This is a genomic window from Joostella atrarenae, from assembly GCF_021764745.1.
GTDB classification, from domain to species: domain Bacteria; phylum Bacteroidota; class Bacteroidia; order Flavobacteriales; family Flavobacteriaceae; genus Galbibacter; species Galbibacter atrarenae.
Window position 1 is genome coordinate 115,344 of sequence record NZ_JAETXX010000008.1, and the last position, 57,671, is coordinate 173,014.

Sequence of the window (57,671 nt, forward strand, 5' to 3'; positions counted from 1 at the left end):
CCTCCATCTATCGGGAAATTACTACCAGTTATAAAAGAAGCTTCATCGCTACATAGATAAAGCGCCATATTTGCTATCTCTTCAGGAAGTCCCATTCTTCCGATTGGTTGCGTTTTAGAAAGTTTATCAAACATTTCTTCTTCTTTTCCTGGATAGTTATTCTTAATAAATCCATCTACAAACGGAGTATGCACTCTCGCTGGAGAAATGCAATTACATCTAATATTATGATCTATATAGTCTTTTGCTATAGAATACGTCATTGTTAAAACTGCTCCTTTTGACATTGAATAAGCAAACCTATCTGAAATACCAACAGAAGAAGCTATGGACGCCATGTTAATTATTGTACCTCCTTTTTTTTTTAAAAACGGAATTAAAGCTGAAACGCAGTTATAAACTCCTTTCACATTTACATTATAAACTCTATCTAAATCACCTTCAGACGTGTTTTCTACATTACCTACATGGGCAATCCCCGCATTATTAATTAATATATCAATCGTATATTGAGAAGCTAATTCTGTAATTACCTTATTAACTCCCGCATTATCTGCAACATCACATTTTTTCCAGACACCTTTACCTCCATTTGCCTCAATTTCAATGATAGTATCTTCAGCATTTTTCTCATTAAATTCTAAAATACACACAAAAGCACCATGCTTTGCAAAATTTAAAGAAATTGCTTTTCCTATTCCGCTTCCGCCACCAGTAACAATCGCTACTTTATTTTCTAAACTAAAACTCATTATATATTTTTTATTATTTGAAAAAATCTCTTATATCCATGACTTACAATATTACTGGAACTAGCATAAATCTTCCACCTAAAAAAAAGCAAACTCTAATACTATTTTTGCCTTTTGATGACAAATTTCGAAGATTTTACATATAAAAGAACATACACCTTATCAGTAATAAAATGATAAGTCAATATTTCTCCACAATTACACTTCTTATATATACTTAAAAAAGCAAAAATTAGAAACTACTAACTGATTAATATATAGGATTCGAAAGTTAAAAATTTACATATATTTATACAATCGATTGTATAAATATATAGTTTTATTATTATATTTGAGTTATCATTAAGTGATTTTCACTTTTATTGATTTTTGAATAGTAAACTAATTACAACTAAACTTATGATTACGAGGGTAAAAACTTTAATTGCACTGCTTCTAATATTTCAATTTATTGGATGCAACGACAATAAAGAAACTAAAAAAGAAGACAAGAGATCTATTGTTGAAAAAAGTGTTGATCAGTATGACACTGCTTATACTGAAATAAATAAACATCTGGAGATGAAAAGATTCATCCCTAGATCTATTAAAAACAATGCTATGAAATACGTTGGAGCTTATGACTGGACGAGTGGATTTTACCCTGGCACATTATGGAATTTATATAAATTATCTGGAGATAATAAATGGAAAGAACGCGCTACTATTTATACCGAAAAATTAGACACTATTCAATATTGGGAAGGAAATCACGATGTTGGTTTCATGATAGAATGTAGTTTTGGTAATGGAATAAAATATGCCAATATAGAAAAATACAATGATGTAGTTGTACAGACTGCAAAGTCTTTATCTACAAGATATAGACCAGACGCAGGAGTTATCCAGTCTTGGGGAAGTAACAAAAAGTGGGATTGTCCAGTTATTATAGACAACATGATGAATCTAGAGTTATTATTTAATGCTACTAAGATTTCTGGAGACTCCACTTATTACAATATTGCTGTAACACATGCAAATACAACCATCAAAAATCACTTTAGACCAGATTTCAGTTCATACCACGTTGTTGACTACAATCCTGAAACAGGAGAAGTTAACAAGAAAAACACACACCAAGGATTAAAAGATGAGTCTGCTTGGGCTAGAGGTCAAGCTTGGGGACTTTATGGATATACTGTAAGTTACAGAGAAACAAAAGATCCTAAATACTTAGAACAAGCACAAAAAATAGCAGAATTCATTAAAAACAATCCAAATTTACCAAAAGACAAAGTACCTTATTGGGACTATAGCGCTCCTGCCAGCGAAGAAACTCCAAGAGATGCATCTGCAGCAGCTATAACTGCATCTGCATTATATGAATTAGCTACTTTCTCTGAAAACGCTAACAAAAAAGAACATAAAGATTTTGCTGATGAGATTATGAGTAGTTTATCATCTCCAGCATATTTTGCAGAAACAGGTACTAATGAAGGATTTTTACTGAAACATTCTGTTGGAAGTATTCCTCATGGAGCAGAAATTGATGCCCCGTTAAATTATGCAGATTATTATTACACAGAAGCTCTTATTAGAAGAGGAGAGTAAGTACCACACATTAAATATCACATGAAAAAGGCTTCCAATTTGGAAGCCTTTTTCATGTGATATTACCTTAAGAAGACTAATACTTAACTTTATAATCTTTCTTAACAGACTTTCCTTGCCATGCCTTTTTAGAAGTCCATTCCTCATCTTCTGCTGACCAAAACTCATGATCAGATGGCAAGCCTAATGGCAAGAAACTCAACGTAGTCATATACAAGCTTCCTGTAGACGTATAATAATCTGCTATCTCAGGCTGATGTCCACGGAACCCTAAAAGCAACCAATCATTATCGTCAAAAACATCATCTACTAATAAGTTCTTTGTTATCTCAGTTAAAGCACAACGCACTTGAGCTGGAGAGACAATCTCTGGTAAAATATCTCTTTGTGCTGCCATTGCAAGCACTTGAAACGCTGCAGTCCTATAAGTAATAGACCTTCCTATAACAGGAAAAGTACCTTCAGGAGAAATCATTCGTTCTTGTAATTCTGCATAACGAACCATACGTTTTACTGCTGTATTATAATCCTCCTCATAAGAATTGTCAAAATCCTTCATAACCTCCAGCACTTCCACAAACATCGGATGCATCACATACGAGTTATAATAATCAAATGCAAAATGAGGACCATCACTATAGTTTCCATCACCTACATACCATTCCTTAAAACTTGAAATTGCTTTATCAATAGACTCTTTATCCCAATCATCTTCTCCAGCATAACGTAAAAATGCCTCTGTAGTCGCTGTAAAAATCAACCAATTATTATTAAATGCTTTTCTAGTCCTTAGCGCTTTAAACTCTGTTATCAAACGCTTTTTTGTAGTATTATCTAATGGATCCCATAAAGCTTTTGGAGCTCTCAATAACCCCTGAGCTAAAAAAGCTGCATCAACAATAGGCTGATGTTCTGTTCTAAAATTTAAATAATCTGGACTACTTGGATTAACTCCGTTTTTAACAGCCTTATAATACAGCTCCTTTAACTCTTCTCTTTTCTTTCCTTCTGCTGAATCATCATCAGGAAGACCTAACCATGGCGCGAGTCCAGCCATTGTTCTCCCAAAGGCTTCTAAGTAAGTTACATTTTTTCTTAACCCATAAGAGGGAGCCTTCTCGTTGGGCATATTTTTTACTAAGGTGTTATTAGCTAAGTTGTATAAAACAGGATGTGATATTTTATAAAGGGTATCAACCCAATAACTTCTAACACTATTATCAGAGACACTTTCATCTACTTCATTATTATCGGTAAACCACGACAATGGATTACTCACCAATGGAACCGCAATAAGAGGTACTGTATTTATAAAATTTCTTCGTTTCATTTTTAAAATATTATGGTTAATGATTATTTAACAGGTTTTAAAGGTAATAAATAAGAATATGAAATAAAAAAATAAATACAATCGATTGAATTAATAAAATTTTACATATATTCACAATAAATTAACCAAAAATTATGAATTATATATTTAAAACACCAAAACTACTAGTTATTGTAATATTTTTCATTGCAATAACTTACGAAAATTCTGTGTATGGACATGTATCGAAAGATGTATTATCCTACATAAATGAAGTTCAGCTCACAGTAAATGGATTAGTTACTTCTGAAAATGGAGATCCTATTCCTGGAGTTAATGTAATGATTAAAGGAACATCAAAAGGAGTTCTTACTGACTTTGATGGTAATTACACAATCAATGTTAGTAACTCAAATGCCACTTTAGTCTTTAGTTACATTGGATTTACTAGTCAGGAGATTGTTGTAGGTAATCAAAAAACTATTAAAGTAACCTTAAAAGAAGATGTTTCTCAACTAGATGAAGTAGTTGTTGTTGGCTATGGTACACAGAAAAAAGCTAATTTAACCTCAGCAGTATCAACCGTATCATCCGAAGCTCTTGAAAACAGGCCAGTAACAAATCTGACGAGCGCGTTACAAGGAACAACTCCTGGACTTAACATTTCAAGATCTAGTGGTCAACCTGGAGAAGAAGGATTAAATATTCAAATCAGAGGTATAAGCTCTGCAAATGGAGCTGTAAATCCTTTAGTTATAGTAGATGGCGTGCCTTCTTCCACTAGTGCTTTAAATCAAACCCTAAACCCTGAAGATGTAGAGTCCGTAACCGTATTAAAAGATGCAGCTGCAGCATCTATATACGGATCACAAGCAGCTGGAGGGGTTATACTAGTTACTACTAAATCTGGAAAGTCGGGTAAAACTGTTGTAAGCTATTCAGGACAGATTGCTGGATCTAAACCTGTAAACATGCCCGAAAGACTCTCTTTGCTAGATGAAGCTAATTATTCAAATCTAGCACGTGAAAATGCAGGAATAGGACCCGAATATAATGATCAAGCAATACAAAATATTATAAACGGTGTAGAATATGAGGTAAGCGATAGCAACCCTAATAATTATATTTACTACAATCAGTCTCAAGATGTGAGAGATATTGTACTAAGAGATGTATCCTTACAATTAACACATAATTTAAAAGTAAGTGGAGGCTCTGAAGATATAAAATACCTATTCTCACTTGGATATTTAGATCAAGATGGAGTTTTTAAAATAGGTCCTGATAAATTCAAAAGATATACAAGTAGATTAAACCTTAACGCGAATTTAAATAAATATTTAAATTTAGACTCAAGGGTTTCTTATGCTGTACACAACCGAGATCAACCTTCACAATCTAATTCCGGAAACAACTATGGTCTCTTTCAATATTTACAGACTGTTAGACAAAGATATCCCGTCTTTACTCCCGAAGGAAGATTAGCTAGCGGAGCCAACACTTATGCGCTTTTAACAGAGGGTGGATATAAAGATAAAGAAATTAATGAGTTGGATGGAATCCTAACACTTACTGCTAAAAACTTTATTAAGGGATTAGAAATAAGAACAATATATGGAAGAAAGTTTAGAGCCTATGATAATGAAACATTTAATAGGACGGTAACACTTTGGGGTGCATTTGACCCTATTAGATATTTAAATAATCCTAATTCTTTCTCATTATACAAAGAAACCATAGAGACACAAAATTTTCAGTTTCTTACAGATTATGATCTAAGCTTAAACAAACATAATTTTCATATTTTAGCAGGGTATCAATGGGAAGACTACCGCCTAAGCGGTGTTAATACTTATGCAAGTTCTTTAGTAAGTAATGACCTTCCAACATTAAATACTGGAGCAAGAGAAAGCTATAACAATACTCAGAACATAAGAACCTACGCGGCTCAATCCTTTTTGAGTAGGTTTAGCTACAATTATGATGGTAAATATCTATTTGAAGCTACCATAAGATCTGATGAAACTTCAAGATTAGCACCAGACTCAAGGGTAAATTGGTTTCCAGCATTATCATTTGCTTGGAATATCCATAAAGAGAACTGGTTTTCTGACACACTCCCATTCATAAGCCAATTTAAACCAAGATTTTCATGGGGACAACTAGGCAATGCGAATGGTAATATCATTGGATATTACGATTATCTATCTACACTTTCATCAGGATCTGGATTAGTATTAGGTGCATCAGAAAATAGAACTACATATTTTTATCAAAATGGAGTTCCATCATCAACATTAGCCTGGGAAACAATTGAAACTATAAATTACGGTATTGACCTTAGTCTTTTTAAAAACAGACTACAGACTTCTTTTGACTACTACATCAAGAAAAATAAAAACATGCTTATCCCTTTAGACTTACCAGCTACCTTCGGAGTTAATACTCCCAGAGTAAATAATGGAGAGTTAAAATCATGGGGATGGGAATTAGATGTAAAATATAATGACCGTATAGGTGAAAATTTTAATTGGAACCTTGGGTTTAATCTTTCTGACAATCAAAATGAATTAATTAATTATGGAGAAGGCAGGGATGTTGTAAGACTAGGCACAAATAATCTTATTCAAGGATATCCTATTAGTACTATATGGGGTTATGAAACAAAAGATGGATATATAGAAACCCAAGAGCAATTAGATGCAGCACCTTTTTATAGTAATAAAACAGGAATCGGTGATATAGAATATATAGATCAAAATGGAGATGGTTTAATCAATCAAGGTTCAGGAACAACTGAGGATCCAGGAGACCTTGTAAACTTAGGAAGCACAAATCCTCGTTATTTATTTGGTATAACTGGGGGCGCACAATGGAAAAACATAGACTTTAGCTTCTTTTTTCAAGGTGCTGCGGATAGAAGTTATGCTCCGAATAGGCAAGCAATACAACCCTATGCCTCATCTTGGCTCTCTGCTCAAAAACACCAAGCAGACTATTGGACTCCTGATAACCCTAATGCTGCATACCCAAGACCTTTCTATCAGGGAAGCCATAATTTTGCGACCTCAGATCGTTGGGTATTGAATGGGAATTATATCAGGTTGAAAAATATTCAACTTGGATACTCATTATCACCTAGTACCATCAAACAAATTGGTCTAAATCAATTACGTTTTTATGTTTCTGGACAAGATATCTTAACCTTTTCAAAATTAGGTGTTTTCGATGGTGTTTTCGATCCAGAGCAAAATAATGGGATTAGATCATCTTATCCTGTATTTGCCTATGTTTCATTTGGTATAAATATTTCATTTTAATCGCAAAAACAACACTCATGAAAGAAATAAAAATTATAGTCGTTTTGGTAATAGCTTGTCTCTTAGGAGTCACTTCATGTGACATTGACAGATTACCAGAAACAAGCTTAACCGACCCTTCCTTTTGGAAAAGTGAATCAGATTTAAAGTTAGCTTCTAATTATTTATATACTTTTTTTCCAAATTTACCCGTAACATCTGATGTTTGGTCTGATGATGCTTATGGGACTAGTACCAATAGTATCAGTGATGGATCAAGACTTACACCTTCATCTGATGGTTTTTATGGCACCCAATATAGACTCATTAGAGCAGCAAATAACATTATAGAGAAATCTACACTACTTCTAGATGAAGGTGTTGAAAAGAAAATAGTTGATCGATATGTTGGTGAAGCTCGTTTTTTTAGAGCATGGGGATATTATCAATTATTTCAAAGATATGGAGGGGTTCCATTAATTTTAAAAACACTAACTGAAGACGCCCCAGAATTAGATCAACCACAAGCCTCAAGAGAAGAAGTCATAGATGTAATCTATAATGATTTAGATTTTGCTAGTCAAAACTTACCACTTCCTAGCATGCTCTCTTCTGATGATTATGGAAGAGTGACAAAAACGGCTGCATATGCTTTTAAATCTAGAGTAGCTTTATTTGAAGGTACTCGTTCAAAATTTCATAATTATGGTAATGCAACGGAGCATTTAACAATTGCTAAAAGTGCCGCTTTAGCTGTAATAAAAACTGGAGAACATAATATCTTTAATTCTTACTACCAACTATTTCAATACGAAGGAGAGGGAAGTCAAAATAAGGAAAATATTATTGTAAGAGTATATGGAAAGAGCTTAGAAGACGCTATAGATTCTCACAACTCTCAAAGAATTTTAGAACAAGGAAGAGTTAATCCTACAAAGGCATTAGCAGACTCATACCTAATGTCTGATGGATTACCTATGGATAAATCCCCATTATATCAACAACCTAGTTCAATTAATGGTGTATTTGAAAATAGAGACCCTAGAATGGTGTATTCTTTCCTTAAAACAGGTGATGAGTACATAGGTTCACAGCCAACTTTTAACATACCATCTCTTTCATTTCAAAGAACTGGCTTTGCTAATAGAAGATATACTAATACTAATGATTGGTCTAACCAAAGATCCTTTATTGATTATCCTATTCTACGTTATGCAGAAGTACTGTTAAATTATGCTGAAGCTACCTATGAGTTAAATGAAAGTATCAGCGATGAAGATTTAAATAAATCCATAAACAAACTTAGAGATAGAGAAGATGTTCAACTTCCTGCTCTAACCAATACTTTTATCTCTATTAATAGCCTTGACATGAGAGAGGAGATTAGAAGAGAACGAAGAGTAGAATTAGCTTTAAACGGATTCAGATACTGGGACTTAATCCGTTGGAAAACTGCAGAAACTGAATTGCTAAAACCTGTATTAGGAAACTATTACTTTGAGGAGTTTGGCACACAAGTTACTCCTGAGTTAAATGCCGAAAACTATATTCTACTTCAAACAGCAGATAGAAGGTTTTTTGATCCAGAAAGAGATTACTTATGGCCATTCCCAGTAAATCAAATATCTCTAAACCCTAATTTAGAGCAAAATCCGAAATGGTAACATAACCTATAGCAACCGTTCCAATTATAATGGAACGGTTGTTTTTTTTAATCTACTATGAATTCAATGAAACCAATTAATACACAGTTCTCAACATTAATCATAATTTGCATCACTTTATTTAGCTATGCACAAGAAAAAAGAGACTTTTTGTCTAAGCAATTAATAAATATAGAACAACCTATAACTACTAGCACAACATTTTTTACTACAAAACAAGAAATAACAAAACAACTTAAAGAACTATCCCCTACTCAAAAAGAAACAATAATAAAAAAAGCAAAAACTGCATCTTCATACTCTTGGCCTAGTATTCCTGCTACAACTTACTTAGAGTTTAAGCGTACTGGAAACAGAGATATCATGCAGAAATATCAAAATGAGAAAAAGAAAAATCTACAAAATTTAATTTTAGCAGAACTTCTAGAAAATAAAGGAGAGTATTTGGACGCGATAATAAACGGCAGTTGGTCTCTATGTGAACAAACTACTTGGGTACTATCAGCTCATTTAGCTTCTCAAAAAGGAGGTGCTGGAATTCCTAACATCGAAGAACCAATAATAGATCTTGGAGCTGGTGAAGTTTCAAGTTTATTAGTATGGACGTATCACTTTTTTAAAGAAGATTTTAAAGAAATTTCTCCTTTTCTATACAATAGAATTCCTTTAGAAATAAAGAACAGAATTATCAATCCTTATTTAAGTCGAGATGACTTTTGGTGGATGGCATTTAAAAAGGAAACCTTTGTAAACAACTGGAATCCTTGGTGTAATTACAATACACTGTTAAGCACCTTACTTCTTCAAGATCAAGTGTCCGAAGAAAATAAATCTGAGGTATTGATAAAATCATTAAAATCTGTAGATAAATTTATAAACTATTATAAAGCGGATGGAGCTTGTGAAGAGGGCCCTAGTTATTGGAGCCATGCTGGCGGCAAAATGTTAGAATATTTAGAACTTGTTTTTAATGCCACTGATGGAAAAATATCCCTAAGAGATAATGATCTTGTTCATAAAATGGGAACCTATATAATGGATGCTAATATTGAAAATGATTATTATGTAAACTTTTCGGATGCTTCTGTAAGAGCTAATCCTAATCCCGGAATAATATATAGATATGGAGTTTACACAAAAGATAAAGCTTTAAAGCAATTTGCCGCCTATTTAGCTAATGAAAATTCTTTTTATGAAAACATGACTCACCACGCTATAGATCAAATAATAAATAATTTAAAAATTAAGGATGATTTAAAAGATACTACTCCTGAAAAAATAAATAATCTTTCTTTTGAATACTTAGAAACTGGAATTGTTGGAGGAAGGACTTCAAAAGAAAAAGATCAAGGATTCTTTTTTGCCGCAAAAGGAGGCTACAACGACGAAAGTCACAATCACAACGATGCTGGCTCTTTTATCTTATACTATAAAGGGAAACCACTAATTGCTGATATAGGTGTAGAAACTTATTCTAAAAAAACATTTAGCAAACAACGATATGAAATTTGGACTATGCAGTCTAATTACCACAATCTACCCATGATTAATGGGGTTCCTCAATCTTATGGTCATGAGTATAAAGCCACAAACACAAGTTTTAAAGACTCGCGATCAAAACTTAACTATAATTTAAACATAAATAAAGCTTATCCTGAAGAAGCTTACTGCGAATCATTTAAAAGAAAATACACTCTACAAAGAGGAAGTAATCCTAAACTATATGTTACCGATTCTTATCAACTTAAAGAGTATAGAAACCCTACAGTAGAACATTTTATAACAGCTTCAAAACCTGACTTAATAAAGGATGGCGAAATAAAACTAGATAATAATGTGTTACTACAATATCCGCAAAACACCTTTGAAGTAAACATTGAAACATTGCCTTTAAAAGATAAGAAGCTGCTAAATTCATGGCAACAAGATAAGTTATATAGAATCAAACTTATTTCCACAGACACTAGTTTAACTAATAATTGGAACTTTATAATTAGCGAAATATAATTACGTGAAAATCCAAAATCAACAAGAAGAATTTGGCGGAGATGAAAAAAACAATTAATTTAACGAAATGAAACGACACTTATATACTATTTTATTCTTTCTTTTTACGATATTCTTGACAGCCCAAGAGAAAATTAATATAATCCCTGCTCCAAATAATATTGAATTATATAAAGGAAACTTTACCCTTAACTCAAGTTCAACAGTTACCATAAATTCCAATCAATTAGAAGACATTCGTTATTACCTTACGAATGAAATATTAGAAAATACAGGGATATCCATAATTACTTCTGATAAAACTAATAGAGCAGATATTACTTTAGAACTTTCTGAAAAACATCACAACGAAGGATATTATGAACTTACAGTTAACAATAATCAAGTAAATATTAAAGCTGGAACTTTATCTGGGATGATGAATGGTGCTAGCAGCTTACTACAATTAATCACTATCAATAAAGCCAAGACAAACAAAATATCCATACCAAATTTATCAATAAAGGAAAAGCCAAAATACGCTTGGCGCGGTTTAATGTTGGACACTTCAAGATATTTTATCAGTAAAGATAAATTAAAGGAAGTTATTAATTGGATGGCTTTTTATAAACTCAACAAACTCCATTTACACCTAACAGATGAGCCCGCATGGAGGTTGGAAATAAAAAAATATCCAAAACTGACATCTGTAGGAGGAACTGGAAATTACAACAATCCAGATGCACCTGCCAAATATTACACTCAAAAAGATATTAATGAGCTCGTTAATTATGCAAGTATCAGACAAATAGAAGTGATCCCAGAAATAGATATGCCTGGTCATGCTACCGCGGCAAATAGAGCATACCCCGAATACAGTGGTGGCGGGAGTGAAAAACATCCAGAATTCACATTCAACCCTGGAAAAGAATCCACTTATGCTTTCCTCACAGATATTTTAAGAGAGACTAGTATTTTGTTTCCGGCACAAATGTTGCATCTTGGAGGTGACGAAGTAAGCTTTGGAAGTGAAAAATGGAAAAGCAATACTGAGATCCAAAGTTTAGTGAAGAAAGAAAGCCTGACTAATCTAAAAGATATTGAAAATTACTTTATGGAGAGGATGGCAGATTCTGTCTTTAAATTAAATTCTAAACTAATTGCTTGGGACGAATTAGCCGACAGTGATTTACCAAGAGACAAAACCATATTAATGTGGTGGAGACATGACAAGCCAGAACAGTTGAATAAATCTATAGATAATGGGTTTAAAACTATTGTATGTCCCCGTGTTCCATTTTACCTTGATTTCATACAAGATGGGACTCATCAATCTGGAAGGAAATGGGCAGGAGAATATAGTACTCTAGAAAGAATCTATAATTTTAATATTAGTAAGTTAATCAACAATAAAGAAAATGAAAAAAATATCATAGGATTTCAAGGAAATTTATGGACAGAAACGATTACTAGTGACAAAAGACTAGAATTTATGATATTTCCTAGAATTGCTGCGCTAGCCGAAACTGCGTGGACGGAAAATAGAAATGACTATCCCAATTTCCAGCAACGTCTTAAAACGCACCTTCCTGTTTATAAAACCGAAGAGATCTATTTCTTTGACCCTTTTAATCCTGATATAACACCAGAACCTTTATATAATAAAACCAAATAACAAAATGAATCTAAAAAAAGCATGGCCGCAAAGCCTATTACTAGCATTATTTGTTTCCATAACATATTTTGGAAATGCGCAGTCACCCAACGTGGTCTTAATCTTAGCCGATGATTTAGGCTATAACGACGTAAGTTTTAATGGCTCTAAAGAAATACCTACACCCAATATAGATAAAATTGCAGAACAAGGTGTAAGATTTACAAATGCATATGTAAGTTATGCTGTATGTGGACCAAGCAGAGCAGGATTAATTACGGGGAGGTTTCAAGACAGATTTGGATTTGGACTGAACCCTTTATACGCTCCAAAAGACCCTCAAATGGGCTTACCATTATCTGAGGAAACATTAGCATCTGCGTTACTTAAAGCCGATTATAAGTCTGCAGCATTAGGTAAGTGGCATTTAGGAGCTCATGAGTCTTTACATCCTTTAAAAAGAGGGTTTACAGACTTTTACGGATTCTTAACAGGTGGGCATTTTTATTTCCCTGAAGATCTAACTATTCAAGATCAAAAAGGTGTAAAAAGTCAATACGATGCTTATCGTGAAAAAATATTAAGAAACTATGAGCGTGTTGAAGAAACAGAGTATTTAACTGACGGCTTATCTAGAGAAGCTGTTAATTATATAGAGAAATATAAAGACGATCCATTTTTTATATACTTAGCTTACAACGCTCCACATACGCCAATGCAGGCTACAGAAAAATATTTAAGTCGTTTTGGCCATATAGAGGATAAAAAAAGAAGAACCTATGCTGCTATGGTAAGTGCTGTAGATGATGGGGTAGGAAGAGTTTTAGACAAATTAGAAGAGTTAGGTTTAGACGAAAATACTATAGTTATTTTCTTATCAGATAACGGTGGACCTGAGCCTCATAACGGATCGGACAACGGTGCTCTAAAAGGAGGTAAGGGAGAATTATACGAAGGAGGTATTCGTGTGCCATTTGCCATGAAATGGCCTAAAGAAATACCTCAAGGTATTGTTTATGAAAAACCTATTATCTCTCTTGATATTTTCTCTACAGTAGTTGAGCAATCAAATATCAAAACAAAAAATAAGTTAGATGGGATAAATCTTATTCCATACTTAAAAGGAGAAAAAGAAGCTGAAGAGCGTGTATTTTTCTGGAGACAAACAAAAAAAGAACGTAGTGCTGTTAGATTTGGTGATTACAAGTATCTGAATCTTGAAAAAAGCAATGAGAAAATGCTGTTTGATGTAAACAAAGATATCAGTGAAACTACAAACTTAAAAGATTCCAAAGCGAATATATATAAGGAGCTTGAAGAGAAATACAATACTTTAAACAAAGAAATGAAAGATCCTGTTTTTATGGGATTAACTGATGGTAAAGAGTATAATGCCCTTCACCCAGATAGATTCGAATAAAAAATTAACCAACACCATTACATTTAAAAAAGGGTAGCATTTATGATAATTGCTACCTTTTTTTATTTCATATCTTTCAAACTTAGTTGAGATATAGTTCTGATATATTTATAGGACAAAGCAAACCATAGCATTATCACCTAATAAAGAATGACACACTCATACAGCTAAATCAACTCACAACAGAAAAAGAGCTAGGTAACATATTTATCCAATATAATAGGTCAAATATTCTTAATAAAAGCAAATCGATGACATAAAAAAAGCGAATGGAAATTAATCCATTCGCTTCACATAAACTAACTAAAAAAGAGCTGTTACTTAACTCTATATTCTTCTTTCATCCAGTCATAAGGTTTTCTAGCAATCCATTGCCCTCTTGTGAAGTCTGGAAAGTCTTGAGGCTCTCCATTATTAGCAATAGAAGCTTCAGAAAGTGGCGTAATAGCGCTCCAAGCAGCAGCATCATATGCGTCCATTGGAGGGGCTACATTGTCTATTGCAGATTCAACAAAAGCTTTCATAACGAAATAATCCATTCCACCATGTCCAGCTCCAGTTGCTATTTTACCATATTTTTTCCAAATTGGGTGATCATATTTTTCAAGCCATTCTTGAGCATCATCCCATTTATGCGGCTTAGATTCACCCTCTACATAAATTCTACTTCCGTCTACTTCCCACAATCCTTGAACTCCTTGAACTCTAAATCCTAGAGAGTAAGGTCTTGGAGAGTTTGTATCATGGGTAATTATGATAGTTTCTCCATTTGCAGTCTCAACAGTAGAAGTAATTATATCTCCTTGTTTGAATTTTACTTTTGCATTTGGGTGATTTTCTCCCCCGTTATCAACAACATATTTATGTAAACCACGAACTTTTGTTGCATGCGAAGTAATTGTTACAAATCTATTTCCGCGATTAATATCACTCATTGCAGCAATTGGCCCTACACCATGAGTTGGGTATGTATCTCCATTTCTTAAAACAGAATGTTGTGTTCTCCATTTTGCTTCTGAAAGTGCCTTTTCTCCGAACTCAACTCCTCCACCATAAGGCTGCTGCCCATTATTAAATTTAACCGCTCTTAAATCATGCTGATATCCACATCTAAAATGTAGAAGCTCACCAAATACGTTTTGCTTAACCATATTTAAAACAGCTAAAACATCACGACGATAATTTACGTTTTCAAGAATCATTAAATGAGAACCTGTTTGCTCAGAAGTATTAACTAAATCCCAGCACTCCTCTATTGTTTGTGCTGCAGAAACTTCAAGTCCAGTATATTTACCAGCCTTCATAGAATCTACTGCCATCTTTGTATGCCAAAGCCAAGGTGTAGCGATAATTACTGCATCAATATCTTCTAATTGAAGCATATTACGATAATCGTAATCATCCTTTCCAAATATCTGAGGTTTCTTTTGTCCTGCCTCGGTTATTTTTTTTGTTGCTATATCTATTCTATTTTGATCTAGATCACAGATAGCCACAACTTCTACATCGTCTCTTTGAAGTGCATTATTTAAATGATTGGTACCTCTTAGTCCAACACCTATAAATGCTAATTTTAATTTCTCATTTTTGCTAGAAGCGTATCCAAAAGATAGGTTAGGAGCAAGAGAAATACCAGCGCCAACAACAGCTGATTTTCTTATAAAATCTCTTCTTGAATTCATAATTTATGTTTTATAATATCACTTTACTTTTCTGAAGATTTGTTACTTTTTAAAATGAAGCTATTAGTAAATAATTTACTTTCATTTTACTTCGACAATATAGATAATAACTTTCAAAAAAGAAAATAATTAACGTATTTTTAGATTGAAGGTAAAAATATTCAGTAATTAAAAATATTTATTCTATAATATAGAGCTCTTTATAACTATCTATATATTCAGACTTAGAACCATTAGCAAAAGGAACTAAATAAAATGTATACTCATATGTTTTATCACCATCAAAAGTATACTCCTTTTGAGGTCTTGCGCCCCAACTATTATCTCCTGCAACTCCTCTTTGACCTAAATCTATATTTAATTGAACCAAATCACGCTCTTTAATATCTATAGTATGCTTACTTACATTTACTTCTGGCATACCATCGCTATAATTTTCATCCTTAGTTCTTACTTGTGTTTCTTTTTTGTTACTAGTTTCATATGAATAACCCGTTGTTGCGTCAAAATCTTCATTTAACATATGAAGTGCACTCAATCCTAAATTATCATTATTACTTCTTGAAGAAACTACTAACAAACCATTATTAGCATTATCTTCAAAAGCAGCCCATCTTACCCCTGTTTTATACCCATTCTCTTGAGGTCTGATATAAGGCACATATTGATCCTTCACTTTAGAAGAATAAACATCTACAAATGCTGCCGCCTTTCTATCCTGATAATTTTCCCATGGACCGCGACCATAAAAAGTCATATTTTCAAACTTTTTAGGCATTTGCATCTTCATACCTATTCTTGGTATATCTCCCGAATAGGAAGTCTCTGCTAATTTGTTTGTTATTTTTACTACTCCAGAAGGGGCTATATCGTAAGTAGAAGTATACGTTGTCTCTACCCCTGGCAATTGGTAATTAACTTCTACTCCTATACTTCCTTCTTTAGTTGCTGTAGTTTTAAAAGAAGTTACCTTCGCTTCCATTGTAGCCTTTTTCCACTCAACATTTTTCTTCTGCATCCTGTTCCCAAAATCATTATCTGTTGGCGCTCTCCAAAAATTTGGTCTTGGCCCATTCCCATCATTTATAAGCTCTTCTCCTCCAAACCTATAAGATGTAATAACTCCATCTTCTTTATTAAACTTAAGTGAGAACTTCTCATTACTAAGATTTAAACTCTCTTTCGATTCTTCTTTCTTAATTGTTCCCACTACTTGAGTGTTTGAGCTATTCCAATTGATTTTGCTTGCAATTACTATTTGTTCATGCGCTACCTGATATCCTTGGCTTAACAGTCCCCAGTTATTTTTTAAAGTGGCTTCTACTTCTAAAAAGTATTCCGTGTTTTCTTTAAAACTAATTCCATTTAATGAAGCTCTAACTAGTTTACTTGTGTGTGGTGTAACATTTATAGATTCTATGGGTATTCTCTTTAATTCCTCTCCATCAGCCTTAATGATAGCTGTGAAATTAAATTTATTAAGGTTTACAAAATCATATAGATTCTCAACTAACACTCTAATCTCATTATTTTTATTAATCCCTTGTTGAGAGAATTTTATAGACTCGTGTGCTTTTTTCACCTCATAAAGTCCAGGCTGTGGCGTTCTATCTGGAAAAACAATTCCGTTATTTAAAAATGTATTATTTGTAGGCATATTGTCACCATAATCTCCACCATACGCATAATAACGCTCTCCATTTTCATTTGTCTTCCAAATAGACTGATCTACCCAATCCCAAATAAAACCTCCTTGTAAATTATCATGTTGATTAATAATATCCCAGTAATCTTGAAAATTCCCAGTACTATTTCCCATAGCGTGCGCATATTCACTAGGAATATACGGTCTGTCTGTTTTGTGTTTTCCTATAGACTCAAATCTTGCTGGAGATGGATATTGTGGCACAATAATGTCTGTATTTGTATCCATATCAAAAAGGTTACCATCTTCTGGCTTATAAGCACGCTCGTATTGTACAGGTCTCTTTTGAGGATCCAAAGCTTTAATAGCACTGTATCCTTCAAAGAAATTAACTCCATTCCCTGCTTCATTCCCCATTGACCATATTATAATAGAAGGATGATTTTTATCTCTCTTCACCATTCGTTGCATTCTATCCACATGTGATTTTTCCCACTCTGGCTTTTTTGCAAGTGAATACTTCCCATAGTACATTCCATGAGACTCTATATTTGCTTCATCAACAACATAAATACCATACTTGTCACATAATTCATAAAAAACTTCCGACTGAGGATAGTGACTTAATCGAACTGCATTAATATTATTCTCCTTCCAAAGCTTTACATCTTTTAAAATATCTTCTTTTGAAACAACATGCCCAGTTTCTGGATTTGTTTCTTGAGTATTTACACCTTTTAAAGTAACAGTTTGTCCATTTACCTTAAGAAGACCGTTTTTAATTTCTACGGTTCTAAAACCAACTTCTAGAGATGTCGATTCATACACATCTTTCTTCTTTTCTTTTGTAGTAACTACAAGCTTATATAAGTCTGGAGTTTCTGCTGTCCAAGGCATCACATCCAAAATATAAGTAGTGAAATTTACGGTAGTAGTATCTTTAGAATTTATAGTTATAGATTGTTCATCTTGAGCAACAGGAACATCATTTTTATCAAAAATTTGATAAGCAACATCAATTTTAGCTCGCTTAGATGTATTATTACTTATAAAAACACCTAAATCTAATATTCCATCTTGGAAACCACTATCTAAAGTTGCCATTGCAGAAACGTCTTTTATAGCTACTTTTGGTTTCGCATATAAATACACACTTCTCTCAATTCCACTAATTCTCCAAAAATCTTGGCACTCTAAATAAGAGCCATCTGTCCATCTAAATATCTGTAATGCAACTGTATTCTCTCCTTCCTTTAAATATTTTCCAATATTAAATTCAGCAGGCAACTTACTTCCTTGTGAATACCCAACGTAATTTCCATTAATCCAAAGGAAACCTCCTGATTTCATTGCTCCAACATGGAAATAAACATCTTTTTCCATCCAAGAAGCATCCACTGTAAAAGTTCTTCTATAAGAACCTACTGGGTTATAATCATTGGGAACATCACCAGGGTTTTTAGGATATACTTTATCAACAAACTCCATTTCTTCAGAAACTGGAGCCTTATAATCTGCAAATTCATACTGATGATTTACATAAATTGGAATTCCATATCCTTCTACTTCCCAATTTGAAGGAACTTGAATATCATCCCAACTACTAACATCTACTTTTGGATCTACAAAATCTTGAGGTCTATCTGATGGCTTTTTAACCCAATTAAATTTCCATATTCCATCTAAAGACAAGTAATTATCTGAGCTTAAAAAAGCATTCTCCTTGGCCTCTTCTACAGAGTCAAAAGAATAAAAAGTAGCATGAGTTTCTTCTTTATTTTCTGAAATCACTTGTGGGTTTTCAATGTAATCTCTCAAAGGCTTATTTAATTGCTGTGAAAATAAAAACGGACAATTTAAAAGCAATATAATCCCTAGGTAATTTAAGTTTAGTTGTTTCATTCTTTATATTTATCTTAAAATTTTAGTAGTTATTTATATTTCTATTATTGAATATTAAAAAGAAAAGACCGGATTTGGAGTATGTGAAACTTTCATTAAAGAATCTAACTCTTTTACTATAAGCGGATTTTCTAAAGCAATATTATTACTTTCTGAAGGGTCGTCTTTTAAATTGTACAATTCTAAAGGAGCGTTTCTATCTTTCTTTACTTTTAAACGAATTGCCTTCCAATTGTCTTTTAATATTGCTTGCTTACCACCGCCTTCATAAAACTCCCAATACAAATAATCATGAGATTGCTGACTTTCCTTCCCTAATAATTCATCTTCAAAAGAAATTCCATTGGTATCTATTTTTTTATCACTTCCGGCAAGTGATGCAAAAGTTGGCAACAAATCCCAAAATGCAGCCACATGATCACTTGTTTGATTTTCTTTAATCGTTCCAGGCCATGATACTATAAAAGGTTCTTTAATCCCCCCTTCGTATAAGTCTCTCTTAACTCCCCTATGCGCTCCACTACTCTTAAAAAAGTTTACATCTTTAATAGTTCTTCCTCCTTCTATGTGTGTTCCATTATCGCTTGTAAAAACCACTAAAGTGTTTTCATCATAACCCTTTTCTTTTAACACCTTCACAACCTTTCCTACGTAATCATCTATACTACTAACCATTGCAGCATAAGCAGCCTTTGGATATTTCTGCTCTCCATAGTGTCTTCCTGCTGGCCATGCTTTTTCAGGAGCAAAAACACTATTTCCATCTCCATCTAAATACATATCTATATACTTTTGTGGTGCTACCAACTCAGCATGTGGCAATGTAAAAGAAAGGTATAAGAAAAATGGTTTATCTTCAGGTTGATCCTTAATAAAACTAACCGCTTTATCAGTAAAAATTTCATTTCCAAAACTTCCATCTGGAGTCTTTATTTTTATCGGTTTCTTATCTTTAAGTGTCCAAAGTGAATCTGGCTTTTGAAAATGTGCTTCCACATGATGGAGATGTCCTGTAAAGTAATCCCATCCTTTTTTTTCTGGAGATCCTGGAGTTCCTGCTACACCTAGCCCCCATTTCCCAAACATTGCAGTTGTGTACCCCTGCTCTTTTAACAACTGAGATATAACAAAATCTTCTTCTCTTAATGGAATTTCTCCATTTCCCCTAATATGACCTATTCCAGTGTTCTGTCCCGTCATAAGGCTAGCTCTTGAAGGAGCACACACTGTACTACCAGCATAGAAATTAGTAAATTTAATTCCCTGAGATGCTAACCTATCAATGTTTGGAGTTTTTATATATTCTTGCCCATAACATCCTAAATCTCCAACTCCCATATCGTCTGCTATAATGAAAACAATATTTGGGGAGTTTTTCTGAACAGATTCTACATTTGCTGTTTCCTCTTTACAAGAGAAAAAGATGCTCAATAAGCAAGAAATCAATACCATATTATAACTAATATTCATACTTTTTATATTTTAACTTGTACTAAAATTATTTAAAAGCTACTAACTAGAGATTCCTGTATTAAATGCATTATCCCTAGTAAGCTGTAATTTGAATCTTTCAAATTCGGATTCTGAATGTTCCATTTTATATATTTCAAAAGCCTTTTTTATTATTTCTGGAGACTCATTTGCTACATCATTTTCTTCTTTAGGATCATTATCCAAATTATATACTGATACAGTAGAAGTCTTTTTATTATTTTTTAAATCCTTCCAAATAACTTTCCAATCTCCCATTCTGATAGCCACTTGACCACCATATTCTGGAAATTCCCAATACAGAAAAGAATGTTTTTCTTGAGTTTCTTCTTGAAGAAGAGTTGGTAAAAAACTAACTCCATCCGTTTTTGGAGATTCATTAAAACCAACAATATCGTTCATTGTGTCAAAGACATCATACTGCACCGAGACATGATCTGAAGCACTTCCTTTTGCAATTCTATTTGGCCAACTAGCAATCATAGGAATTCTAACTCCACCTTCAAAAACAAATCCTTTGCCTCTTCCATAACTACCGTCAAATGGTTTCGCACTATCAAACCACTCGGTATCTGTTCCTCCGTTATAAGTTGGTCCATTGTCAGATGTAAAAACTATCAAGGTATTATCATATAACCCTTCTTTCTTTAGCTGATCTATTAGCTTTCCTACGTTACTGTCTAAATAAGAAATCATTGCTGCATATGTAGCTCTAGGATTTCTATTTGGATAATAGCCTTTGCCCCCTACATAAGGAGCTTCATCTCCAAATTTTTCAATATAATAATCCACCCATTCTTTAGGAGCTTGTAATGGCATATGCGGTAAAGGTGTTGCCCAATAAACAAAAAACGGATTTTCTTTATTACGATCTATGAATGATGTTAAAGCATCGAACATTAGATCTGGAGCATACTCATTTAACGAGTAATCTTCATAACTGCTAACTACAAGAGGATCAGCATCCTTATTAAGTTTTCTACTAGGAACAATAGTATCATTATTTAAATGCACTCTATGCTCATTTTCATACAAATGAAGCGGATAATAGGTATGTGCCTGTCGCTGACAATTGTATCCATAAAATTCATCAAAACCCATTCTTGTTGGAATGGAATGTGTATGAGGAGCTCCAAGCCCCCATTTTCCATAAATAGCAGTTTTATAACCTTTCTCTTGAAGCTTCATGGGAAAGGTAATCGTATTTTCCTCCATGGGACGCTGCCCTTCTAGGGTAGAATCCTTTGCCATTGCTAGATAGTTCAAAACATCCCCTCTACTTGACCATGGATCATTACCCCTAATATAAGCATGCCCAGAGTGTAAACCCGTCATTAGCATATATCTGGAAGGTGCACATACAGGAGCACTAGAGTAATGCTGAGTAAAAAGCATTCCTTGTTTAGCTAATGCATCTATATTTGATGTTTCGATTTTTGTCTGCCCATAAGCGCCAACATCCCCATACCCTAAATCATCTGCAAGTATGTATATAATATTAGGGCTACTTGTTTTTGAAACAGAAGCTACTTCCTTTTTACATGATGCAAAAAGAATTAAAAAGAAGAATACACTTACAACTTTAGAAAAAATAAATCGCTTGCTTTTCATAAAATTAATTATCAGGTTGAAGTATTGGATAATCTGTGTCGTACTGATCTAATTGAATTTTTTTCCACATCGCGTTTTCCAAGAATAGTGGATGTGGCAACCTTACTTCCCAATTACCTAATTTCTTAAGCATTCTTTCTGCAATATCTAAATTCTCTAACACAACATTATGTTCCTCTGAAACATCTTCAGTTAGATTGAAGAGCATTGGTAACCTATCTGGGATTCTAATTAACTTCCAGTTATCTTCTTTGATAGCTGCACTTATAGTAAACTTCCACATTAATGTCTTGTGCAATGCTTCATCTTCACCACCTTCTAAGATAGGCATTAAGCTTTCACCCGTAAAAGAGCTATCACTTTCTAACCTTTTTTTATCACCCTTAGCAATATTAATAAATGTTGGTGCTATATCTAGAGACGATATCGATTGTTCAATTTTTCTCCCTTCAGGAAGTCTTCCTTTCCAATTTACTATAAAAGGAATATGAATTCCTCCCTCTAAAAGAGTTCCTTTCTTCCCATTATAAGGAGCATTTATAGACCCATTAGTCTTAACAGGACCTCCATTGTCGCTTATAAATACAATGACTGTATTCTCAGCAAGTTTTTCTTCTTCTATGGACTTTACTATTTTTCCAACGTTTAAATCCAATCGGTGCACCATTGCAGCATAAGTTCTCCTCTTTTCATTCTGAATATGCTTATACACCTCCAAATCTTCTTTAAGCGCTTGCATTGGTGTATGCGGAGCATTAAACGACGCATACAAAAAGAAACTTTCATTTTTGTGCCTTCTTATGAAATCAACACACTCGTCACCTTTATCATCTGTAATATAAGTAATCTTTTGTGGTGTCTTGTAGTTACATTCTATCGTTGCATTTCCATTTTTATCTACTCCCGAAAAATAATCATGACTTCCTCCTCTATACCCCCAAAACTCATCAAAACCTCTATTTGTAGGATAAAACTGCTCTTCGTACCCTAGATGCCATTTTCCTATGAGTCCCGTAACGTAGCCATATTCTTTCAAGTGATTTGCAATAGTTTTTTGCTCTACTGGAAGTCCTCTATATTCAGGATCGAAGCCAGGTTGATTTCCTCCTAAATTATTATCATAGCCAAATGAAACCTGATTAATACCAGTCAAAAAACCTGCTCTTGAAGGACTGCAAACAGGAGCAGAGACATAAGCATTACTAAAAAACACTCCTGTCTCGGCAAGCTCATCTATATTTGGAGTTTTTATCTGCTTACTACCTGTAAAACTTAAATCTCCATAACCTAAATCATCTGCTACAATAAGGATAAAATTTGTTTTACTGTTAGTACCACCTTCTCTTTGAACAACATTCTCCTGAGAATTAAGCAAAGCTGAAGTCAATAATAACACACATAAAACCAAACTTTTTTTCATCTTAAATAATTATCTAAATTAACTGTTTCCATTAAAAACATAAAAATCAATACACATCAGCTTTAAGCAAAAATGATTTGTCCAAATAAAAACCTGACTACCAATCCGTTTTAACACTATCAAGTCATTAAACCCTAATGATAGTAAAAATACCAAATAAATAACAACAAGCAAATTTTGATGTGTTATTTATTTTCGTTTCATTTCATTTAATGTTTCATTTTGAAAAATATTTACTTCTGCAAGTTAACCAATGTCAACGAACCTAATTTACAAACAAAAAATCCTGCAAGTTTAACCTTACAGGATTAATGCTATTTATTAAAATTTTAATTAGCTTTTATAGGATTACTTTTCTTACCAACCTGGATTTTGAGGTAATAAATTCTCATTAATGATAATCTCACTCTGTGGTACTGGCCACAACAACAATCTATCATTATAAACTCGAACGTGTCCTGGTACACTAGTTACATGCTCCATTGACTCTTCTAAATCATTACCTCCGTAACGCAAAAGATCAAAGTAATGATGCCCTTCAAATGCTAATTCTAAACGACGCTCTCTCTTTATTGCATCTCTTAAAGCATCTTTAGAAAGTCCTTCTTCAAGATCATCTAACCCTGCTCTATTACGGATTCTATTTATAGCATCATAGTTTTCTGTGTTCGGTCCATATAATTCATTTTGAGCTTCCGCATAATTCAATAATATTTCTGCAAAACGAAAAACTACAAAATTAGCATCACCTTCATTTGTTACATCCTCATCTTCTATAATAGATTTACGGACCGCATATCCTGTAGGAGAAGAAACTGGATCGTATTCCACTCCAGCAAAAACATCTCCAGGCTGTAATATAGTTGCCGCTAATCTAATATCATCTGAAGAATAAAAATCAACAAAATTCTTTAAAGGGTTATAGGTATCACTAAAATTTGGTAACGCTCCAGAAACACTATTAAAGTTACTACCAACACCATCTGTACCACTATTCCCTAAAAATTGAACCTCAAAAATTGATTCAACACTATTATTCTCAAGAATAGGTAAAAATAAATCTGAAAACTTATCTGATGCAACTAAATCATACCCTAAAGAAATTACTTCTTCTGATGCTGTTATAGATTTCTCATAATCTTCATTGTACAAAGCTACTCTAGACAACAACGCATAAGCGGCTCCTTTTGTTGCTCTTCCCATATCTGAAGAACCATACACTTCTGGCAAAATAGATATCGCAGCATCTATATCTAAATAAATTTGAGCCAAAACTTCGCTCTTAGGGTTTCTAGGAACTAAAGATTCCTCTATAGTTTGCTCCACAAGAACCAAAGGAACATCATGAAACAAGTTTGTTAAATGAAAGTAAAATAAGGCTCTAAGGAATTTAGCCTCTCCTATAACTCTCTTCTTCAACTCCTCATCCATATCAATATTAGGTACATTTTGAATTACTTCATTTGCTCTTACAATACCTTCGTAAGATTTATCCCAAAACTGATTTGGTAAAGGACTTGATGTATCATAACCAATACCCTCACTTATCTCTAAGTAATTATTAAATGAATATTGAGAATATGCATTATCTGATATTGCATCTGAGTGCCTCATAAAGTTACGATACATTGCATTATCACTCAATATGTTGTAAACTCCATTTATACCCAAAATTGCATCATCTGAGGTTTGCCAAAATTGAGGCACACTAACAGAATTTAAAGGCAATCTCTCCAAATCCTCACTACATCCTGTTAGAATGATTAGTGCAAATAATATTTTTATATAATTTTTCATGTTTTTCTTTTTACGACATTAAATTATCAAACAAAATCTTTACTGATTTAAAATATCAAATTAACTCCTAGTGCATAAGTTTTTGCTTGCGGATAACTATCATTTGTATTATTAAATGTTGCAGCATCTTCTGGATCAAACCCATCAACAAAGTCTGTTATAGTTAATAAATTCTGTCCAGCTACATAAAAACGAACTTTTGAAAACCCAAATTTAGAGCTATACTCAATAGGAATTGTATAACCAAATTCAATATGTTTCATTCTAAGATAAGAAGCATCTACAATTGCAGAACTAATAGTTGGGCCAACAAATAAAGAAGTATTATACTTATACCCTGTAGCAACTCTAGGAAGATCTGTATCAGTATTCTCAGGCGTCCATCTATCTAGATATGCTTCTGTGATATTTGAATTCCCTCTTAATCCATCTGTACCATACACTCCATTTTCAACATCTCTACCATACACCCCTTGAAATAACGTTCTGAAATCAAACCCTTTATAATTCATATTCAAAGTAAATCCATATGTGTTTTGAATATTTGGATTTCCAATCACTACTCTATCATCCGAATCTACTGTTCCGTCTCCATTAGTATCTTCATAGATATAATCTCCAGCACCAACAGAAGGTCCACCTGGCTGCACTCCATAAGTATCAGAATCTTGAGCTTCTTCATCCGTTTGGAATATACCTATAATTCTATGTCCATAAAATGAGTTAATCGGTAATCCTTCTCGAGTTATCACCTTATTACTTGAAATAAACTCACTGTCCAATTTCAATACCTCATTATCATTATGCGACCAATTTGCTGAAATCCCGAATGAAAAGTCTTCTCCAATTTGATCATTATACCCTACTACAAGCTCATAACCTCTATTCTCAACAGATCCTTGATTTTGAACTGGAGCAGAAAGATTCCCTAAAGTAGCTACTATAGGAGGACTTAATAAAATATCATCAGATGTTCTAATATAATAATCTGCTACTAACGAAACTCTATTCCCAAACATAGACATATCCAACCCTACATCTGTTGTAGTAGTAGTTTCCCACTTCACATTAGGGTTACTTAAACTCCTAATCGCTGCACCAGAGACCAATGAATTCCCAAATACATATGGCTGACTAAGGTTTACAGTAGCTATACTAGCATAATTCCCAATATTTTGATTTCCTAACTGCCCCCAACTAGCTCTTAATTTCAATTCATTAAAAGCTCTAGACTCTTTTAAAAAATTCTCTTTAGCAATATTCCAACCTACAGAAAACGATGGAAAGTAACCGAATCTTTCATTCTCACCAAATCTAGAAGATCCGTCATATCTTAAGTTAAATTCAGCAAGATATTTACCATCATAATCATAGCTAGCCCTACCAAAAGCAGAAGACAATGCCCATTCAGTAGCATTACCTGAAACCGAAGGATTCAAAGACCCTGCATCTAACTCTGTTAAAAAGTCTGTAGAATACCCTTGATTACTAGACGAGAAAAAATCTTCTCGGTAAGTTTGTTTTGTAAGACCCCCTAAAATATTAAAATTGGACTTTCCGAAATTTTTAAAATACCTTCCTGTAAACTCTAAAGTGCTTGTAGTACTAGTAAGATCTGAGTCAAACAACTCCCCCAATCCATTAGAAGTAAAGACTCTGTCTCCATCAGAAACTGTCATCTTATTTCTAAATTTTGTTCGCTTTCTATTATTATAATAAACAGAACCATCTAGCTTAAAAATCAAATCTTTAACAGGCTCAAATTCTACGTATACATTTGGAGTTGCTCTATAATACTTTTCTTTATCTTCTCCACCTTCTGTAGCTAATCCTATTGGATTTATAGAACTATTAGTTCTAGACCCTAAAATATAATTACCCGCAGAAATGTATCCATTTGAATATCTTTCTGGAGCTAAAGGAGCTTGACGAATCATATCTCTTATAAACTGATTAACACCCAAACCTCCATAATTAGGCTCATCACTCTCCAAATAACTTCCTGCAATATTAAGTCCAATTCTAAACTTATCAGATACATCAACATCTACATTAGACCTAAAGTTATAACGTTGAGAATCAGTATTTATAACAATCCCTTCTTGATCTTGATATCCTACAGATATCATGTACTTTACATTATCACTACCACCAGTTGCAGATAAATAATGATTAATCAAAGGAGCTCCTTTACGATAACCTTGATCAAAGTAATCTACATCTGGATAAAATTCACTTGTACCATTACGAAAAAGCTCAAGCTCTTCTGCACTAAACAACTCTTCTCTCCCTACATTAGTCTGCGCTTCATTCTTTAAAACTGCATAATCGTAAGAACTCAACATATTAGGTGTTGCAGTAGCAGACTGAAAAGCTACAGAAGAATTAAAGGATATTTTAGGAACCCCATTCTTACCTCGTTTTGTAGTCACCAAAATAACTCCATTAGCTGCACGTGCTCCATAAATAGCAGCTGAAGCCGCATCTTTTAGTACTGAAAAACTCTCAATATCATTTGGATTAACATCATTCAAAGTTGATTGAACTCCATCAATTAATACCAATGGTGCAGAATCATCATTTTGCCCAGAGACACTACTTCTAACAGTCCCTACTCCACGAATTTGAATCGTAGGATTATCTGCCCCTGGCTGCCCCGAAGGCTGAACGATGTGAACTCCAGAAACTCTACCCTGTAACGCATTACCAGCACTTGTAACTGACTGGTTACCTATTTCCTCAGAATCTAAAACTCCCACTGCTCCAGTTAGGTTTTCCTTTTTCTGAGTACCATAACCAACTACAACAACTTCGTCTAGTTGAGCTACATCTTCTTTTAACGTAACATTAATGACTCCCCTCCCATTAACAGCTTCCTCTTTAGGCAAAAAACCTAAAAAGTTATAAACTAAAACAGCATTTGAATCATTAGTAGTAATCTCATAATTTCCATCAAAATCTGTAGCGACTCCTTTCGAAGTCCCCTTAATAATGACACTTACACCTGGAACAGGCACACCAGTTCCATCTACTACACTTCCCTTTATTGTCTTTTCTTGAGCGAAAAGAAAACTGGTAGTAATTAGAAGCATACAAAAAAGCAATGATTTTTTCATAAAGTAATAATTTGATTAAATAAATGTAATATATACTTTTATATCACGCTGCTAATTTATCAAATTATCATCAAAAACAAAACTTTAACTAAAAATTATCTTCGTTTTATTGCTTTTATTAAAAATACACACTGTTTTTTACCAATAAAAGCAATAAATCAATTTTTAAAAAGGAAATAACCAATAACCTAAGAAACTAATTAATAATATAAATAGACTTTATAAGAGCTTAACACCTATCCCATGAAGAATAAGCTTATAGAAAACTACTTTTTAATAAAACAACAAACCCGTAACACTAGCTAGTGTTACGGGTTTATTTATTGTAAATATAAAAATTACAATATGATTTGATTAATATCCTGGATTCTCCACTAAGTTTGGATTATCCGCTAATCGACCAACTCCTAATGCAAAATAGTAATGTTTTGTAGGATCAAAAACTCTAACCCCAGAATCACCATTTACCTCTGTGATTAAATATTTCTGAGCATCAAAATCATAAACATATCTCATTCCTTTTAAACGCCCATTAAGAACCTGATCTGCAATTCTCCAACGTTTTAAATCCCAATATCTATGCTCTTCGAACAACAACTCTACTTGCCGCTCTTGACGAATGTTTTCCTCCGTAAGCTCATTCCTTTTAGGCATGCCTACTCTATCTCTCACTTGATTCAATTTATCAAGCGCATCACCTGTCCCTAAATAAAATCCTGCTTCCGCATAGTTTAGTAATATTTCTCCATATCTAAACACTAAGAAATCAGAACTTGATTGGCCACTAGCTACTGGCTCATAAGACTCATCTACACGTTTCTTAATCAACAACCCTGTTCTATGTTGATTTTTATTAGGAGCTTTAGCTCTCCAGTCTGAACCTGGAATAGTGAAAGTCTCGCTATTACTTTCTTGACGTTCTCCATTTTCATCAGTATAAATAGTACTAGAATGAAAGTAAGCATTAGAACCTTGCCACTCAATCTCAGGGTAAAATATAGAGGCAGCAAATCTAGGATCTCTGTTTTCAAATAGCTCCTCTTTACTAATAAGCGTTTCACCATCAAACTTCGTTCTATCAAAAGCTCCTGAAGAACCATCAGCATAATCAAATAAATCTAAAACATTTAAATATACAGGGTAATTAGAACTCCAAGCCGAAGTAAACCCAACCGGTGTTGCTAGGTTATCCCATGAATGTCCTACCTGCGCTTCAAAATCGAACCTCAAAGCAAGGATCACTTCAGGGTTATCATTTTCATCAACAAACAAACGCTCAAAGTTTTTAGACAAATCACTTTCTCTGTTATATAAAGAAAAAGGCCCCTTCGTAATAATCTCTTTGGAAGCATCTAAAGATTTTTGGAAATAAGTATTAGCCTGTCCAGCTGGAATCCCAACAGGACCATTTTCTTCTCCAAATTTAGCTATACTCCCAGCATATAATCCCGCTCTACTCACAAGAGCAATAGCTGCCCACTTACTCACTCTACCATAATCATTACCATCATAAACAGATGGCAACCTTTCTGCTATAGCTTGCGCTTCTTCAATTATAAAATCATACACTTCTTTTTCCGTGTTTCTTGCTGGATATAACTCCTCTTCTGGATCATCTTGTTGTTGAGGAACTGTTATAATAGGAACTCCTCCATAACGTTTTACCATCTGAAAATATGCCCAAGCTCTTAAAAAACGTGCTTCAGACTCTCGTTGTAAAATATATTCTGATTCAAGCTCACTATTATTAATTCCTACTATAAAACTATTTATATCCCTAATCAAGTTATAAGGCCAATAAGCCATAGAACCAGCCCCAGTCTCATCATAAACCCTCAAAGCTGCAGCATATGGTGTCTGCCAAGCCCCAACTGTTCTTGCAGAACCACCCATAGCAGCTATAAGTCCCATATTAAAATCAGACTGCCCTCCTAGCTCTTCAAACTTTGTTCGATCATATAAATTAAGAAGATTTGCCTCTGTTAAATTTTTATCAGAAAATACAGCATCCTCTTCTATCACTGTAAATGGACCTTTATCCAAATAATAGTCGTTCGTACACCCTACTGCAACTATAAGCAGTAAAGAGCTAATACTTTTAATTATTCTATTCTTCATCGCTATAATTTTATTAATTGATATTAAACTTCACTCCAAACGTATAAGCTGAAGTAATTGGATATGCTCTACCGTTTGCTAGATTATTCTCTGGATCAAGAAAGTTTTTATATATTCCTAATTTACTCCATGTAAATAAGTTTGTTGCCGCTAATGACAACTGAATATTACTTATCCCCCCACTATTTTTTGTAGATGGAATTGTATATGCTAAATTAACTTGCTTCAATCGTAAGTACGTAGCATCCTTAACCCAAAAATCTGAAGTTTTATTGTTATTAGAAGTACCTCCATCGAAAGCCATTGGCAATTGTGCATTCGGGTTATCATTAACTAAAGGATCCTCCTCTGAGGGACTCCATCTGTACTTATAATGGAAGTCATATGGAATCGATCCATTTTGAAACATATTTCTAGCTGCAGTAACAATATTTACATCAAATTGTGACGCTCCTTGAAGCAAGGCACTAAATGAAAAGTTTTTATACTGAAGACCTATATTAGCTGCATAAGTAACGTTAGGGCGACTATTTCTTCCAATAACATCTTGATCTCTATAATCAATTACTCCATCTTCATTTATATCTTTATATCTAATATCTCCTGGGCGTAAGGTTACATTACCCTGTTGATCTTGATCGTAGGCTAAATTGTCTATCTCATCTTGATTCATAAACATCCCATCTGAAATATACCCCGTTCTCCTATCTGTAAAATTCCCTGTTCGTTGATAAATCCTGACATCATCTGGATCTGTATATTCCTCTTCTTCAAAATGTGTATACTTTGTTCTTGAATATCCGAAACTAGGCGAAATATTAAGACGTACATTTCCAATAGTACTTCTATGCGTAAGCAATACTTCAAAACCTTTTGTCTGCGTACTATTTAAATTTACTAATGGCAATGCTGCTCCAAATGTATCTGGTAAAGCAACTAATGGAGTCGTTAAGATCCCACTTTTATCTCTAAGAAAAACATCTGCTTCAATTCCTAACTTTCCATTCCAAAAAGTAGCATCAACACCAATATTATATAGTTTTATATCTTCCCAAGTAACTTCATTATTTGGAAGTCCTAATGTTACTACCTGTCTTTTAACCTCATCTCCAATTAAGAAGTTTCCATTTACAATATTATAACCAGGCAAGAACTCATAACCAGAAATATTTCTATCATCTCCAATATTGGTATATGAAAGTCTTAATTTCAAATTATTCACTACATTAGAATCTCTCAAAAAGTTCTCTTTTGAAATCACCCAAGAACCTAAAACACTAGGAAAGAATCCCCATCTTGTATCAGGTGCAAAGTATGCATTAGCATCGTAACGCCCCGTTACACTAAAATTATATTTATTATTAAAGCTATAATTAACTCTTCCAACATAACTCATTCTTCCACTCTCAGATTGACTTCCACCGTTATCTTTATTAATATCACTTCCTGTATTTAAAATCGGAATGTTTTCAGAAATCAATTCTTGTCTAGTTGCTGATAATATTTCTGACTCTACAGAACGTCCTTCAGCTAAAAACAAACCAGAAACTTTATGTTTTTCATTAAAAGTTCTATCATATTCTACAGACAATTGAGGACTAATAATATCACTATTATAAGCTTCTTGAGATAATCTATTTTGTCCTTGGTTAGATGTTGACCAATATAAATACTCATCATCTTCCTCCTCATAAGAATATAAATCATAAGGCAGTGCAAATGTCTTAGTCGTATAGGTTCTTCTAATTATATTCATAACCCCCTTTAACTTAAGACCAGGAACTGCCTTTACACGATATTCCCCCTCCAATCTAAATGTCGTTACTCTGTTATCATAATTATAAGTTCCATCTAAATCTTTATCAGAAATTGCCAACGGATTTCTCTCCAAAAACCCAGAGTATGCAGCTCCATAAGAAGGATCTGGCAAATACGGATTCCATATTGGCTGAGCTGTAAGTAATTCAGTATAAATATCGTTAACTGCATTATTAGCGTTAGTCGTAGCTCCAGATGCAGCTCTATCAGTTAATTCATTTCTATATGAAATATCCATTGCTACTCCAAACTGCTCTGACAGCTCTACATCAACGTTAGAACGAATATTATAACGCTTAAAATCAAAATCACGAGTAGAAAATATACTTTCTTGCTCTAAATATCCTACAGAAGTAAAGTACTTTACATTCTCACTCCCTCCACTCACATTTAGATTGTGCTGAAACATTGGAGCTCCGTTTTGATACAACTCATCTGCCCAGTTATAACTCTCATATCCTGGCGCTCCATTTCTATAGTTCTCTAAATCTTCTTCCGAAAATTCTGGCGTAGTTTGGGTATTAACAGCCTGTTCTCTTTTTAATTCCACATATTGAGCTGCATTTACTGTTTTTTGATAAGCAGATACATTTGCAAAACTTGTAGTTCCTGTATAGGTTATACTTGGCTTTTGACGCGTACCTCGCTTAGTAGTTACCAATAACACTCCGTTACCTGCACGCGCTCCATAAATTGCAGCAGAGGCATCTTTTAAAACTGTTATGGACTCGATATTGTTAGGATCTAAATTTCCCATAGTGGTCTGCACCCCATCTACAATTACTAAAGGATCCCCAAAACCTCTTATACTAATACTAGCATCATCTCCCCCTGGTAAAGAAGACGACTGTTGCGTAATAACACCTGCAACTCTACCTGTTATTAACTGTGTTGTATTCGAAGCTGGAACTTTAGTTAACTCTTCACTTTTAATAGTTGAAATTGCCCCAGAAACATTTTCCTTTTTCTGAGTTCCGTAACCAACTACAACAACTTCGTCTAGCTGGGCTACATCTTCTTTCATAACAACATTAACAACATCTTGAGATCCTACAACTTTCTCTTGACTCAAGAAACCCATAAAACTAAATACTAAAACAGCATCAGTATTATGTGTTGTAATCTCATAATTTCCATCAAAATCCGTGGCAACCCCCATCGAAGTACCCTTGATTAGGACGCTCACTCCTGGAACAGGAACCCCCGATCCATCTACTACATTTCCTTTAACTACCTTTTCTTGTGCAAAAAGAAAAGTTGTAGTCAATAGTAGTACAAAAAAAAAGCAATGATTTTTTCATAAATTAATAGTTTGATTGAGTAATTGTAATACTTACCTTTAAAAAGGTCTCGCTAAACTATTAAAATATTGTTAAAAATAAAAACATAAAAGCACTTTTTCTTTCGTTTTACTCACTTTCAATCGATTGTTATCTTAAAAACGCAAATAATAGCAAAATAAAATGATTAAATACTTCCAATTGTAGTATATTTATTTTGTTTTGACGCATTCATGTGATTTGTAGTTGTTTTTAATATTTTAACGAGTTTGAGAGTTTATCACAATATTCATGTTTTCAAACCTTCAATCGCCTCATAATTAACATATAAACACAGAACACTCGTAAACCCATATACAGCACAATTTTAATCTAATGCATAAAAAAACCAGTAAATCACTTTACTGGTTTTCTTTGATAATAAATCATAATGAAATATTCTATTTTAATAATAGTAAACAGCTATTACACCTTAACAATCTCTTGATTAATCTTCTTTGCTTCGAAACTATATGAAGATTCTTTACTTGAGTTTTCAAATAAAAGTACAACTTCGTGATTCCCTTCATTAAATGTCTTTAATTGGAATGAAGTAGACTTAGGTCTTATTGCATAAACTAACTCTTTATCTTTATACAATTTAACTACAGGAACTTCATTTATAGTATCAATATTAAAAGTAGGTAAAAGAAACTCTTCTTTCTTAGTATAGTTATCCTCTTGAGTAATACCAAAAGGCCAACCATTATATTGTTGACTTCTGTCTTTTTTAATATCTGTATATCTAGGCCAACATTCTGTAGTAATCTCCCTCGTTGACTTATTAAAAGTTACCAATCCAAAACCAGTAGCTCTATCATGCAAAACAGCTGGCTCATGATGCGTTTGAAATGGGTTCCCAACTCCTAAAACAGTCATTTTATTACCAAAACCATCAATATGGTCTCCTATGTAAGCTGGATTTTGGAGTGTATGTTGAGAAGCATTCTCTACTGGAGGCCAAAACCTTCTTGGCCATATATTATTTAAAGCTGGTCCTGCAAAAACATAACTACCATCACCATGCTCCTCTACTCCATATTTTATAAAACTACCCAAATGCTGATCTCCAGCTATATGAAAAGCAAATCCTTTTCTGATAATTTCTACAGCCTTATCTCTTTTATTCGCTGGCCATCCATTAGAATCCATATCTGCAGTAAAATCGTCTCCTAAAACGTACTCCCCTCTATTAGGAATATTTATTTTTGGAACAACTTCATCTGTTTTAGCTTCTTTAGGTAATGTAGCAACTGTAGCAAAGTTTGTTTGAGATAATACTACTTTCATCTGGATATCTCCTTTCCAATCTTCAACCCAAGACTCCAGAAAGTCTTCCTGACGTTTTCCTAATAATTCAGCATCTAAATCTCTGTGCTTTTTTATGTCAAAATTTTCATTTCTTATCCACCCATTCCAAATATCAGCTTCCTTTGGTAAAACATGCATCGGTGCAGATTTGAACTTTCTATCTTCGAGAATAGCAAAACTTAACCCTGCATATTTCCAATGCGTATAATAAACTCCAATCCCTCTTTTAACAGGTGTTGGATCATATGGATCTGGTAAGTGACTCGTTTGTGTAAATTGAATCATATTAAGCCACTCTGGAGACATTTTATATCCTCCTGAATCTTGTGCTGAAGCTCCATACCCTTCACTAGTATCTGCTGCTTCTCCGCATTCTCCCCAAACATTTCCATGATACACATCATGGTCATCTGGAATTATTGCACAAGGTTTATGTCTAAACAACTCTCTATATGACCAACCAAACAGCAACCATTTTCTTAAATATTCAATACAGAGCTCATCAAATTCACCTTCGAATTGAACCCCATAACCACCAGTTCCTTCATAAAATTGATCTCCTAAAAACAGGATAATATCAGGATCTAGATAAGACACGTTATCGCATACATCTTGGTCTGGAAATCCATAATGAAAATTACAACTAAAAACTCCAGCCTTTATTTCCTCCTCATCTAATGGCTCTTTAGCTATGGTACCATCATAAAAATAATGATGCATTTCATTTTTTAATGGCAACTCCGCTAATAATCTATAAGGAACATCTTCTGTTTCTTCCCATTCTTTTATGACAAAATTTATAGCTCTCCCTGAGTTAGTATTCTCACGAGTTTCAATCGTTTGCCACTTCCCTTTTTTATACAGCTGAAGTGATACTTTATGATTTGGCACTTCTTCAAAAGGAGTTAATTGAGCTGTTAACTTCAATTTATTTGCATGCAGTGTATATTGAGCAAAACAAATTGGACCATATAATTGATCTTCTTTGTGATTTAATCCTGAAGAACTAATCTTCCACTCTGAAAATGCTGCTATTTTTTCATGAACTACTTTTTTAGAAGGTGCATGAGCAATCAATGAAAAGTTACCCGTAACAGCTTCCATCGAAACATTTACCTTCCTATTTGTAACGTTCTCTCCATTTCCATCAACTAATATTACAGCCAACTCATATGCACCATCTTTATAACGCGCCTTAAAGTTTAAACCAAATGAATTTGGAATAACACTTAAACCTGTATCATATAATTCTTTTCCTATTTTTAATTTCCCATTACCTGTAACTCCGATATCAGTTCCTTTTCCAAAAACGGATGCAGATCGATAATCATCAAACTTCCCTTTTACACCTATTGAGAAACCGACATACGCATCAGAATTACCCTTTATATTATCGTTTAAGACATCTATAGAAACACTTACTTCAAAATTATCTTTGTTATCACTTTTTTGGATTGTAAGTAAATTTAAATTCCTATTTACACTAGAAACCTTACAAACAGCCTTCCCATCTTCAATTATCCAATCTTGCATTCGGTTACCCCAGTACTCTGGCCCCACCCACTTCATATCATGCCAGTTATGCCAATTACTTTCAAAACTCACACGTTCTATATTTCCAAAAAAATCTAAAACTCCTCCATTAAATGGCCTGGCCATACCAATGGCTGGTAAAATAGTTCCTAATGAAAATGTTTTTAAGTAATTTCTTCTATTCATAACAAATTATATTAAATGAGGTTACTAATATAAAAAACATATTTCAAAAGAAACATAATGTAATATCAATATATTTCAATTTGTTTCTTTTACAACTAAACAGTTGACTCTAATGAAAATTATATGCCTCACTTGCTTATTTTTTAAAAAAATAAACTATAAAGAAATTAAGTTTTAATTCATACTGAATAAATATTTCCTATTTTTGATAAGAAGACATAATATTTTTAAAGCAGTGAAGAAAACAGCAGTTAGAAGATCTTTAATTCTAAAAGAATTAGATGAACACGGACAAGTTAGTGTAAACGACCTCAGTAAAGCCCTTGGCGTAAGTGAAGTTACTATTAGAAATGACCTTGATAGATTAGAAAAAAATAAACTATTGATTCGTGCCCATGGAGGCGCTTTCAAAACTAGTAATATCGCATTAACTGTTAGCGAAAAGAAAAAAATAAATCTTGATATTAAAAGACTCATCGGAAAAAAAGCTGTTAGCTTAATAGGTGACGATGAAAGTATCATTCTAGATTCTGGAACAACAACTTTCGAGATTTCAAACAATTTGGCAGAAGCTAATAATTTGACTGTTATTAGTAATGCTCTTGATATAGTTAATAACCTTTCTCAGTATAAAAACCTACAAGTTTTCATGCCTGGTGGTTATTTAAAAGAATTCTCTATGTCTTTGGTTGGACCTATGGCAGAGAGAAACTTAAGACAATTATATTGTAATAAATTATTTTTAGGAGTGGATGCAATTAAGCCAAGTCTTGGAGTGTTTACGCATCACGTGGAAGAAGCCTACCTAAACCAAATAATGATAGACATTTCTGATGAAGTTATTGTGGTTGCAGATTCTTCTAAATTTAAAAGAAGTGGACTGGCATTTATCTCAAATTTTGATAAAATTAATAAGATTATAACTGATTCTAATATCAGTGAAAACCATCTTCGTGAATTAGAAAATCACAATGTTGAAGTTATTTTAGCTGATAAATAGCTATTTAACTAAATCACTTCCCTTATACAAATATTAGTATTCTCAATATTATTATGTAATAGAATATTTTAAAAATATAAAAGGCAGATTCTGTATATTAAATACAAATCTGCCTTTATTATATTATATTTTCAATTATTAAGGGACTTTAGTTATCTCTCCACCAAAAGGAATCTTTCACTTCTTCATCAGAAATATAAATTGGTGCTCCAATTTCTGGAACTCTAATTTTAAGATCTAATTCCTCCGCTTTTTTAACCATACGTTCTACAGGATCCCTCCAATCGTGTAAAGCTAATTTAAAAGCACCCCAATGTATTGGCATAGCTATTTTGGTGTTTACATCTAATCCTGCTTGCACGGTTTCCTCAGGAAACATATGTATGTCTGGCCACATCTCATTATACTGACCACACTCTAACATAGCAAAGTCAAACGGTCCGTATTTCTCTCCTATCTTTTTAAAATGATCTCCATAACCGCTATCACCACTAAAGAAAATATTAGTATCGTTATTCTTAATAACCCAAGAACTCCATAGCGTACTTTGACCATCTGTAACCTTTCTTCCTGAAAAATGCTGAGCAGGAGTACAGACAAAATTTAAATCTTCGTAAACAACTTCATCCCACCAATCCAACTCCATAATACGATCCTTATCAACTCCCCATGCCTCTAAATGAGCTCCAACTCCAAGTGGAACATAAAACATTTTTACCTTATCTTTTAATAATTTTATCGATCCATAATCAAGATGATCATAATGATCATGAGAAATCAAAACAACATCTATTTGTGGAATCTTTTCAATTTCAATAGGCAACTGACTATTAAACCTCTTATCTCCTAACCAAGAATATGGCGCAGCAACTTCCCCAAACATCGGGTCTATCAAAATAGAGTGTTCTTTTGTTTGCAGTAAAAACGCAGAATGTCCAAACCAAAATAAACGAGAACTCCCTTTATAATCAGCTACATCAATAGAATCGATTTTTTCACACGCTAACGCCTTCTCTGGTCTTCCGTTTGAAACTTTAGTGAATAAAAACTTTCTTGCTATATTCAATGTTCCAAAAAAGCCATTACTCTTAGGAACATCTCTCTTATTAACAAATTTACCTTGCTTATAATTCTCAGACACACTATAAGCATCTTGTCTTTCTTTTGATATATTTCCGCCAAAATCTGGAGTAAAATGAACCATCAGCATGTAAATAACTACTATCGCAGCTATAAAAGCTACTACACCTATAATCATTCGCTTTAAAAATTTAAAAATAGATTTCAATACAACCTTACATATTAATTCAATCCTCTTAATGAGGAAGGTTAGCGAAATTAATCTATCCCATAATAAAAAACAATATTATTATGCTAGTACTACATGTATAATTACACACTAGATAGCTTATTTTTTTTTGTGAAGACTATAGTCTATATTTAGATAATAATCAGAGGTTTATAAAGTAAGTTAAAGAAGAAATAGATTTAATTTTTAGACATGTGTTTTTATCCATTTTTTTGAATTCATTAAAATCTGCTGTCTAACATGCACATCTAATTTTTCATTTCTTTGAACAGAGTTCTGAATTTCACTTTCAAAAGAAATAAAAACTACTCCCTTTCCTGTTTTTTCTAAAAACTCTAACCATGGCTTTCCATATAAGCTACCTACTTCTTCTCTGCCAAAAGATTGTAATGCTACCATTTTCAATATAATTAAGACTTCACTAGCAGAAGTCGCTTCAGATAATTTCTGAATCGCATCTCTACGGTATGAATTTCTGAGATATCTTTTAAATTGAAAATAGAAAAGAATTAGTATCAATAATAAAACTGTTACACCCAATGCTCTCCCCCCCATTGTATCAAAAATAAAAGATCCAGGCTTAGCATCATAAACTTCCTGTGCTTGAATATTTTTAAAAGTTTCAGGAATGGAATCTTGAATACTTGTTTTAGGGTATATAATCATTGCTTAGCGTTCAATTTTTTCAAATAAATCATTATTATCTGAAACAATAAAAGACAGCAAATCTAAAGTAAACTGCATTTTGCACAAACAAGAATTTGATTTTTTTAATAAATAAAAATGCAGTATATAGCCCCAGATTAAACCATAAAAATTTAGAGCATTTGTAGAAAACACCCTAAATCTCTTTTCTAAAAAAGCTAAGCAGCTTTTCTTATCCTAAAATACCGACAAAACTAAATATTACCGATATAAGCACCCATGAAAGCACAGCTATCAATATAAAAACAATTGCCTTTAATGCGTAAATAAGGATTGTAGATTCTTTGTGTAAAGATTGTCCCATAATTATAACTTTAAAGATTACTACTAAAAATTGATTTGGGACATCATACTCTTATAAATTTACAAAATTTTAAAATAAAAACAGCCTATTTTACTAAAAATCAGATAAATAAAATTCTTACGCAATATAAATTAATGTATAGCATATCTAAAAACATACTTCTCTTAGAAATAAAGTAATAGAAAATGGCAATAAGAAATAAACTTAAGAGTTTTTATTTCTCTTGAAGGAATCTATTCGAACTTAATAGACTTTGCTGGAGATATTTTTGTAATAATATAAGAAGGAATTAGCAACATCAAAACACACAAAATCAAAACTCCTACATTCAATATAATAACATGAATTGGATTGATATAAACGGGTACTTTAGAAACATGATATGTAGATGCATCTAATGAGATTAATCCAAATTTCTCTTGAATTAATAGCACTCCCAGTCCTATAAGATTTCCCCAAAATAATCCTATTACAATAAGATATGTAGCGTTGTAGAGAAAGATCTTACGTACGCTCCAATTATTACTCCCTAATGCTTTTAGGAGTCCTATCATTTGGGTACGCTCTAAAATAAGAACTAATAATGCCGTAATCATATTAATTCCACCAACTATTATCATAATTCCGATAATAATAGCAATATTAAAATCGAACAATGCTAACCATTCAAAAATAGTATAATACTTTTCTTTAATAGTTTGAGAATCGAGTGTGGAGAGGGTTACTCCATATACTTCTCGCCCCTTTTGGTCTATCTGATCAAAATCGTCAATAAAAACCTCAAAAGCACCAATCTCATCATCCTTCCACTTATTCATCCGTTGGATATGTCTGAGATCAACAAAAATATAATTAGAATCAAAATCTTGAAACCCACTATCATAAATCCCTACAATTTTAAACTTCACTTGGCTTGGGATATCACTCACCTCATCCTTCAGAAAAAAGGACCAAAATTCTGTTCCTACTTTAAATTGTAAACGGTTTGCTAAATATCTAGAGATTAGAATCTCTTCATTTCGCTTTTTAGAATAATCAGGTAAACGACCTTCAATTAAAAAATCTTTAAAAGGCTCCCAGTTGTAATCAACCCCTACTCCTTTTGCTATAATTCCTTCAAAAGTATTCTCCGTACGGATAATTCCCCCCTTAGTCGCAACAGCTTGCACATGATTAATTCCTGATATATCTTTAAATTCTGGATAAAAATCTTGATGTATAGAAATCGGATTTACAGAAACATCAGAAGTATTATTATCATAATTATAGATCTGAATATGCCCATTAAAAGCAGCTATTTTTTCTCTTATCTTTCGCTGTAACCCTACTCCAGTAGCTATAGCAATGAGCATCATTATCACTCCCAATGCTACTGCAGTGATTGCGATTTTTATTATTGGTGCCGATATACTACTTTTATGCTCTTTACCTTTAATAAGGCGCTTGGCAATAAAATATTCTAAATTCAAACTATGAGATACTTTATAAGTTTCAAAAATACATTTTTATTATTGTTTTTTTTAGTGATTTCCTGTGCGAATGGTCATCAAGAAAAAAAAGAGACTGTAAATATAGATAAGACCCCAGCTAAGGAAGCTAAAATTATAGTGGGAGCAAATAGAACAGACCAATATTTACCGCTATTAAAAAACAAGAAAGTAGGTGTTGTTGCCAATCAAACATCTGTTATTTTTAAAGATGATGGCACTTACACTCATTTAGTAGATTCTTTATCTAATTTAAATATTGATATTAAAAAGATATTTTCTCCTGAACATGGATTCCGTGGTAAAGCTGATGCGGGAGAATTAATAGAAGGTAATAAAGACGCTAAAACAGGTTTAGAAGTGGTTTCTCTATACGGAAAGCATAAAAAACCAGCTGCTACCCAACTTAAAGACCTTGATGTTATGGTTTTCGACATTCAAGATGTTGGTGTCCGTTTTTATACCTATACCTCAACACTTCATTTAGTGATGGAAGCCTGTGCTGAGAATAATATTCCGTTAATTATTCTAGACAGACCAAACCCCAATGCAAGTTATGTAGATGGGCCTACCTTAGAAATAGAGCACGCTAGTTTCCTTGGAAAAGTGCCTATTCCACTTGTTTATGGGTTAACTATCGGTGAGTATGGAAAAATGCTTAATGGAGAGAAGTGGCTAGCAAACAAAGTTCAATGTGACATAACGGTTATTCCTGTAAAAAATTACGATCATAATTCTAGTTATCATCTCGCAATTCGTCCTTCTCCGAATCTACCAAACGATCAATCCATATTGTTATATCCTAGCTTAGGCCTTTTTGAAGGAACAAATATTAATGCTGGTCGTGGTACCGAATTTCAGTTTCAACGTTATGGTGCTCCGTGGCTAGATAAAAATGTTTTTTCTTTTGAATATACTCCGAAACCCAACTTTGGGTCTAAAGCTCCAAAACATGATGGTGTTGTTTGTTATGGTGAAGACCTGTCTGAAGTTACTCCTCCAAAAGAGGTTTCTATGGAATGGATTATAAAAGCATATCAAAACAGTAACGATAAATCTAAATTCTTTAAAACTGCTGGCTTCACACTCCATGCAGGAAATGAAACACTACAAAAACAAATCGAAGCAGGAAAGAGTAATGATGAAATAAGAGCTTCTTGGAAAACTGATTTAGAGAGCTTCAAGAAAATCAGAAAAAAATATATGATTTACGATTGATTGAATACAAGATTTATTTTTGAATTATACACTTCAAAATTATTTGTTTGCTTTAATTTATCTAACCATACTAGGGCTTGATCTTCATCCTCATCGTTACGAGAGATGCAATAATTTAAAAAATAAAAATCACATTTATTTATTGCATCAAGATCTTCCTCTTTCGTTTTAGAAAGCTTTCTAGACACCCTTTTATGGTTACCCCTGTAAACATCTATAGTCATTTCTAATAATGCCAATTTTTCCTCAAACTTAGGTTGATTAGTAACCAATTTACTTGATTTGTTTAAATAAGTATCTGCTAATGTGTAAAATTCATTCTTAACTTCATCATCAACTAAAAGAGAGTAATCCATATATTTTTTTGCTAACCTAAATGTGGAAGCAAAGTTCTCATTTTGAAAATAACTTACCATTTCTCTATTCAGGAAAGAAGTGTTTAGCATATACTTTTTCAAGTATTTAATTAGATTAACTTTACTCTTATATCCAACATCGCTAGCAACTATTTCACCATTAGGGTCGATAACAAAAATATTAGGGATTGAATTCACCCCATATCTTCTCGCAAAAGCTGTTTCTGAATCTATATCTATTTTTAAAGGAACAAAACCATCCATAATAAGCTTACTAACCTCTTCTGTATTCCAAGCATCAACGTCCATCTTTTTGCATGGGCCACACCAAGTCGCCCAAAAATCGACTACTATAAGTTTATTTTGGACCAATGCTAATTTTTGAGCATCTTCAAAAGAAGTCATCCAGTTAGTACTATACCCGCTTTGAACAGCCACCAATATTAGTAGTAAAGTAATTATTCGCTTCATATGTTAGGTTATTTTCCTTCTAAGATATTTATTTTCATTAAAAAATAACAATATAATAGAATTTAATCACAACTCACAGTCATAAAATTCAATAAGGTTACTTTGGCAAACGTGATTTCATAGCCTCTACAATGTTATAAACAGCAGGACATATAAAAGTATTTTTAATAGTAAGATTACTTATCTGTTGAAATTTCTTCCTATCGGTATGTGGGTATTCCCTACAAGCCTTAGGGCGCACATCATAAATTAAACAATAATTATCAGCTCCTAAAAAAGTACACGGAACTTCTTGCAAAACGTAATCATTATCCTCATCAATTCTTAAATAGGAATCTATAAACTGCTGTGGTTTTTGTTTAAAGTGTTTAGAAATACGCTCAATATCTGCATTAGTAAATAATGGTCCAGTAGTTTTGCAGCAATTTGCACATGTTAAACAGTCTGTTTTTTCAAACTCAGCATCATGTAGGTCTTGCATTACATAGTCTAGATCTTTTGGCGGTTTCTTTTTAAGCTTCGCGAAATACTTCTTGTTTTCACTTTGCTTATCTTTTGCCAGTTGCGGTAATTGTCTTAAAAACTCATCCATAAAATCTAGATTCTTTCAGAAGCAAAAATACAAAAACATCTTTTATTAGTCTTTCTATTACACTACACTATCCATTAACTTACTACCTTTGTGAAGGCGTACAATGTTAAAGTATACATAATACTAAAAAATAATTATTGAATTAATTTTATTGCATTACCTTCTTAAACCTTGTTTTTAAATAAAATTGTAGTTAGTTTAGAACAAAAGAATTAAATCTTATGAAAAAAATACTATTATTATTCTGCGTCTTAACATTCACATTACTCCATGCCCAACGTGATTTATACGGATATCAAAGTGGTACATTAATAGATACTAGAAGTTCTAATGAATTCGCTGGAGTTGATGGCTCTCCTTACCTTAAAGGAGATGAATTCACAAAAGGTAAAATTCTCACGGATGAAAAGGTATATGAAAATGTAGATTTACGCTATAATGTCTACAAAGACTTTATTGAAATAAAAGTATCTGAATCTGAGATATATAAAGGCTCTACTAAGTCAAATTTCTCATATGAAGTACATGGAGAAAAACTATACTTAATGAATTACATAGATAATGAGGTAAAGAAGACTGGTTATTTGTCTTGCATTGCATGTTCTAAAGACGATATGCTCTTGAATAAATATACTAAAACATACTACCCTCCAGAAGAAGCTAATACGGGCTACCAAAAAAGCAAACCTGCTAAATTTAGTAATAATGAAGAATACTATATTAAATTAAAAAGTAATTTATACGCTATTCCATTAGAAAACAACACAAAGAAAATTTTAAGTCAGTTTAATAATAAACAACTAGATAAGTTTGTAAAAGAAAACAAGCTAAACTTAAAGAAAGAAGATGATCTTATTACTTTTTTTAAATATTACATCAACCTCAACCAATAAATGAAAGATCTCTTCGGAAAAGCAATACTCGATTATTATCACAAAAACCTATCGGAAGATATATTAACAGAAACTTCCATCTCTGATGAGGACGTTCTTCCTATCTCTTATTTATTTAGAAGTTATAAAGATATGCCTCCTTTAGAAAGAGAAGCTTTAAAGGAAAGTTTTGGAAACGTGCTAGATATAGGCTGTGGTGCAGGAAGTCATTCATTATACTTACAAGAAACAAAAAAGCTTTCTGTGACTGCTTTAGATATTTCTGAAGGTGCAATTAAAATCACTAAAGAAAGGGGTGTCAAAAATGTTATCCAACAGGATATTTTTCAACTAAAAGAAAAGAAATACGATACTATTTTGATGTTGATGAATGGAACTGGAATTTTTGGAACTTATAAAAGTGTTCCAGAAAAGCTAAAACATTTAAAAAGTTTACTTTCTGAAAAGGGACAAATTCTAATCGATTCTTCTGATATTATCTATATGTTCGATGAAGATGAAGATGGTGGGAAATGGGTGCCAATGGACAACGATTACTATGGCGAACTCACCTATACTCTTAAATATAAAGGTGAAGTAGAAACTACTACTTGGCTCTATTTAGACTTTAATACCTTATCCCTTTTCTGTGAAATGGTAGGCCTAAAATGCGAGCAAATAGCTACAGGTGATAACTACGACTACTTAGCAAAAATTACAATCGCATGAAAATATCTTAAAAAATAAAAAGAGATACTACGGGCCTTTTAAGGAATGTTTAGGTATTTATGAGTCTGTAGCGATACTTTCCATTTAGGATTTTTCATTACATATTCTACAATTTCAGGAATAATGGTATCACGCTTACTCCATTCTGGTTGCAGGTATAAAATGCAATCTTTATTAACTTTTGCTGCTTGCTCTTCAGCAAACTTAAAGTCACTTTTATTATAAACAATACACTTCAACTCATGTGCTTTCTCATACACTTCAGCTGTTGGCAGTTTTAACTTTTTTGGAGATAAACAAATCCAATCCCAAGTACCTGTTAGCTCATAAGCCCCAGAAGTTTCTATGTGGATTTTCAAACCCTTTTCTTTCAACTTAGAGGTAATATAGGTCATATCCCAAGTTAGAGGTTCCCCTCCAGTAATTACAATTGTATCAGAATATTTAGCAGCATTCTCAACAATGGTTTCCACAGCAGTCGGGGGATGCGTATCTGCATTCCAACTTTCTTTCACATCACACCAATGGCAACCTACATCACAACCTCCTATTCTTATGAAATAAGCTGCTGTTCCTTTATGAAATCCCTCCCCTTGTATCGTGTAAAACTCCTCCATTAATGGAAGCATTTCTCCTGCATTTACCTTCGCTAAAATTGCTTCTTTTGTCATGCTGCAAAGATACGGTTTCCTTTTATATTTTTTAAGCTCCTTAGTTATGAAGTTATATTGTTTCTCATTTTAGAAGAAAATAGCTTATCCTACTAAATAATCATTCGTTACAGAAATTAACTTTTCATACAATCATACATAAGTAAGTTATTAGAAAATATCCCTTTCAACTTAATAAAGTTTAGACTATTTTAGTAGCAAAGAATTTAAGTTTATGAGCAATAAAGAAGCTTTTTTTAAGCATATAACAGAAGGAAATACTACCAAAGGAGATTATATTAATATAGGAGCCGCAATGTTAGATGGTGAACCGATACAAGAAGCCTATGTAAAAATCCCTCTTAAAACTTTAAATCGTCATGGACTTATTGCCGGAGCCACAGGAACTGGAAAAACTAAAACCCTTCAGATTCTAGCAGAAAACCTGTCTGAAAAAGGAATTCCTGTTTTATTAATGGACTTAAAAGGGGATTTGAGCGGACTAGCACAACCTGGTGACAAGAATACTAAAATTGACGAGCGTCATGCTAAAATTGGTTTTCCGTATCAAGCTAAAAAATTCCCAATTGATATTCTTACACTCTCAGAGCAAAAAGGTGTAAAACTAAGGGCTACTGTTTCAGAGTTTGGACCTATTTTATTGTCGCGAATTTTAGATCTTACCGATACACAGCAAGGAATTGTAGCTGTACTTTTTAAATATTGCGATGATAATAAATTACCACTCCTAGACTTAAAAGATTTCAAAAAAATATTACAATATGCTACTTCTGAAGGCAAAGAAGAATTTAAAGAAGCTTACGGAAGAATTTCAACTTCTTCTACGGGAGCTATCTTAAGAAAGATTATAGAGCTAGAACAGCAAGGAGCCGATTTATTTTTTGGAGAAAAATCTTTTGATGTTGACGATTTGGTTCGAATTGATAAAAACGGACAAGGTTTTATAAATATCATTAGACTAACAGATATTCAAGACAAGCCTAAGCTCTTTTCTACCTTTATGCTAAGCTTGCTAGCAGAAGTATATTCTACTTTCCCTGAACAAGGAGATAGCGACAGACCAGAATTAGTCATTTTTATAGATGAAGCACACCTAATATTTAACGAAGCCTCCTCTGCTCTAAAAAATCAAATAGAGAGCATTGTAAAATTGATTCGATCAAAAGGAATTGGTCTTTATTTTGTTACTCAAAATCCAACAGATGTCCCGGATGCTGTATTATCTCAGCTAGGTCTTAAGATACAACATGCATTACGTGCTTTTACTGCTAAAGACAGGAAAGCTATAAAGTTAACTGCCGAAAACTATCCTATTTCTGAATTTTATAATACTGCGGAAGTGCTTACATCGTTAGGGATTGGAGAAGCTTTAATCTCTGCTTTAGATGAAAAAGGACGACCTACTCCACTTTCTGCAACCATGCTTAGAGCGCCCATGAGCAGAATGGACATACTTACTGACTCAGAAATAGAAGATGTCTTGAACAATTCTAAACTCATTAATAAATACAATGAAGTGATTGATAGAGACAGCGCTTACGAGATTCTAAATCGTAAGATAGAAAAGTCTCAAACAGAAGAAGCCCAAGAAAAAGCAAAAGAGGCTCAAAAAAAGGTTTCTAAAAGTACTACTAGAAAAAGTAGCGCTATGAATCCTATTCTTAAAGTACTTACTAGTGCTACTTTTATTAGAGGTGTGATGGGCATTTTAAACAAAGCGATGCGATAGTAAACACTATATAAATATTTACAATAGTAATATTATGGTATGCTAAATATAGTGCATAAAAAAACGGGACTTAATAAATTAAGTCCCGTTTCAATTTTTTAGAAAAATGTGGTTTCAATACACTTCCCCAAAGTGCAACATCTTATTAAAAATCTTTCTTTACCACTGCATTTTTCAATTTCATATAGCTTTCTTTAGACTTTTTATAGTCATACCAACTAATTAAACCCAATAAAATTAAACCTGGCAAAAATAAAAGCTGAATAAGTAAAAAAAACATTTCCATAAATGATGTCTATTAATTGTGTGTTATCCTAAAAAAGTTCCCTCAAACTTCTCTTGTATTAATTTAGACACATCATTTTCTAATAGGTCACATCTTTTTTTATATTTTTTTAAAACTATTTAATAAAAACGAATCTAACATACTGATAAACATATATTTAATTAATCTAAAATTTCTATTTTTTTATTTACAATTAATTTTATTGGTACCACTATCTTCTTATTATTATCACTTTTTATTACCATAGATATATTATTTATAGAAAGAACTACGCCCTCTACATCATCAAACCTAATACGTTTACCTATGGCAAAATTCTTTCTAGAATAAAAACCTAATAACAATCTAAAAATCACCTCTCGAGAACCGAGTCCAAATGCTATTGCAAAGGCTGCTAAAAATGCACCTATAATTAGGAAAAAGTTTTTAGTGATTATTTCTGTATCTACTCCCGCTTGATTTAAAGCCATTACAGATACCACTACAAAAACTAAATAAAAAACAATCATACTTATTGCCTTTGATCCGTTCATGTCGAAAGCTTTCAATCCAGATTGGATTGTCTTTCTCAGAAGAATGGCACCATAAATTCCCACAAAGAATATCAATACAGCACTGAATATCTTTGGAAGGTATTCAACTAATTTTCCTACTTCATTAGAAACAATGGTAAGTCCTAATATATCGGAACCTACAATAATTAAAATCAATATTAAAAACCATTTTATAAAGGCCAAAATTATCTTTGTTGGCTTTATTTTTATGCTAGAACCAAACAAAGGGTTTTTATCATTCGCATTTTCAAAAAGAGAATCTATTTTAGTAAACTTAAGAGATTTCTTTACTATAAATAATATAAACTTCAGCAAAAGCCAGCTTATAACTATATAAAAAATAGTTCCTAAAATAATTGGCAACACATCTACAAAGTCGCTATATAGGTTGTTTAGTATTTCAAAATTCAGGTTTGCTTGTATAATTTTATTCATCTTTATCTTTTAAATTTAAAATGTCAGTCAATGTATCTGGATACTTTATCATAAATAGATCTGCAATATCTAGTGATAATTTAATCATATCAACATCTTCCATTACCTTTCCTTTTACAGATTCTGGTAATTTCTCGTTGCTTATTATTTTTTTGAAAGGATTATCCATTACTACAGGTTGTTATATATTTCAATTAAACGTCCTTTAGCTCTATTCAATCGCATTTTAACTGCGCTGGCACCTATCTCTAATAAATCTTGAATCTCTTTAATCGACAAATCATCTTGATAACGCATCAACAAGATCATTTTGTCATTTGGCTCCATCTCTTTAAGGGCCAGATTAAGGTTATCAGACTTCATTTGATAAATGTTTTCGTCATCAATTTCTTCATAATTTTCGGTATTGGTTGGTATTTCATCAGTTAAAATGAATTTTTTATTTCTCTTATTCATATTACGTTGCACATAATTCACACAGAAATTATAGGTAAAAGAATATAACCATGTAGAAAACTTAGCATTTCCTTTATAGGTTTTAAGCTTTAAAAATAAATGAATAAATATATCGTGAGTTAAATCCTGTGCCTCCTCTGAAGCATGTGTAAAACTGAGGCATTTATTATATACAACGTGTGAATACCTGTCGTATAAAATGGCAAATAAATGCGTATTATTTGTAGCTACAATCTTAGCTACGAGCGTCTCATCATCTATATTATCGTCTACTTGTGATCGATCCAAAATAATATATCGTTTAAGCTCATAGTTGGGTTTTACTCATTTAGACACATAAACTAGAAAATGGTCACATTTTTATTTATAACTCAACGTGCATTCATTTTCTAAAAATAGCATCTGTAGCTGTTTCTCTAAAGTTAAAAATTTTTATGATACGATTTCCTATTATTTTACCAGCTACTAATCTTCCTAAAAACCCTAATGGCAATTTATAAGACACAATATCATTCATTGCTGTTTTTCCGTCGGGAGTACTTTTAAAATGATGTTCATGATGCCACATAACATATGGACCAAAACGTTGCTCGTCTATAAAAATCTTTTGATTTTCAACGTGTGTTATTTCCGTAACCCAGTTTGAGCGAACAAAAGGAAGGATTTTAATAGAATAAGTAATTATCTGCCCTGTATACGCTTCTTCAGATGGCGAAGAAGTTATCTTAAAATCCATATCCTTTGGAGTAAGTTCATTTAAGTTTTTAGGCTTTGAAAAATAATCCCAAACAGTTTCGATTTCTGAATTTAAAATTTGAGAAGTTTTCAATTGATAAATTCCAGACTGATATGTAAGCTTAAGACTCATTGCTAGTTCTTTTAAAATATTCAAACAATAAAACACTTCCGTAGAGCAGAGAAAAACAATAAAAGAAATCCTCGACAGGAATAGTACCAACTCTAATTCCTAAATTCTCCATATCGTTATAATACACAATTGGCTCATCTGTAAAAGATCCTGTAAGCCATGAATTAACAATATAAAAAGGAATTAGAATTATTAAAAAAGACAGTAGATATCTTCTTAAGATACTGTAATTTCTTATAATTTGAAGGAACATTAACAAGCTAAACAGTCCAAAGCTACATAGCGTATAAATCTTATTGTAATTTGTAATGGCTACAGAAACTGCAACTAAAAATAGTAATGCACTTACATATTTAACTGTTTTAGCGCCTAGTCTCGGTGAAGGAAAAAAGTAAAGTAATGAATAGTGAATAAAATTACTTGCGTATGGAATTAATAAAAAGAAAAGCCACTCTTCTATTGGAAGGTGAAAAATATCTATTCCTACTAAATAACGATCGTTAAAACCCCAAACATCCTCAATAGTGAAGTAAATATCCCATCCTACAAAAAAGACTCCTACAAGAATAATAGCCGCAAAATAAGGTTTCCAATATTGAATAAAATGAAGGCGTTTACGCTCAAAACTATAAAGAAAAGGTATTAAGAAACTAAAAACATCCAATAATAAATAAAGATACTTTTCCACTACATTTTAAAATATTTCTTAGGAACAAAAAGCATTCCGAAGCATTCTCCATCTTCTTTTCCCAAATGTTTATGATGTATTTTATGCGCCTTTCTCAACCCTTTTAAGTACTTATTATTTGTTCTTTTAAACCATTTAAAACGCTGATGTATTAGTACATCATGGACCAAGAAATAGGCTATTCCGTAGAAGAGAATTCCAAGACCTATAAAGAATAGTATATTAATCCCATCCATTGTTCCAAAGTAAAACAACGCTATACAGGGGATTGCAAAAATCACAAAAAAGAAATCGTTTCTCTCAAAAGTATGAGGATACCCAGGTTGGTGATGATCATCATGAAAATACCACATAAAGCCATGCATTACATATTTATGTGTAAGCCATGTTACCCCTTCCATCAGGCAAAAAACAAGTATCGTTACTAATGGATAAATTATGAAATTCATATCTGTATTTTTAAGCTTTTCTGAATATAAATTCTAGAAAATAACATTACTTTTTCAAAATTATTCACTCGGATTCTCTTTTTAAATAGTAATTCCGAGTCAGTTTTTTTGATCTTCTTAAAGAGACTAGTATAATAAAGATACGCAAGATAGACTGCAAAACGTGAAGACAGCGGGAGTTTTTTTATCCCCTTCATAGCTTCATGAAAATCTTTTTTAATATCTTCTTCTATCTTAATTTTATCTTCTAAAGTAAAGCAATTAAAATCCACGTTTGGAAAGTAAGTACGATTTAATTGATGAAAATCTGCACTAATATCTCTCAAGAAATTCACTTTTTGTAAAGCAGCACCAAAACTTTGAGCATATGGTTTTAAAGCTTCATATTCCTTTTCATTTCCTTTAAGAAAAACATTTAAACACATTAAACCAACAACCTCAGCAGATCCATATATATAATTTTTATATTCTTCTGAGTTTAAATCTTTCATCTCCCCTAAATCCATATACATAGATTCTATAAATGCATCAACTAAGTGCTGCGGAATATTATACTCCTTTTGAGTCCTGCAAAAAGCTTGAAGAATAGGATTCAATGAAATCCCCTGATTGTAGGCTAAATGATAATCTTCTACAAATCTGTCTAATAAAATTTTACGATCATGCTCATAGAAAGTATCTACAATCTCATCTGCAAAACGTACAAAACCATAGATATTATATATGTTTTCGCGAATTTCTGGAGTCAAATAAATTATAGACCTCGAGAAAGATGTACTGTACTTTTTTGTCACCATTTTACTGGTTTCAGCACATACATTTTGATATAGCTTGTAGTTGGTTGTCATAGGTTTTGTTTTAAAATATAATCACTAACAATTTTTCCAGAAATAAGAGCTGGAGGGACTCCCGGCCCAGGAACGGTTAATTGTCCTGTGTAAAATAGGTTGTTTACTTTTTTATTTCTTATTCCAGGTCTCAATATAGACGTTTGTAATAGTGTATTTGCGAGCCCGTAAGCATTCCCCTTACAGGAATGATACCTAGTTTTAAAATCATTAACTCCAAAAGATTTCTTAAATACGATTCTATCTTTTAAAGTTACACCTGTACATTTTTCTAAACGTTTCATTATTAAATCAAAATAACGATCGTGCATCTGCTCATTATCATCGATATCTACAGCTACTGGAATAAGAAAAAATGCTGTCGACATTCCTTTTGGTGCTAGGGATTTATCCGTTTTAGATGGAAAGTTAGCATAAAAAAGCGGAGCTCCTGGCAAGCACTTTTTATCATAAATTTCTTCGGCATGCAGTTTAAAATCAGTATCGAAAAATAAATTATGATGCTCTAATTCTTCAGCATCTCCCGTATATCCAACGTAGTACAAAAAAGCAGAAGGAGCAAAAGTTTTCTTATCCCAATATTCCTCCTTGAAGTTGCGTAATTCTGAAGATAACAGCGTTTCTGTATGTGCATAATCTGCACCAGAAACAACTATATCCGCATTATAATCTTTAAGATTCGTTTTAACTGATTTTACATTACCATTCTCAGCTTTAATCGCTATTACCTCTTCATTAACCCGATAATTTACTCCAAGAGACTTTCCTAAGCTTACCATTCCTTTCACGATTTCATTCATTCCTCCTTCAGGATACCATGTGCCCCCTCCAAAATCTGCATAATTCATAAAGTTATAGAAAGCAGGAGTTTTTTCTGGCTTAGCTCCTAAAAAGAGTACAGGAAATTCAAGTATACTTTGTAGTTTTTTATTCTTAGTAATTTTTTTTACTTCTGAAGAGATGTTAGTAACAAAAAGATTCAGCCGAGAAACAGTCTCTGAAGTAACAAGCTCCAAAATAGAAATCCCTGGTTTGTAGACTAATTCTTGCATAGCCACATCATAATTCTTCTTAGCCTCTTTTATAAACTTTTCTAATTTCTTACCACTTCCTGGATCTGTCTCTTCAAATGTATTTATAATAGTATCAAGTTTATCTGCAATAGTTACAAAATCATTCTCTCCAAAATAAACATTGTATGCAGGAGATAACTTTTTCAATTGATAATAATCAGAAACTTCCTTATTAAAGTCATTAAAAAAACGTTCGAAAATATCTGGCATCCAATACCAAGAAGGCCCCATATCAAACTTAAAACCATCTTCTTCCAAAATAGAAGCCCTTCCCCCTATTTGCTCATTTTTTTCTAATACAGTTACATTCTTACCTGACTTTTGTAAATAACATGCAGCTGCTAATGAGGAAAATCCTGAACCTATAATTATTACATTATTCCCCATACCAATCAAAGTAGATTTTATAATTCGTTCTAAACTTTAGCAAATCTAATAATTTTGTTTAATTATATAATCATAAAGTTAAACAAAAAATATCAGACATTCCTAATCTCTACTAAATAACCATGAATTATTCGAGAGATCACTGAATTAAGCTTGTTAATAATCCATTAATTAAATTAACACTCCTCATAAATTTATGAAAAAAGGGAATCGCTTCTATTCATTTAACCATAAAAAGACTACAATTACGTATAATAATACACTTAATATGAAAAGGAAATAAGGACACACGGTATAAGTAGCAAAAAGAATTATAAATAAGAATTTTCAGACAATTAAAATATTTTTTCAAAAAACTATATAATTATTTGCATATTAGAGCGTTAAATATTCAAAAAATAAAGCATTGATTCAAAAAAATGATTACTATTGCACACATTTATAACAACTTAATTCTAAGATGATGAAGCTTGATAGAATAAAGTATGGAGCCATTTGCGCTACATTGGTGTTTTTTGTACTGATTGGATACAGTACACATGCCAAAAACAATAACCTTACTAACAATTTACTAAAGAAGTTTTCTAGAGATACTATTACTAATAGTTATAAACCTAAAAACATTTCGCTGCCATTAAATGAGTATGCAACGAAACCTTTAAAAAACTATTTTAATAAGGATCTTCAGAAATCATTATTAAGAGAGGTTTCAAAAAACACTAAGTGGAAGCAACTTATTGATGCTAAGAAAATGTCTATCGGTGTTGTAGATCTTACAGATGCTACCAATCCAAGATTTGCAAGTATTAATGGTGATAATATGATGTATGCGGCTAGTCTACCTAAGATTGCAATATTATTAGCTGTTGAAGATGCTCTTGAGAAAGGAGAATTAAGACATACTCCTGAAATAGAAAAGGACATGCGCTTAATGATTAGCAAGTCGAACAACCAAGCGGCTACAAGACTCATTGATAAAGTAGGATATAAAAAAATTGAAGAAGTTTTAACATGCGACCAATATCACCTTTATGAAAAGCAAAATGGTGGCGGATTATGGGTTGGTAAAAGATATGCTGCTGGCGGTGCTACAAATAGAGAGCCTATTAAAAATTTAAGTCATGCAGCAACTGCAGACCAAGTATGTAGGTTCTATTTTAATTTAGCAAATGGAGAGTTAGTTTCAAAAGAACGCTCAGAACATATGCTTGCCATGCTTAAAGACCCAGAATTACATCATAAATTTGTAAATACATTAATGAAAATAGACCCTAATTCGGTTTTATATCGCAAATCTGGAACTTGGAAAAACTGGCATGCAGATTCTGTTTTAGTTTGGGGTGAGAAAAGAAAATATATTTTAGTAGCTTTGATAGAAGATGCCAATGGAGAACAAATTATGAGAAATTTGGTGCTCCCTGTTGAAAAAACAATCAAACAATAATAAAATTCATTAATGCTATTTGGAGAAAAATTAAGATTATCTCTTTTAAAAATATTTGATATACAAGAAGATGAGCTGCGTAAAACACTTTTATTGCAGCTCAATATTTTTCTTATAATAACTACGCTTCTTATTGTTAAGCCTACTATTAGTTCCCTATTCTTAACAGAACTAACTGCAGAGGCACTTCCACAAGCATATATCCTTACTGCTATTTCTGCTATCATCGGATATTATTTCTATGATAAATGGCTAGAAGTATGCACTTTAAATAAAATTATCACAAGAACGCTTATTGGGTGTATTCTATCCCTGATAATATTTGGCTTTGCCTTCACTTTTAAAGTTGCACATGGCAACTTTATGTTTATCCCATATATTTGGGTAGCCATATATGGACTTTTAACAGCTTCACAGTTCTGGATTTTAGCTAATCTTGTTTATAATGTACGTGAAGCAAAAAGAGTTTTTGGTTTTATTGGAGCTGGAGCTATTGCTGGAGGTATTTTTGGAGGATATCTCACCTCCGTTCTTACTTATTTTATAAGCTCTGAAAACATTTTATTCGTAGCAGCCATAGTACTATCAGGTTGTATTCCAATAACAAGATATATGTGGAATAATGAGGTCGATAAAACGCACCACGTTCCTATGTCTAAAAGAATTGAACATAAAGGAGCATCTCCATTAAAACTTATTTGGAACTCTAAGCTACTTACCTATATTTCTTGTGTCGTAGGAATAAGTGTAATAGTAGCCAAATTAGTAGATTTTCAGTATAATGATTTTGCTCTTAAAACATTTGACGACCCAGAGAAACTTACTTCATTTTTTGGATTTTGGTTCTCTACGCTAAGTGTAATTTCACTTCTGATTCAACTTTTCTTTACCAAAAAAATTGTTGGGACATTTGGGGTCGCTAATTCGTTATTATGGCTTCCAACAGGAATTTTAATCGGTTCCATACTCTTATTATTATTTCCAGTTTTAGCAGTTATAATTTTTATAAAAATAGTAGATGGTAGCTTAAAACAATCGGTAAATAAAGCTGCAATGGAATTACTTGTAATCCCAATCCCAATAGATATAAAAAAGAAAACAAAGACTTATATAGATGTAGTTATAGACAGCATCGCTACGGGTATTGCAGGCTTTGTGCTGATTTTTTTAATTCACGGTTTAGATCTTACCACCACACATGTTAGTTTTATTACTATAATACTAATTACGCTTTGGATATTTTTTATTCTGAAGGTAAGAAAAGCATATATAGTAGCATTTAAAAACTTACTTACCACGCCAAACTCAAAGGCAAAAAAACACCATCATTACGAAGAAATGCCTATTTCTTCCATCGTAGATACAATAAAAAGGGTGTTTAAAACTGGTTCAGAAGGGCAGATTTTGCATATGCTAAATAGAACGAAAGAGGTTAATGACGAAAGGTTTTTCTATGATATTGAAAAACTGCTAGAGCATGAATCTTCTAGTGTAAGAGCACTTGCAATAGAAAACTTGTATTCATTAAGGACTAAAGATTTATCCTCTAAAATTAAGGAATTTGTATTCGATGAAGATCCTGAAGTTCAGATTGATGCTTTTAGATATCTTTTAAGAAACTTCAAAGAGAAAACAGCATTTTTCATTAAAGATCAACTTGAAAGTGATAATAATGATATAGTAAATGCTGTCATGATTGCTTTATCAATAGAATTAAATAATAAAAAGAAACTTATTAGTATCTGTGGATTATATGAACATTTAGACAATGACATCTCCATTTTAGAGACCTTAAAAGGGGAGGATGAGAAAAATAAAATTATAACTATTTTAGAAGTCATTGGGAATCTAAAAATCGAAAGATACTATTCGTTAATTCATAAATACCTTAAGAGTAAAGATCAAGATATTCTTATTGCTGCCATTAATAATGCTGCTAAAACAAAGAAAACAATATTCCTTGATGATATCATCGAGCAACTTTCAGAGAAAAATATAAGGAAAACAGCTTTAGATGCTATTAATAGCCACGGAAAAAATATTATTAGCGAATTGGAAAATAAAATTATAAATGAAGCCATCGAAGACCATGAAGATGCCATCTTTATACCAATGGC

At 32.7% G+C, this 57,671-nt stretch carries 39 protein-coding genes (2 of these 39 cut by a window edge); 13 read left to right on the forward strand and 26 right to left on the reverse strand.

All coding sequences use genetic code 11. From position 1 onward, the window contains the following. Positions 1-752, reverse strand: partial view of an SDR family NAD(P)-dependent oxidoreductase gene (locus JM658_RS12330; RefSeq protein ID WP_236959576.1) — the 5' portion only. Its footprint begins 22 nt before the window's first position; only the first 752 of its 774 coding nucleotides appear in the window; the start codon lies at positions 750-752; the stop codon falls past the left edge of the window. 399 nt (positions 753-1,151) lie between these two features. On the opposite strand from JM658_RS12330, the gene JM658_RS12335 reads away from it, so the two are divergent. Continuing rightward, entirely contained in the window at positions 1,152-2,342 is a 1,191-nt protein-coding gene (locus tag JM658_RS12335) for a glycoside hydrolase family 88 protein (RefSeq protein WP_236959577.1), read from the forward strand. A gap of 76 nt (positions 2,343-2,418) precedes the next feature. Here the strand turns inward: JM658_RS12335 and JM658_RS12340 are convergent, their stop codons facing one another. Further along, positions 2,419-3,672: a DUF2264 domain-containing protein gene (locus tag JM658_RS12340; protein WP_236959578.1), complete on the reverse strand. Its 1,254-nt coding sequence runs from the start codon at positions 3,670-3,672 to the stop codon at positions 2,419-2,421. Between the two features lie 134 nt (positions 3,673-3,806). Between JM658_RS12340 and JM658_RS12345 the strand changes: the two genes are divergently transcribed. The 5 genes from JM658_RS12345 (at position 3,807) to JM658_RS12365 (ending at position 13,674) form a co-directional block, all read left to right on the forward strand. Then, positions 3,807-6,971, forward strand: coding sequence for a SusC/RagA family TonB-linked outer membrane protein (locus JM658_RS12345; RefSeq protein WP_236959579.1), 3,165 nt, complete (start codon positions 3,807-3,809; stop codon positions 6,969-6,971). 17 nt (positions 6,972-6,988) lie between these two features. Next, positions 6,989-8,614, forward strand: coding sequence for a RagB/SusD family nutrient uptake outer membrane protein (locus JM658_RS12350; protein WP_236959580.1), 1,626 nt, complete (start codon positions 6,989-6,991; stop codon positions 8,612-8,614). A gap of 150 nt (positions 8,615-8,764) precedes the next feature. After that, the gene (locus JM658_RS12355) at positions 8,765-10,621 is read left to right on the forward strand and encodes a heparinase II/III domain-containing protein (RefSeq protein WP_236959581.1); all 1,857 of its coding nucleotides are present in this window, start codon (positions 8,765-8,767) and stop codon (positions 10,619-10,621) included. A gap of 67 nt (positions 10,622-10,688) precedes the next feature. Continuing rightward, positions 10,689-12,275: a beta-N-acetylhexosaminidase gene (locus tag JM658_RS12360; RefSeq protein WP_236959582.1), complete on the forward strand. Its 1,587-nt coding sequence runs from the start codon at positions 10,689-10,691 to the stop codon at positions 12,273-12,275. 4 nt (positions 12,276-12,279) lie between these two features. Then, positions 12,280-13,674 carry a sulfatase-like hydrolase/transferase gene (locus JM658_RS12365; protein WP_236959583.1) on the forward strand — a complete coding sequence of 465 codons (1,395 nt, stop codon included), beginning with the start codon at positions 12,280-12,282 and terminating at the stop codon, positions 13,672-13,674. A gap of 317 nt (positions 13,675-13,991) precedes the next feature. Here JM658_RS12365 and JM658_RS12370 read toward each other — a convergent pair whose 3' ends face one another. The 10 genes from JM658_RS12370 to JM658_RS12415 form a co-directional block, all read right to left on the reverse strand. After that, positions 13,992-15,356, reverse strand: a complete 1,365-nt coding sequence (locus JM658_RS12370; protein WP_236959584.1) for a Gfo/Idh/MocA family protein — start codon at positions 15,354-15,356, stop codon at positions 13,992-13,994. Positions 15,357-15,534: 178 nt separating this feature from the next. After that, a complete protein-coding gene (locus JM658_RS12375) occupies positions 15,535-18,903 on the reverse strand; it encodes a glycoside hydrolase family 2 TIM barrel-domain containing protein (protein ID WP_236959585.1) in 3,369 nt (1,122 codons plus the stop codon). Positions 18,904-18,957: 54 nt separating this feature from the next. Next, a complete protein-coding gene (locus JM658_RS12380; protein ID WP_236959586.1) occupies positions 18,958-20,373 on the reverse strand; it encodes an arylsulfatase in 1,416 nt (471 codons plus the stop codon). A 42-nt stretch (positions 20,374-20,415) separates the two neighbouring features. Beyond that, on the reverse strand, positions 20,416-22,005 hold the full coding sequence (locus tag JM658_RS12385; RefSeq protein WP_236959587.1) for an arylsulfatase: 1,590 nt from the start codon (positions 22,003-22,005) through the stop codon (positions 20,416-20,418). Between the two features lie 4 nt (positions 22,006-22,009). Beyond that, positions 22,010-23,425, reverse strand: a complete 1,416-nt coding sequence (locus JM658_RS12390) for a sulfatase-like hydrolase/transferase (RefSeq protein ID WP_236959588.1) — start codon at positions 23,423-23,425, stop codon at positions 22,010-22,012. Positions 23,426-23,782: 357 nt separating this feature from the next. Next, a complete protein-coding gene (locus tag JM658_RS12395; RefSeq protein WP_236959589.1) occupies positions 23,783-25,222 on the reverse strand; it encodes a RagB/SusD family nutrient uptake outer membrane protein in 1,440 nt (479 codons plus the stop codon). Positions 25,223-25,269: 47 nt separating this feature from the next. Next, a complete protein-coding gene (locus JM658_RS12400) occupies positions 25,270-28,338 on the reverse strand; it encodes a SusC/RagA family TonB-linked outer membrane protein (protein ID WP_236959590.1) in 3,069 nt (1,022 codons plus the stop codon). Positions 28,339-28,692: 354 nt separating this feature from the next. Beyond that, complete coding sequence (locus tag JM658_RS12405; protein ID WP_236959591.1) at positions 28,693-30,456, reverse strand: RagB/SusD family nutrient uptake outer membrane protein; 1,764 nt, start codon at positions 30,454-30,456, stop codon at positions 28,693-28,695. 13 nt (positions 30,457-30,469) lie between these two features. Further along, the gene (locus JM658_RS12410) at positions 30,470-33,541 is read right to left on the reverse strand and encodes a SusC/RagA family TonB-linked outer membrane protein (RefSeq protein ID WP_236959592.1); all 3,072 of its coding nucleotides are present in this window, start codon (positions 33,539-33,541) and stop codon (positions 30,470-30,472) included. 478 nt (positions 33,542-34,019) lie between these two features. After that, positions 34,020-36,623 (reverse strand): alkaline phosphatase D family protein, encoded by a 2,604-nt coding sequence (locus JM658_RS12415; protein ID WP_236959593.1) that lies wholly within the window; start codon positions 36,621-36,623, stop codon positions 34,020-34,022. Positions 36,624-36,858: 235 nt separating this feature from the next. Here JM658_RS12415 and agaR point away from each other — a divergent pair, with 235 nt between their 5' ends. Next, positions 36,859-37,623 carry a transcriptional repressor AgaR gene (gene agaR, locus JM658_RS12420; protein ID WP_236959594.1) on the forward strand — a complete coding sequence of 255 codons (765 nt, stop codon included), beginning with the start codon at positions 36,859-36,861 and terminating at the stop codon, positions 37,621-37,623. A 148-nt stretch (positions 37,624-37,771) separates the two neighbouring features. Here agaR and JM658_RS12425 read toward each other — a convergent pair whose 3' ends face one another. The 3 genes from JM658_RS12425 to JM658_RS12435 form a co-directional block, all read right to left on the reverse strand. Next, positions 37,772-38,881, reverse strand: coding sequence for an MBL fold metallo-hydrolase (locus JM658_RS12425; protein ID WP_236959595.1), 1,110 nt, complete (start codon positions 38,879-38,881; stop codon positions 37,772-37,774). Positions 38,882-39,118: 237 nt separating this feature from the next. Further along, a complete protein-coding gene (locus JM658_RS12430; protein ID WP_236959596.1) occupies positions 39,119-39,598 on the reverse strand; it encodes a DUF4381 domain-containing protein in 480 nt (159 codons plus the stop codon). Positions 39,599-40,174: 576 nt separating this feature from the next. Next, positions 40,175-41,410, reverse strand: a complete 1,236-nt coding sequence (locus tag JM658_RS12435) for an ABC transporter permease (RefSeq protein ID WP_236959597.1) — start codon at positions 41,408-41,410, stop codon at positions 40,175-40,177. 3 nt (positions 41,411-41,413) lie between these two features. Between JM658_RS12435 and JM658_RS12440 the strand changes: the two genes are divergently transcribed. Next, positions 41,414-42,646: an exo-beta-N-acetylmuramidase NamZ family protein gene (locus tag JM658_RS12440; protein WP_236959598.1), complete on the forward strand. Its 1,233-nt coding sequence runs from the start codon at positions 41,414-41,416 to the stop codon at positions 42,644-42,646. On the opposite strand, the gene JM658_RS12445 is transcribed toward JM658_RS12440, so the two are convergent. Together JM658_RS12445 and JM658_RS12450 are read right to left on the reverse strand one after the other, a co-directional pair. Beyond that, entirely contained in the window at positions 42,637-43,473 is an 837-nt protein-coding gene (locus JM658_RS12445) for a thioredoxin domain-containing protein (RefSeq protein WP_236959599.1), read from the reverse strand. The genes JM658_RS12440 and JM658_RS12445 overlap by 10 nt on opposite strands. Positions 43,474-43,570: 97 nt before the next feature. Beyond that, entirely contained in the window at positions 43,571-44,065 is a 495-nt protein-coding gene (locus tag JM658_RS12450) for a YkgJ family cysteine cluster protein (protein ID WP_236959600.1), read from the reverse strand. A 221-nt stretch (positions 44,066-44,286) separates the two neighbouring features. On the opposite strand from JM658_RS12450, the gene JM658_RS12455 reads away from it, so the two are divergent. Beyond that, complete coding sequence (locus JM658_RS12455) at positions 44,287-44,958, forward strand: hypothetical protein (RefSeq protein ID WP_236959601.1); 672 nt, start codon at positions 44,287-44,289, stop codon at positions 44,956-44,958. Then, positions 44,959-45,666, forward strand: coding sequence for a class I SAM-dependent methyltransferase (locus JM658_RS12460; RefSeq protein ID WP_236959602.1), 708 nt, complete (start codon positions 44,959-44,961; stop codon positions 45,664-45,666). A 38-nt stretch (positions 45,667-45,704) separates the two neighbouring features. Here JM658_RS12460 and JM658_RS12465 read toward each other — a convergent pair whose 3' ends face one another. Further along, positions 45,705-46,337 (reverse strand): 7-carboxy-7-deazaguanine synthase QueE, encoded by a 633-nt coding sequence (locus JM658_RS12465; RefSeq protein ID WP_236959603.1) that lies wholly within the window; start codon positions 46,335-46,337, stop codon positions 45,705-45,707. 214 nt (positions 46,338-46,551) lie between these two features. Between JM658_RS12465 and JM658_RS12470 the strand changes: the two genes are divergently transcribed. After that, complete coding sequence (locus tag JM658_RS12470) at positions 46,552-48,066, forward strand: helicase HerA-like domain-containing protein (RefSeq protein ID WP_236959604.1); 1,515 nt, start codon at positions 46,552-46,554, stop codon at positions 48,064-48,066. A gap of 447 nt (positions 48,067-48,513) precedes the next feature. On the opposite strand, the gene JM658_RS12475 is transcribed toward JM658_RS12470, so the two are convergent. The 8 genes from JM658_RS12475 to JM658_RS12510 form a co-directional block, all read right to left on the reverse strand. Further along, entirely contained in the window at positions 48,514-49,341 is an 828-nt protein-coding gene (locus JM658_RS12475) for a mechanosensitive ion channel family protein (protein ID WP_236959605.1), read from the reverse strand. Further along, the gene (locus JM658_RS12480) at positions 49,334-49,510 is read right to left on the reverse strand and encodes a hypothetical protein (RefSeq protein ID WP_236959606.1); all 177 of its coding nucleotides are present in this window, start codon (positions 49,508-49,510) and stop codon (positions 49,334-49,336) included. The genes JM658_RS12475 and JM658_RS12480 overlap by 8 nt, the downstream gene beginning before the upstream one ends. A gap of 2 nt (positions 49,511-49,512) precedes the next feature. Next, on the reverse strand, positions 49,513-50,085 hold the full coding sequence (locus JM658_RS12485; RefSeq protein ID WP_236959607.1) for an RNA polymerase sigma factor: 573 nt from the start codon (positions 50,083-50,085) through the stop codon (positions 49,513-49,515). Between the two features lie 94 nt (positions 50,086-50,179). After that, positions 50,180-50,665, reverse strand: a complete 486-nt coding sequence (locus tag JM658_RS12490) for an SRPBCC family protein (protein WP_236959608.1) — start codon at positions 50,663-50,665, stop codon at positions 50,180-50,182. Then, positions 50,655-51,353: a lycopene cyclase domain-containing protein gene (locus JM658_RS12495; RefSeq protein ID WP_236959609.1), complete on the reverse strand. Its 699-nt coding sequence runs from the start codon at positions 51,351-51,353 to the stop codon at positions 50,655-50,657. The genes JM658_RS12490 and JM658_RS12495 overlap by 11 nt, the downstream gene beginning before the upstream one ends. Then, complete coding sequence (locus tag JM658_RS12500; RefSeq protein ID WP_236959610.1) at positions 51,353-51,802, reverse strand: sterol desaturase family protein; 450 nt, start codon at positions 51,800-51,802, stop codon at positions 51,353-51,355. Before JM658_RS12500 ends, JM658_RS12495 begins: the two co-directional genes overlap by 1 nt. Next, complete coding sequence (locus JM658_RS12505) at positions 51,799-52,650, reverse strand: phytoene/squalene synthase family protein (protein WP_236959611.1); 852 nt, start codon at positions 52,648-52,650, stop codon at positions 51,799-51,801. Before JM658_RS12505 ends, JM658_RS12500 begins: the two co-directional genes overlap by 4 nt. Continuing rightward, on the reverse strand, positions 52,647-54,110 hold the full coding sequence (locus JM658_RS12510; RefSeq protein ID WP_236959612.1) for a phytoene desaturase family protein: 1,464 nt from the start codon (positions 54,108-54,110) through the stop codon (positions 52,647-52,649). Before JM658_RS12510 ends, JM658_RS12505 begins: the two co-directional genes overlap by 4 nt. 460 nt (positions 54,111-54,570) lie before the next feature. Here JM658_RS12510 and JM658_RS12515 point away from each other — a divergent pair, with 460 nt between their 5' ends. Further along, positions 54,571-55,554, forward strand: coding sequence for a serine hydrolase (locus JM658_RS12515; protein ID WP_236959613.1), 984 nt, complete (start codon positions 54,571-54,573; stop codon positions 55,552-55,554). A gap of 12 nt (positions 55,555-55,566) precedes the next feature. Next, positions 55,567-57,671, forward strand: partial view of an Npt1/Npt2 family nucleotide transporter gene (locus JM658_RS12520; RefSeq protein WP_236959614.1) — the 5' portion only. 748 nt of this gene lie beyond the right edge of the window; only the first 2,105 of its 2,853 coding nucleotides appear in the window; the start codon lies at positions 55,567-55,569; the stop codon falls past the right edge of the window.

Excerpts from the sequence above, each read along its gene's own strand:
- JM658_RS12490 (WP_236959608.1), bottom strand. The coding sequence starts at position 50,665 with ATGAGTCTTAAGCTTACATATCAGTCTGGAATTTATCAATTGAAAACT.
- JM658_RS12460 (WP_236959602.1), top strand. The coding sequence starts at position 44,959 with ATGAAAGATCTCTTCGGAAAAGCAATACTCGATTATTATCACAAAAAC.
- JM658_RS12500 (WP_236959610.1), bottom strand. The coding sequence starts at position 51,802 with ATGAATTTCATAATTTATCCATTAGTAACGATACTTGTTTTTTGCCTG.
- JM658_RS12370 (WP_236959584.1), bottom strand. The coding sequence starts at position 15,356 with ATGAATTCAAGAAGAGATTTTATAAGAAAATCAGCTGTTGTTGGCGCT.
- JM658_RS12465 (WP_236959603.1), bottom strand. The coding sequence starts at position 46,337 with ATGACAAAAGAAGCAATTTTAGCGAAGGTAAATGCAGGAGAAATGCTT.
- JM658_RS12425 (WP_236959595.1), bottom strand. The coding sequence starts at position 38,881 with ATGATTATAGGTGTAGTAGCTTTTATAGCTGCGATAGTAGTTATTTAC.
- JM658_RS12440 (WP_236959598.1), top strand. The coding sequence starts at position 41,414 with ATGAGATACTTTATAAGTTTCAAAAATACATTTTTATTATTGTTTTTT.
- JM658_RS12365 (WP_236959583.1), top strand. The coding sequence starts at position 12,280 with ATGAATCTAAAAAAAGCATGGCCGCAAAGCCTATTACTAGCATTATTT.
- JM658_RS12475 (WP_236959605.1), bottom strand. The coding sequence starts at position 49,341 with ATGAATAAAATTATACAAGCAAACCTGAATTTTGAAATACTAAACAAC.
- JM658_RS12390 (WP_236959588.1), bottom strand. The coding sequence starts at position 23,425 with ATGAAAAAAAGTTTGGTTTTATGTGTGTTATTATTGACTTCAGCTTTG.
- JM658_RS12375 (WP_236959585.1), bottom strand. The coding sequence starts at position 18,903 with ATGAAACAACTAAACTTAAATTACCTAGGGATTATATTGCTTTTAAAT.
- JM658_RS12470 (WP_236959604.1), top strand. The coding sequence starts at position 46,552 with ATGAGCAATAAAGAAGCTTTTTTTAAGCATATAACAGAAGGAAATACT.
- JM658_RS12505 (WP_236959611.1), bottom strand. The coding sequence starts at position 52,650 with ATGACAACCAACTACAAGCTATATCAAAATGTATGTGCTGAAACCAGT.
- JM658_RS12515 (WP_236959613.1), top strand. The coding sequence starts at position 54,571 with ATGATGAAGCTTGATAGAATAAAGTATGGAGCCATTTGCGCTACATTG.
- JM658_RS12380 (WP_236959586.1), bottom strand. The coding sequence starts at position 20,373 with ATGAATATTAGTTATAATATGGTATTGATTTCTTGCTTATTGAGCATC.
- JM658_RS12345 (WP_236959579.1), top strand. The coding sequence starts at position 3,807 with ATGAATTATATATTTAAAACACCAAAACTACTAGTTATTGTAATATTT.
- JM658_RS12350 (WP_236959580.1), top strand. The coding sequence starts at position 6,989 with ATGAAAGAAATAAAAATTATAGTCGTTTTGGTAATAGCTTGTCTCTTA.
- JM658_RS12415 (WP_236959593.1), bottom strand. The coding sequence starts at position 36,623 with ATGAATAGAAGAAATTACTTAAAAACATTTTCATTAGGAACTATTTTA.
- JM658_RS12510 (WP_236959612.1), bottom strand. The coding sequence starts at position 54,110 with ATGGGGAATAATGTAATAATTATAGGTTCAGGATTTTCCTCATTAGCA.
- JM658_RS12405 (WP_236959591.1), bottom strand. The coding sequence starts at position 30,456 with ATGAAGAATAGAATAATTAAAAGTATTAGCTCTTTACTGCTTATAGTT.
- JM658_RS12430 (WP_236959596.1), bottom strand. The coding sequence starts at position 39,598 with ATGATTATATACCCTAAAACAAGTATTCAAGATTCCATTCCTGAAACT.
- JM658_RS12340 (WP_236959578.1), bottom strand. The coding sequence starts at position 3,672 with ATGAAACGAAGAAATTTTATAAATACAGTACCTCTTATTGCGGTTCCA.
- JM658_RS12395 (WP_236959589.1), bottom strand. The coding sequence starts at position 25,222 with ATGAAAAATTATATAAAAATATTATTTGCACTAATCATTCTAACAGGA.
- JM658_RS12335 (WP_236959577.1), top strand. The coding sequence starts at position 1,152 with ATGATTACGAGGGTAAAAACTTTAATTGCACTGCTTCTAATATTTCAA.
- JM658_RS12480 (WP_236959606.1), bottom strand. The coding sequence starts at position 49,510 with ATGGATAATCCTTTCAAAAAAATAATAAGCAACGAGAAATTACCAGAA.
- JM658_RS12445 (WP_236959599.1), bottom strand. The coding sequence starts at position 43,473 with ATGAAGCGAATAATTACTTTACTACTAATATTGGTGGCTGTTCAAAGC.
- JM658_RS12400 (WP_236959590.1), bottom strand. The coding sequence starts at position 28,338 with ATGAAAAAATCATTGCTTTTTTGTATGCTTCTAATTACTACCAGTTTT.
- JM658_RS12385 (WP_236959587.1), bottom strand. The coding sequence starts at position 22,005 with ATGAAAAGCAAGCGATTTATTTTTTCTAAAGTTGTAAGTGTATTCTTC.
- JM658_RS12450 (WP_236959600.1), bottom strand. The coding sequence starts at position 44,065 with ATGGATGAGTTTTTAAGACAATTACCGCAACTGGCAAAAGATAAGCAA.
- JM658_RS12360 (WP_236959582.1), top strand. The coding sequence starts at position 10,689 with ATGAAACGACACTTATATACTATTTTATTCTTTCTTTTTACGATATTC.
- JM658_RS12455 (WP_236959601.1), top strand. The coding sequence starts at position 44,287 with ATGAAAAAAATACTATTATTATTCTGCGTCTTAACATTCACATTACTC.